Genomic DNA, 57,671 nt, shown 5'->3' on the forward strand with positions numbered 1-57,671 from the left:
CATGCCTCTGGAACAATTGATGCCTATGAGAGATATCGTTCGCGGGTATGTATTAACGAAGAAAAATGTGCCTAGTATCATGGATGCTTATACTGCGCTTGATACGGGCAAGCTGCCAAGGAAGATCTCGTTTGGCCGTGGACGGGAGCCGGCTGACCATGCGGATTAAAGCGGTACTCTTTGATCTGGACGGGACGTTGCTCGACCGCGATGCCTCATTGGCTTTGTTTATCGATGATCAATATGAACGTTATCCGGCGTTTCAGAAGGTAGCCAAGGATATTTTTGCGAAGCGGTTCATTGAACTTGATCAGCATGGCTATGTGTGGAAGGATAAGGTATATCAGCAGCTGTTGGCGGAATTCCAGATTCCAGGCTTACGGTGGGAAGAGCTGCTGGACGATTATTTGAAGTCGTTTCAACAGCATTGCGTCGGGTTCCCTCATCTCATTGAGATGCTGTCCTCTATAAAAAGCCGCGGAATCAAAATCGCCCTTATTTCAAACGGTTACGGCCAATTTCAGTACGATAATTTCAAAGCATTAGGCATTAGTCCCTTTTTCGACGAGGTTCTTATCTCGGAATGGGAAGGGCTGCGCAAGCCGGATCCGGCTATTTTTCAAAGAGCTTTGGACAAGCTTGGCGTGAAGGCGAAGGATGCCGTTTTTGTCGGCGACCACCCGGATAGCGATATAAGAGGCAGCCGTGCGATTGGCATGAAGGCTGTGTGGAAGTACAACCCTTACTTTTCTCCCGATGTTGAGGCGGATGGCGTTATTCATGATTTGGATGAACTACTCAAGTTTGTATTTCCAGCTGCCGGTTTATCGTTTAAGTAATAATCGATCAAGAACATGAAGGTGAGTTAGGCGAAGAGATTCGCCTTAAAAATTTTTTTGCTTAGGTGTCACACTTCATATCCCCTCCCCGTCATACAGATAAAAATGGCGAAGGGATGATGTGCGATGCAAAAGGTTGACGTTGTTGTGGTTGGTGGAGGAATTGCGGGGTTAACCGCTGCTATTTACGCAGCCAAAGCCGGGAAACAAACGGTGGTCATTGAAAAACAGAACCGCTTGGGCGGCCGAGCCGTTTCCAACAAGAAAAAAGGTGCTTACTTTAATCTGGGCGCGCATGCCTTGTATCAGGGGGACGCGTATGCGACTTTCAGGGAACTGGGATTGGCCTTACAAGGAAAGCGGCCTTCATCGTTCGCTTATGGCGTTTGGAAGGGGAAATTAAGCCCCTTGCCTTCGGATATGAAATCCTTGTTTACAACCCCGCTATTGTCCTGGCAAGGAAAGATGGAGTTTGCTTCCTGCCTTATGAAAGTTAAAAAAGCGGATACTCGTCAATTTGACGGAATCAGTATCCGCGAATGGGTAGAAGGGAATATGCGAGATCCGATGGTACGCAATATCTTTTATTCGCTCTTGCGTGCCGCCAGTTATGTGGTTGGGCCTGATTTGCCAGCCGCTGGTCCCGTGTTGAAGCAGCTGCAGAATGCCCTTAAAGGCGCATTGTACCTGGATCGCGGCTGGGGCGAAATGGTTGAAGAATTGCATAAAAAGGCATCCGATCTGGGCGTAACGTTTTTAACCAATAGCAAAGTCTCGTCCATCGATACCCATGGAGGTATCGTACGGCAGGTGCTCTGCGCAGACGGAACGAAAATCGATACGAACCATGTTATCCTTGCCACAGCGCCTTCCATCGCCAATGAGTTGGTGCCCTTTGCGGAAAAAACCGCCCTTCATACTTGGAAAGAACAAGCGATTGAGGTCACCGCGGCTTGCCTCGATGTGGCCTTGAAGCGGCTTCCCGAGCCTAAACAACAATTTGCTTACGGGATTGATCAGACCGTGCTTTTCAGCAATTATTCTCGTGCTGCTTATCTAAGCGACGATGGAGCGCAGGTCATATCGCTTATTAAGTACCAAGGGAAAGAACCGGACCCGGATAAAGATTTGAAAGAACTGGAAGGCGTGCTGGATTTAATGCAGCCGGGATGGCGGGAAGAATTGATTGTCAAGCAATACCTTCCAAAAATGACGGTTTGTCACGACTTTATGCATATGAAACGTCTTGCGAATCCCGGACCCGCTGTCCCTGAAATACAAGGATTGTATGTAGCAGGAGAATGGGCGTCGCATGGTGAAGTATTGGCCGATGCGGCGACGGCAAGCGCCAAAAGAGCCGTACAACACATGTTCTCCCTTGAGGGTAAGGAGAGGAATGCCTTTTATGAGCATAGAGGAGTTATATAAACGTTATAAAACGGAGCTGTTTTCGTTAGCCTATCGGATGCTCGGCAGCGTCATGGATGCGGAAGATATCGTACAAGATGCTTTTTTGAGCTATAACGGGCTGTCTGATGCCGGGACCATTCGAAACGAAAGGGCATTTTTATACAAAATCGTCACGAATCGCTGTCTAGATCTTTTGCGCTCGTCGGCCAAAAAAAGGGAAATGTACGTTGGTCCTTGGCTTCCGGAGCCCCTCCTCGATAAAGGGACCCCGGACAACGACCCATCCCATAAGTATTTGCGGTCCGAGTCGATTTCCACGGCTTATCTTCTGCTTCTGCAGCAACTGAGCGCAACGGAAAGGGCGGTGTTTCTTCTTCGGGAGATTTTTCATTATTCGTTTGAAGAGATTGCCGATATGGTCGGGAAAAGCAGTACGAATTGCAGGCAAATTTTCCACCGGGCCAAAAAAAGCATCCATTTCGACCCGGATGAGCAACCGTCGGTTTCCGTTGCGGAGGAGAATATTAAAGAGTTTGTGAATTCACTCTTGCAAGGAAATACGGCAAAGCTTCTTGAATTGGTAAGCGAAAACGTGGTGTTCTACTCGGACGGCGGAGGCAAAGTAAGAGCGGCGCAAGTGCCTGTTGTCGGATTCGAGCAAGTGCTGAAGCTGCATCAATATTCGATCAACCTGCATGAGGGTAAGATTACGTATTCGTTCCTCATGGTGAATGGGCTCCCCGGAATCCGCCTTCGTTCGGATGAAGGGCTTCAATACGTTTATTCTTTTGCATATCGGGATCATAAGATCGAAGCGATTTATGCTGTCGCCAATCCGGAAAAGTTACGCCATCTATAGTAATATGGTCCCTATCTCCGATTTTTTTGGGGATAGGGTCTTTTTTTCTTTCATTTTGACACCTATCGTAAGATCGTCTACCTCACCTACTTAGCAGACCTTATTTTTGTATCCCTAAATAGAGCGTTTTATCGGTTTGGCTGGGTAAGCAAACACGATAAAGTAAGGATTAAAGAAAGCACTTACATTTTGCATGAAGCGCTTTCTCCAATAAGAGAGGGGTAGTCGAAACATGAGGAATATGGGAAGCCGGGCATCACTTCTCGGAGGTGGGCAGCTTGACTTGGGGGGAGCGGGGCATGTGCCTGCAAACAGTACGGTCCAAAACGACTCCCGCTATCAGAATCTTCCGTACCGCAAGCTGTTCCTGGAAGCGGCGCAACATGCGAAGCTGGCGCCAAATACGGATAAGTATTCCGCCCTTTACGCAGTTCTGTCGGAGGAGCTTCGAAATATCATTGCCAACCGATAGGCTCGTTTTATGTAGCTCTCGCATCAGCCATTATGGTTGATGCGAGGCCTTTTTCATTCCTTTCGGACTTTGCTGTTATAAACGGATTCTAACTAAGTCATTATTTAATACCGTACTGCCCTCTTGCGGTACAAAAGCGGCGTTCGTGCCGAAGTTGTTGATAATGACATTTGTAGTTCTTGAGGTTACAACGACAACCTCGTAATGAAATTGGATACCGCCGACATTGGTCGAAAAGCTGCTAAACCTGTTGGCCGGAATTGTACGGTTCGTAGTACTCAGTACGACAGGTGAGCCGGAATCCCAGTTAATGACGATGACCCTTACCGTAATGGCTGAATTTCGGCGATTCAATATTTCGGTATGGGCAATAGTGACGGCTGTGCTTTTGTTAATGACGCCCGTGCTCAATGCGGTGGAGCTGCTTTTAATATTCGCCTCTTTCTGCAGCAACGCAACTAATTGCGAATTCATTTTGCTGCTTTTGGTCACTCTCTTTGCCGTTGTTTTTTTAAATCTTTTCATTTTCAAACTAACCACTCCTTCAAACTGTAATTCATATATTGTATTTGCGTTTTCATAGATTCACCTGTGCGAATGAAGGAGTGAAATCACCTATTTAATAGATTCATAGAATCCATGCCCTAAGGAAGTAAAGTCTCTACCGCCTGTTCCACCAAATTCTCGATTTTCCCCATTGCATTGTTCAAATCATCACTCCCTCTGCGTGCAGCCCATCAATCCCATTTCCCGTTTCGTCAATTCCCCCTTCTCAAATCACGATTCCATTGCGCGTTTTGCCCATATCGACTCGAACCTCTCTCCTTTACTCTGTGAATGTAGCCATTTTCACTAAACAATTAAACGGAGGTAGGGTCATGAAAAAATGGGTAGCAGGTTCGCTCAGCATCGCATTGCTGGGAACAATGCTCGCCGCATGTTCTTCCAATAATGATAAGAACAGCGAGAGCAACGCAAACGCAGGCAACGGCGGCGGCAGTTCTTCGGAACAGCCGGCAGAAGCAACAACGTATCCGATCAAGACGGATAAGACGCTCTCGTATTGGGGCGAAATTAACGGTCAGCTGATCGGCGTGAAGGAATCGCACAAGGATATTCCGTTCTTCCAGGAATGGCAGAAGAAAACCGGCGTACCGCTGGAGTTTACGGAGCCGCCAACCGGGCAGGTAAAGGAAGCGTTTAACGTCATGCTCGCATCCGGCAAGCTGCCGGATATGGTCGAGTACAACTTCATCGGAGACTTCCCGGGCGGCCCCGAGAAAGCGATCCAGGACGGCTATATCGTGAAGCTGAACGATCTGATCGATAAATACGCGCCTAACCTGAAGAAGTATCTGCAGGAAAATCCGGATGTCGACAAAATGGTGAAGACCGACAGCGGCAGCTACTACGCGTTCCCGTTCATCCGCGGCGACGAATACCTGCGCGTCTTCCAGGGTCCGATTATCCGCAAGGACTGGCTGGACGAGCTTGGCCTGCCGGTACCGGAAACGATCGACGATTGGACCGCGGCGCTTACCGCATTTAAAGAAAAGAAAGGCGCAGCGGCACCGCTTACGTTCAACAGCAAGCCACGCTTCTTTAACGACGGCGGCAACGGTGCCTTTATGGGCGCGTTTGGCGTAACCCGCGGCTTCTACCAGGAAGACGGCAAGGTCGTGTTCGGTCCGGAGCAAGAGGGCTATAAGCAATACCTGGAGCTGTTCCGCGACTGGTATTCGAAAGGCCTGATCGACAAGAACATCGCAACGGCGGACACCAAATCGGTTGACGGCAATATTGCATCCGGCGCTACGGGCGCATCGATCGGCAATGCCGGCGGCGGTATCGGCAAATGGCAGCCGCTTGTTGAAGCAAAGGATCCGAAAGCCGTTCTGGTCGGCGCTCCTTATCCGGTCCTGAAGAAAGGCGACACGCCGAAATTCGGCCAGCATAACACCGCTTACGCATCCGAAGGAACGGTAGCGATCACGACGCAAGCGAAGGACCCCGAGCTGGCCGTCAAAATGCTCGACTACGGCTACAGCGAGGAAGGCGGCTTGTTCTTCAACTTCGGCACGGAAGGCGTCAGCTACAACATGAAGGACGGCTATCCGACTTACACCGATCTTCTGATGAAGAATCCGGACAAGCTGGCTCCCGCGCAAGCGATCTCGCTGTATGCGCGAGGCAGCTACAACGGTCCGTTTGTTCAGGACAAACGTTATGCGGAGCAGTTCTTTGCTCTACAGTCGCAGCGCGATGCGGTAACCACATGGCAAAAAACGGACGCGGCTAAATACCAGCTGCCGCCGATCACGCCGTCGCCGGAAGAAGCTTCCGAGTATGCGGCTATCATGAACGACATTAACACGCTGATCGACGAAATGTCTCTGAAGATCATTCTGGGCACAGAGCCGGTTGATGCGTTCGGCAAGTACGTGGATAAAATGAAATCGCTCAATCTGGACCGCGCGATCGAAATTCAGCAAGCGGCGCTTGACCGTTACAACAGCCGTTAATAGACAGCAAGAGAGGAGAGGGCCAAGGTCTTCTCCTTCTCCCTCAATAAGGAGTGAGGCATGTGGGGAAAAACCGCTTTATACGCGATTTTAAGCTAAATAAACTGCTCTATCTGATGATGCTTCCCGTCATCGCGTATTACCTTATTTTTCACTATATTCCCATGTACGGGGCGTTAATCGCCTTCAAGGAATACTCTCCGATGAAGGGCATCCTGCACAGCGACTGGGTTGGCCTCAAGCATTTCCATGATTTCTTCGGCAGCTATTACTTTACACGGATCCTTAAGAATACGCTTGTCATCAGCTTGTATTCGTTAATCTTCGAGTTCCCCGCACCTATTATATTAGCGCTGCTCATTAACGAGGTTCAGAGCAGGACATTCAAACGGGTAGCCCAAACGATTACGTATATGCCTTACTTCATCTCCCTCGTAGTCATTTGCGGGATCATTACGGACTTTACGAACGCTGACGGCATTATCAATAGATTGTTTATGCTGTTTGGCTATGACGGCCAAGCGATGCTGCAGAAGCCGGAGCTGTTCCGTCCGATTTACATTTTGTCGGAGATCTGGCAGCGGATCGGCTGGGAATCGATTATTTATATCGCGGCGCTGATGAGTATCGACCAGGAGCAGTATGAAGCGGCAAGAATAGACGGCGCAAGCCGGATAAAGCAGATTTTCTTCATTACGCTTCCGGGCATCCTGCCGACGATTACGATCATGTTCATCCTGCGGATGGGCAATATGCTGAACGTTGGCTTCGAGAAAATCATTCTGTTGTACAACCCGGTTACCTACAATACGGCGGATGTCATCTCGTCCTTCGTCTACCGGAAAGGTTTATTGGAATTTGGATGGAGCTACAGCTCGGCAGTCGGATTGTTCAACTCCGTCGTTAACCTTGCCTTGCTCGTGACCGCCAATTATATCAGCCGCAAGGTGAATAAAAGCAGTTTATGGTGAGGTGAGAATCCATGCAAATGAAGGCGACTTTATCCGAGAGAGTGTTCGATGTCGTTGTATACGCCGTCTTGATCCTCCTCATCGTGTCCACGTTATACCCGCTGCTGTACGTATTGTTCGCTTCCTTCAGCGACGCGGGGCAGCTTGTAGCCAATAAAGGCATCTTATGGCATCCGCTCGGATTAAGCCTGGATGCGTACACGAGCGTGTTCAAAAATCCGGGCATTACGACCGGTTACAAAAATACGCTGTTTATTCTGGTATGCGGTACGGTTCTCAATCTGATTATGACCGCGCTGGGGGCGTATGTCTTATCCCGCCGGGAAGTCATGTGGAACAATTTGTTCATGGGCATGATTCTGTTAACGATGTTTTTCAGCGGCGGTCTGATTCCGCTTTACCTCGTTGTTAAAGGCGTAGGCCTCTTGAACACGTTGTGGGCAACGATTATTCCGTTTGCGATCAGCACGTTTAACCTGATCATTATGCGCACCGCGTTCAAAGGCATTCCGGAGGCGCTGGAGGAATCGGCCAAAATCGACGGAGCCAACCACTTTACGATTTTGTTCCGGATTATCATTCCGCTCTCGATGCCGGTTATCGCGGTTATGATTCTGTACTACGCCGTAGACAAATGGAACGGCTGGTTCTACGCATCGATTTTTATCCGCAGCCGCGAGCTGTTCCCGCTGCAGCTGGTGCTGCGCGAGATTCTGATTGCGAATTCGACGGACAGCATGGCGTCCGGCGCTTCGGCAGGAGACCGGTTCCAGATCGGCGAAACGATTAAATACGCGACCATTATGGTCGCTACGGTTCCGATACTATGCGTGTATCCGTTTGTGCAGCGCTTTTTCGTCAAAGGCGTTATGGTAGGCTCGGTTAAAGGCTGATTTATTCCATAGTTAAAGAGAATAATCCGGGAGGCAGGGAATATGCAAGCAAGCTCGATACAAAGCAAATTGGATGTTACGCGCATTTGGAAGCAGCTTGAAGAGAAGGTTGAACGCATGATCGTTCAAATCGGGGATAAATCCCCTCATGTGGCCAAGCCGGACGGCATTTACGATGATCAAAGAATCGATTGGTGGACCTCGGGCTTCTGGCCGGGTATTCTGTGGCTGATGAACGAAGTGACCGGCAATGAAACTTATAAGACAGCGGCATGGTCATGGGATGAGCGTTTGGCGGAGCACATGCTCCGGCCGAACTCGTTCGACCATGACGTAGGCTTCCACTTCCTGCCGACAGCGGTTGCCAAATACCGGATTACCGGAGATAAAGACGCGCAGCGCCGCGGCTTGTTCGCCGCGAACTTCATGGCGGGCCGCTTTAATCTGAACGGCCGGTTCATCCGCGCCTGGAACGGCGACATGCATGGCTGGTCGATTATCGATACTTGCATGAATCTGTCGCTCCTGTACTGGGCATCGGCCGAGAGCGGTGATCCGCGGTTTGCCCATATCGCAAGCGCGCATGCGGATACGGTATTGAAATACTTCATCCGGGAGGACGGCTCCGTGAACCATATCGTCTGCTTCGATCCGGAGACGGGCGAATTCGACCAGGTGCGCGGCGGGCAGGGAGCAGCGCCGAATTCCGGCTGGAGCCGCGGCGCTTCCTGGGCCTTGTACGGAATGGCGAATACGTACCGTTATACCGGAAATATCGAATATTTGCGCGCGGCTCAGCGCGTTGCGCATTATTTTATCGCGAATTTGCCGGAGGATCATGTTCCGCATTGGGATTTCCGCGCGTCGGAGCAGATGGAGGAGGAGCCGCGCGATACGTCGGCGGGAGCGATTGCGGCTTCCGGCCTGATCGAGCTGGCGGCTCTGCTGACCGAGAAAGAAGGCCGCGTGTACCGCGAAGCGGCGGAGCGGATTCTGGGATCGCTCTATTCCGATTACGGCACCTGGGATGAGCCTTCGCATGAAGCCATCTTGAAGCATGGCACGGGTCACAAACCAGCCGGTCAAAATGTCGACGTGTCTCTCATTTACGGAGATTATTTCTTCGTTGAGGCGATCGCGAAGCTGAACGGCTGGAAACAGCGCATGTTCTAATAACGATTACCCCTTAATCGCACAAACAGCCCGATGGGATCATTCCGACGGGCTATTTGTGCTGTTTTCGTGCTTCAGTAGAGCTATCGTCAATCGATTTGCACATATTGCAACTTCCTCTGCCGCCTTTTGTATGCGTATAATAGGGTTCTAAAGCTGGCAAACAACATGAGCAACCTTAACATTTACGTATAGGCGAGGAGATCTTGGTTTGAATATTCGGTCCATTTGGCAGAAACGGAAGAGCATCATCGTAACCTGGCTGATTTCCTATTGCGCGGTATTATTCGTGCCGATTCTAATCAGCTTAATTGTATATTCGCAGTCGAGCGCGGCGCTCCGAAGCGAGATTCACCGTGCCAACGATTCGCTGCTCAAGCAGGTTGGCTATACCATCGATAATCAGGTGGATCAGATGAAGCGTCTCACCATGGAGCTGACCTGGAATGCGAGGCTTCAGACCTTGATGTATTCGAGCAGGACGGAAGCCGATGCGCAGTTCGACGCTTATCAGCTCGTGAAGGAATTTCAGACCTATCAGACCTCTTACGCTTCGATCGACGAATTTTACGTCACCTGGGAGAGGGAGCATGCGGTATTGCGCTCCGGCAATGTCCGCGATATGAAGACGGCGTTTGCTACTCTGCACGACACCGGCCACATGAGCTACGAGGATTGGCTCTCGGCTGTCGAGTCCTCGGAGCATAATCAGTTTACGCTGCTGCCGCTTATGGATGCGGGAGCCACGCAGTCATCCATTGCTTATATTACTCATCTGCCAAAAGATTTGAACGGCAGGCAAGCCGGCACGGTAGTGGTCATGTCGGATTTGGCCAGATTCCAGAATGCCATAAAAAGCATCTCCGGCTTCAGCGGGGGCTATGTTCTAATTCTGAACCGGAATAATGAGGTGCTGCTGTCCAATCTGCCGAAGAAGCAGGGCGAAGAGGTCATCCTGCAGAAGGTGCGGAGCGGCGGGAAAGAGATGCCGACTTCGATGAAATCGGGTGAATCGGAAATCTTTTACCTGCAATCGTCCGTATCGGATCTGAAATATGCGCTGGTGATCCCGAGCAGCATCTATTGGCAGAAGGCCGAATATGTCCGGAAGCTGACGCTGGTGAGCGTACTGATAAGCGTAATGGGAGCGGGCGTGTTGACCTGGTTCTTCATGCGCCGCAACTATTCGCCGATTCAGAAGCTTGTAGAGTCGTTAACGGACAAGAATACCGACGAAGAGCACACGGAATGGAACGAGCTGAATTTCATTCAGCGGGCGGTCAGCCGGACGCGAAGCGAGAAGGATAAAATCGCCATGCAGCTCCAGATGCACCACAACGTGCTGCGGTCGAATATGCTGAGCAGGCTGCTGAAAGGAAGGCTGGATTCGCCGATACCTTACGAGGAAGCCTTCAAGACGTACCGGATGGAGCAAATCTCCGATGATTACGCCGTTATTTTATTTGTCGTCGAGAATGATGAAAGCCTTTACGAGAAGCTGCCGGGCATTGACGACAATGAACGGAGAAGATTCCTTCAATTCATTATCAGCAATGTCGTGGAGGAGCTGGCCGGACGTTACCATCACGCGGGCTACGTGGCGGAAATGGACGATATGATGGTCTGCCTCGTGAATTTGTCCTGCGGAAGCGGGGAGGAAGAGAGCTATAAGCAGGATTTGCACGAGATCGCGACGGAGGCGCAGCGCTTCCTGAAGCGTTACGATATGGATCTTACGGTGGCGATCAGCGGCAAGCACGGCACTTTACCGGGCATTGCAGCCGCTTATAGCGAAGCGGTGGATGCGATGGAATACAAAATGGTGCTCGGCAAAAAGGGAATTATCGCCTATGACGATATCCGGACTAAGCCGTCCGATGCCGTGCAGTTCGGATATTATTACCCGCTTCAGGCCGAGCAGCAATTGATTAATCTGATCAAGATTGGCGATTTCGAACAGGCTTCCGCTTTTATGAACGAGATCACGGACCGCAACTTCCAGCAGCCGATGATGAATTTGACGCTCGCCAAATGCTTTATGTTTAACCTGGTTGGCACGATGGTAAAGGCCATTAACGAGCTTGGCGACGGCAAGGGCAGCGTCTTGAACGATAATCCGAATTGGATGAACAGCATTATGGCTTGCGACACGGTTCAGGAGATGCGGCAGGAGCTTCATGCTTTGTTAAGGGATGTATGCGCTTTCGCCTCGGCAAGGCTAGAATCCAACATGACGCATGAGCGTGCCGAATCCATCCGCGATTTGTCGGCCCGCGTGGCCGGTTACATTGAAGAGAATTACGGAGATACCAATATGAACGTAAATACGATAGGCGAGCATTTCGATTTGAAGGGCAGCTATTTGTCCAAGCTGTTCAAGACGCAGACGGGCGAAGGGCTGCTGGACTATCTGCACAAATACCGGATTGTACAAGCCAAGCGGCGGATGACGGAGCTTCAGGAATCCGTCAATGAAGTATCGCGCGCGGTTGGTTATAACGATGCCGCAACGTTTATCCGGGTATTCAAGAAGTACGAAGGCATAACACCAGGCAAATACAAGGAAATGAATTAGGGGGCTCATAATGAAGAACTATCGCATCATTCCCATCCTCCTGATCACCGCCATATCGCTTAGCTGTCTGGCCGGCTGCAAGCAGACGGGCAATAACGGACAACATGCCGCCGCCCGCGAGATGGAGGAAAAGCAATCTACGGCCGTAGGCGATACCTTGACGTATTGGGCGGAATTAAACGGCAACGCGGCCAGCGTAAAGCCGCGGTTTCAGGACATTCCTTTTTTCCAGGAATGGCAGAAGCGTACGGGAGTGAAATTGAAATTTATTCAGCCCCCCGCCAACCAGGCGAAGCAGGCTTTGAATGTCATGCTGGCATCGGGAGAGCTTCCGGACATGATCGAATACGAATGGGCAACCTTTCCGGGCGGGCCGGAAAAAGCCATTAAAGATGGTTATATCCTGAGGCTAAACGATCTGATCGATCAATACGCTCCGAATCTGAAGCGGTATTTAAGCGAGCATCCGGACATTGACAAGCAGATCAAGACGGCCGACGGCAGCTATTACGTGTTCCCGTTTATTCAGGGGGATGCCCGCCTGCAGACTTACCAAGGCCCCATTATCCGCAAGGAATGGCTGGACGAGCTGGGCTTGTCCGTTCCGGTGACGATTGACGACTGGCATACGGTGCTGAAGGCATTCAAGGAAAAGAAAGGCGTGCAGGCGCCGCTCACGTTTCTCAGCACGCCTAGTCCGCTCTTTGGCGTGGAGAACGGCGCCTTTGTCGGGGCGTTTGGCGTGAAGAAAGGGTTCTATCTGAAGGATGGGCAGGTCAAATTCGGCCCAATCGAGCCGGGATACAAGCAGTTCCTTGCTTTGTTCCGCGACTGGTACGCCGAAGGGCTTATAGACCGCAACATTGCCACGGTTGACACAAGGACGATCGATTCCAGCATGCTGAACGGCAGAAGCGGCGCGAGCATCTGGAATGCCGGGTCCGGCATCGGGACGTGGCTGCCGCTGCTTAAGGAGAAGGACCCGAAGGCCGAATTTGTGGCTGCGCCTTATCCGGTCCTTCATCAAGGGGATCGGCCGATGTTCGGCCAAAGGGTGAATCCTTACATGAGCAGCGGCGGAGTGGCGATCTCGACGAAAAGCAGCCATGCGGAAGAGGCGGTCCGGATGCTGGATTACGGCTATGGAGAAGAAGGGCATCTGCTCTTTAACTTCGGGATTGAAGGCATCAGTTATACGATGCGGAACGGTAAGCCGATCTACACGGATCTGATTCTTCATAATCCGGATAAGCTTGCTCCCTCACAGGCGATCGCGATGTACAGCAGGGCGAGTTATTTTGGCCCGTTTGTCCAGGACGTGGAGTACATGGAGCAGTATTACATGCTGCCCGAGCAGAAGGAAGCCGTGAATATATGGTCGGATACCGATGCCGGGAAATACATGCTGCCGCCGATACAGAAGACCGAGAGGGAAAGCGCTGAATTCTCGGCTATTATGCAGGATGCGACGACGCTCGTGGACGAAATGTCCCTGCGCATTATTCTGGGAATTGATCCTCTCGATTCGTTCGAGGATGATGTTGCCCAGTTAAAAGCGCTGAATATCGACCGGGCGATTGCCATCCAGAAGGCGGCGCTTGACCGCTACAACGCCAATTAGCCCATTTGATAGAATGTATAACATTTGAACAGTCACCCCCTATTATTGCTGCATAAGATAGATAGATTACTTGCAGAAAGGGGTGGCGAGTGTTGCAGTTAGTCATGGTTTGCTCGGTTAGCGGGATTATCGGCTCTGTGATTACGTTTGCATTCGGCGGATGGATGGAATCATTAACTCTATTGGTAGTGGCGATGGGCATTGATTACGTATCAGGCATAACCGCATCAATTAAAGAAGGGAGAGGGTTGAACAGCTTCTTCGGAGCCTGGGGGCTGGCGCGCAAAGGCATGATGCTCCTCGTCATTCTTCTTGCGCATCGCATCGATATTTTGCTTGAGCTGGATAATGTCACCATGGGGGCAGCCATCTATTTCTATATAGCAAATGAAATCATTTCAATTATAGAGAACTATGGCCGGATTGGTCTTCCTCTTCCCGACCGAATCCGCAAAATTATTGAAGTGCTGAAGGATAAAGGCAAGTAACATTAGGGTTGCGTTGTACAAGCGGTTTTCGCTATAATGAGAACAAATGTTCGATTTATAGGGGGCGATAGCAAATGGCTATCCGGTATGCTGATGAGCAGGTGCGCGAGCGCGAAGCTCCGGGCTATTCGGCAGAGGACGAAACAACGCTTGTGCAGCGCTATATCCTGCTTGGAATCGTGATGCTCGTATTGGATCATGATATAAGGGTAATGGGTACGGGGGCTATAAAGCTTCCGAGGCTGTATGAATCGCTGCTCCGCGGCATACAGGATCGGGTATTGCTGGAGCAGGCCGCGCTGCGCCTGCGGTTCAGGAAGGCGGGCATCAAGCTGATGGAGGAACGCAGGCTGAAGGATGGCATGGAGACGGTCTACATATGCCAAGGCAGCACAAAGCGCTGCTATCTGCCATGGAGCTATTTGAAGGCGGAATCGGAGCAGGCGATCAAGCAATACTTTAAAAGTTAAAGTCACAAAAAGTTCATTGTTTTGTCATATTCGGGAAAAAACTTTTCCTGAATCTGCAGTTTAATGTTGAGAACTTCGGACGATCTTATGTAATATAAGAATTAAACACTAAGACAATAAGATCGCAAAGGGGAGCACGTAGCAATGCACAAATGGATCATGTTCGTACTATTATCAGCGGCATCTCTTCTCGGGGTATACTTGCTGACATTCGGCCTCCCAGCCAAACCGGTAGACGAATCTGCTTCACTTCCTGAAGGTACGGTACTCGTTAAAGTTGAAGCGAACAGCGACTTTACTTACGGTCAAGAGGAATACCATGTGAAGGTTGGCGACAAAGTTATCCTGAAGCTGCAGAATAAAAGCGGTATCCATGGTTTGAAGATCGAAGATCTGAACGTAGATCTCGAAGGCGACAATCTCGAGACCAACCTGGAGTTCGACAAGCCAGGCGAATACGTGATGCATTGCTCCGTCCCATGCGGCGCAGGTCATGCGGATATGAAAGCGAAGCTTATTGTAGACGCGGCATAATGATCATAAGGAAAGAGGAGCCCGAGGGCTCCTCTTTCGATTTGTATTCACGCTGTATCGCGTTCGCGGCTTCTGCCGCGTTCAATCAGTCTGTCGGCAATATACCCGAGAAGGGCCCATGTCGCGACGGTGAGTACGTACATAAGAAGAACGTTTACCTTATGGATGTCAACGAACATGTCCGCGATCCATGCCGGAGGGCTAAACATAAAAAACACGAAATTATGCGGGTCGTAGCCGGTTGAATTATAAACGCATAGGGCAAGACCTATGAAGGTAGCCACAAACATAACGGGATAGCGCATAACGTACCGATCCTTTCTCAGGCTAATGTTGCCGTGATGCGACTGCTTGGGTTATTATGTGACAAAAGGATATTTGTCATTCGACAAGTTGAAGGGAGCATGACCATTTATGATTACGCATATCGTATTGTTCAAGCTGAAGGACGGAAGCAGCGAAAACGTGGAACGCACGGCTCAGGTATTGCGGGATATGGAAGGCAAAATCGACGAGCTGAAATCGATCGAAGTTGGGCTTGACGTTATTCATTCGGCACGCTCGTACGACATCGCTCTTATCACGAGATTCGAATCGATGGAGGCTCTTGAAGCGTACCAGGTTCATCCCGTACATAAAAAGGTTATCGAGCATATTAACGAAGTTCGCGAAGCTGTTGTCGCCGTTGACTTCGTAAGCTAACGGGACAGGGGAGCGCGAACCGTTCATGGGAGACGTCTTTGAGATTATGACTTATTTGATCGTGATCCTCATCAGCAGCGTTGTGATGGTGGCATGGTTGAAGAAAAAAGGGAAAAAGAAGAAAGCAAGGCTGAAAGCGGGCGAATAAAAGCATGTATTATGTGAATCAAGAACAAATTGCAGTCAGATTAAAGGCTATTCCGGATATCGCATCGGCTCTAGAAGCATTGGCATCAAGCTGGCAAGGAACGCTGCTCGAAGGCTTGGCCCAGGAGCGTGCTTTGCACCTTGCGATTGAGACCGTCACCGATGTAGGCAGTTACCTGATTGACGGATTTATTTTAAGGGACGCAAGCAGCTACGAGGATATTGTAGAGATTTCCGGGGAAGCGGGTGCTTTCCCGGAGGCGATGCAGCCGCTGCTGATCGAGCTGGTCAAGCTTCGCAAGCCGCTTGTCCAGGATTATTACAGCTGGCCAAGAGCCGAGCTGCATCCCCTGACGAGAGAGATTCCGGAGCAGCTTCGTTTGTTCGGTCGGTCTGTTCAGCAGTATTTGGAACGCGAGCTGCCAGGCGAATCCGATTTACGAAAAGATTGAAATACGTTACAATGACCCTAACAATGCCTGCAAAGGTGGTGATGGGTTGATGCTGGAGAAGCAGCGCGCGATGGAAGCGGAATCCCGCAGCGTGGAAGGAACAACGCGGGGCCGGATCTTGTTCTTGCTGAAGACAAACGGTCGTTTGAGTGCGGGACAGCTATCCGGAGAGCTTGGAATAACCGAAATGGCAGTAAGGCGGCATATGTACGCGCTTGAGCGTGAAGGCAGCATCAGCATCGTCTCCGTCAAGCAGGGGATGGGGCGGCCGGTTCACGCTTACGAGCTGACGCGGCTTTCCGATGACCGGTTTCCGAAAAATTATAATGTACTTGCGCTTGATCTGCTTGAGGAGCTGGCGGAGAACCCCGAGACAGCAGGGCTTATTACCCGGATGTTCGAGGGACGCCAGCAGAAGCTGCTTGACCGATATGAGCCAAGGATGACCGGCAAAAGCCTTGCGCAGAAAGTAACGGAGCTGGAAGCGATTCAGAATGCCGGCGGCTACATGGCTAAGGTAGAAGACAAGGATAACGGTCAATTCGTTCTCCATGAATATAACTGTCCGATTGCGCAAGTTGCGGGCAAATACGAGCAGGCTTGCAGCTGCGAGCTTTCCTTGTTCGAGTCCTTGCTCCAGACGAAGGTGGAGCGGACGGAATGCCTTGCCAAAGGCGGGGGAAGATGCAGCTATACCATTGGAGTTGAACATCAGGCTAACGGTTCTTAACGGACCGTTAGCCTTTTTTATTTGCTTTTCTTGTGTCAGGTCAAGCCCATGCTGCTTATAATGGCAATACGAAATGGGCATTCGCCCGCTTAAGCAAAAGGAGGGGATGGTCATGACGGTTATGGAATGGAGTGCGCTGATTGCTGCCATCACGTTTGTAATTCTTGCTGCGGGCCTTTTGATCGGCGTCCGTACCGCGCTAGTGAGACTGTCGCAGCTGCAGCTTCAGGCGGAAGCGATGCAGGCGGATATCCGGCAGACTTCCGCCAAAGTGGGAGTATTTGCCGATACGGCCCAGCAAACGCTGAGCACCGCGCATCTTCAACTGCAGCAGGCGAACCGGCTTTTTGAAGCGGCGGGACAGATCGGGGATACGATCGGGCATACGACAACGGCGATTCATCGCGTGTCCAGCGTGATTTCGCAATCCGCAGTCAAGCATGCGGAAAGTGCGGCGGCAGAGCGGCAGGCGAGCTCCGTGCTGGAATGGATGGAGCTTGGTATGGCTTTCTGGCAGCAATGGCAGACTAACCGTAAACGTTATGAACCCTCCAACAACGGGCAGGGTGAATAGTTCTAATTTGAAGGGAGCGATTTTTTATGGCATCAAGTAAACAAACAAAAGGGTTTCTGCTGGGCGCAATCGCGGGAGGCATCATTGGTTCGGTGACGGCATTATTGTTCGCGCCCAAAGCGGGCAAGGAGCTGCGTCATGACATTTCGGAAGGCGCAAGAAGAGTACAGGAGCAGACGGTTAGAGCGGCTGGTCAAGTATCCGATACAACGGTTAGAATCGCGAAGCAAATCGGCAATCAGGCGACTGAGCTGGCGGATACGGCAAAAGCAGCAGCCGGAGCGGCCGTATCGAGCGTGAGAGAACGCCGGGCCGAGCTGGCGGGAGCTGCACATGAAGTTACCGATGAAGCTGCCGATGAAGTAACGGATTCTTTTGAAGAAGCGGCGGAAGAGGTTTTCGAAGACGCAAAAGAGCTTCAAACCATCAACTAATTAAACCTTAAGACGTACCGGAATCGGTTGCTGCAATCACCCCTGACATCCCTGTGATTTCCTTGAACCTTATATGGAATTGAGATAAGATGATGGAGGTACATTTTCGTGCCTCGTTTCATATAGTATTGAAGCTTTAAGGTCTCATTTACATCTTAAGTTCAAGAAAGCGGTGTGTTTGTGCAGCAACCGATTGCGATACTAGACTCAGGCGTAGGCGGCCTTACCGTTGCCAGAGAGGTCATGCGCCAGCTGCCGCGTGAAAAAATCGTTTATTTTGGCGATACCGCCAGAGCTCCTTACGGTCCGCGCGACCCGAAGGTTGTGACTCGTTTTACGCGTGAAATCGTTGATTATTTGGTTCATTTTCGTCCTAAAATGATTGTTATTGCTTGCAATACCGCAACCGCATTTGCTTTGGAGGAAATACGCGCAATCGTCGATATTCCCGTAGTTGGCGTCATTAAGCCGGGAGCAAGAGCGGCGCTTGGCCGGACGATTACAGGCTGTATCGGAGTAATCGGCACGGAAGGTACGATAAATAGCGGCGCTTACGAGCATGCTTTGCTTGAAATCTCTCCTGATGTGCGTGTCATTAGCGAAGCGTGCCCTCTTTTTGTTCCGCTTGTAGAGAAAGGGAATTTCCGCTCTCTGCAAACCTATGAAACCATCCGCAGTTCGATCGGCCACCTGCGCAAGTTCCCGATGGACAGCTTGATTCTGGGCTGTACCCACTATCCGTTTCTCGCCGATGTCATTCAGGAGGTTGTTGGTCCCGACATTCACCTGATCAATTCCGCCGACGAGACTGCGCGCGAAGTAAGCCTTATCCTGCATGATAAAGGGATGTTGGCCCAGGAAGAGGAGCTGCCGGTGCATCAATTTTTCTGCAGCGGGGAGCCGCAAATGTTCAAATCGATTGCCCAGCAGTGGCTTGGCGAGCAAATTGAGCTGACGCCTGTCGTATGGCAGGTGCCTCAGATCGGATAACAAATAACGGCTGTCCTGATTCGCGTTCCCGGGCGAAAGCGATAAGGGCAGCCTTTAACCATTGCAATCATACATAATCTAATAGAGAAGGCACCGACGGATAGGAGGACAAGCCATGAATAAGGAAGATCAGGTCATAATGGGTTTCAGAGAATTATACAACAAGCTGGCTTGGCTTAATAAAACGAAGATGGAAGTCAGTCTTAAAGGTTACAAGTCTTCTGAAGTGCATTGCATCGAATATATTGGAAGAAACCCGGATTCCAACGTGACCAAGCTTGCGGAATCCTTTTATATGACAAGCGGCGCCATAAGCAAAATGACGAAGAAGCTCATGAGCAAGGGATTGATCGAGAGCTATCAGAAGCCGGAAAACAAGAAGGAAATCTATTTCCGGCTTACGGAGCAAGGAAAAGCCATTGACAAAATCCACTATGATCTTCATAAAGAATTTCAAGAGCGGGATAAAGCCGTATTCGAGTTGGTTACGGACGAACAGTTCGATGGCGTTCTTAGATTCGTCGAAAAATACAGCAGGCATTTGGATGCGGAAATAAAGAAACAAGGGTTGGATATGAAGTCGGAAAATGAATAAAGAAGAAGCATCAAACGCAGGCAGTCCGTTTCTTTCGAGAACGGGCTGCTTTTTTATTGCCGAATTTTTGTTGACAAGGAAGCAAAATCGCGTTACGATGTTTTTGTTTCCAAGGAAGAAATAATACGCATGCCAAGGAGAATTCAAGTGACCATACACAAATCGAATCAAGCATCTAAACCAGAAGCAGCCGTAGACAAGCACGCCCTGCTATTCGGACTTGTATCCGTCTTTCTTTGCGGTTTAGGGTTTAGTATGATAACGCCGGTCGTTCCATTCTTAGTACAGCCTTACGCCAGCACGCCAGGCGAACAAGCGATTTATGTTACGCTTCTAACTTCCGTTTACGCCGTCTGCGTGTTTTTTGCGGCCCCCGTGCTGGGCGCTTTGAGCGACAAATACGGCCGTCGTCCGCTGCTCTTGCTATGTCTGCTCGGTTCCGCAATCGGATACTTCGTATTTGGTTTAGGCGGTGCCTTATGGGTGCTTTTTGCCGGGCGTATCATAGAAGGAATAACTGGCGGGAGCATCAGCACGATCTTCGCCTACTTTGCCGACATTATTCCTTCGGAACAGAGGACCAAATATTTCGGATGGGTGAGCGCGGTTGTAGGAGCCGGTACCGTAATTGGCCCGACGCTCGGCGGGTTGATGGCCAAGCTTGGCTATTCCGCCCCGATGTATTTCGGAGCCGGAATTACTTTGTTGAACGTGGCGTATGGATACCTGTTTATGCCGGAGAGTCTTAACAAGCATCATCGATTGGTACGGATTTCCTTTGTCAGATTGAATCCTTTTATGCAGCTTGCAAATCTGCTAAGCGTGAAAAACTTAAAGAGGCTGCTTGTCTCCGCTTTCTTGCTCTGGATCCCGAGCGGATCCTTGCAGGCCGTTTTTTCGCAATTCACGATGGATACCTTCAGCTGGAAGCCCGCCGTAATAGGACTCATGTTTTCCATTATGGGCATCCAGGATATCCTGTCGCAAGGTTTCATCATGCCGAGGCTTTTGAAGAAGCTTCATGATAAACAGATCGCTGTCCTCGGGATGGTCTCGGAGATGATCGGGTACGGTTTTATTGCAGCATCGGCATTATTCTCCTATTATCCTCTGCTTATCGCCGGCATGTTCATATTCGGTTTTGGCGATTCGATCTACGGCCCTTCCTTCAACGGGATGCTCTCCAAGTCCGTCGATGCCAGCGAGCAGGGAAGGATCCAGGGGGGCAGCCAATCGATTCAGGCTTTGGCAAGAGTGATCGGCCCGATCGCCGGAGGTCAAATCTATGTGACGTTTGGCCACGCCGCGCCTGCGTTTATGGGGATGCTTCTTATAGCAGCGGCAATACCCGTTCTATATCGGAGTACGCAGGCTGCATGACGATCTTTGCTTTGCTTGGATGATAAGCCCCGGCGTTGGCATGTGCACCCGTCCCCATGAATAGCATGATAAAAGATTACAGCCAATGTTCGATAACAAGGGGGAGTAGCGGCATGAAAGAGCTCGTAAACGGGCAATACGGGTACCGGGAAACGGTAGCGGATTGCGACAGACTGATGCGCACTTATCCTTTTGTCCGGGGATACGTTATAGGGCATAGCGTGCTGGGCAGACCCATAGTAGCGCTCAAATGCGGGGAGGGCGCACGCCGGGTCCATTTGAATGCTTCCTTCCATGCGAATGAATGGATTACGACTCCGCTGCTCATGCGGTTTGTTGAAGATTGGGCGGAGGCATGCGTGCAAAACGGCGCTCTGTTCGGGGAACAGGCCTGTGAGCTGTACCGGGAGACGGAAGCGTGGATCGTTCCGATGGTGAATCCCGACGGCGTTCAGCTAGCGCTCGATGGCATTGATGAGGCGAATCCGTTCCGGCAGCAGCTCTTGCTGTGGAATAAAGGCTCCGGGCAGTTCGATCAATGGAAGGCGAATATACGCGGAGTGGACCTGAATGACCAGTTTCCTGCCCACTGGGAGGAGGAGCGGCTTCGCAGAGGAACGGAGGGGCCGGGTCCCCGGGACTTTCCGGGGCCGTATCCGTTAAGCGAGCCTGAAGCCCAGGCACTTGCCCGTCTGACGCAAACGCTGCAATTCGACTCCGTGCTTGCCTTGCATACGCAAGGCGAGGAGATCTACTGGAATTACCGGGAATACGAGCCGGAGCACGCTGAAGGCCTTGCGGAACGTCTGGGCGAGGCAAGCGGCTACAAGCCGGTGAAGCTTACGGGCAGCGATGCCGGGTACAAGGACTGGTTCATCCAACGTTTTCGCAGGCCGGGCTTTACGGTTGAAGCGGGTTACGGCGCGAATCCGCTGCCTCCCGGGGAATTTAACGGCATCTATTCGAAGATCGGCCCCTTGCTGACCGAATTTTTGCGGCTGCACCGCTGACGAGACGCAAAGATGATTCCGGGGCACACCTGTGCTATAATGATCGGCAAAAGCTGATGAAGGTGGTGTGCCTCATGCGTAAATGGTTATCGCTTCGGCATTGGAAGAGCACATTTGTCCGAATATACAAGCTGATTATCTCGAGAGAGGTTTCCATAACCGACAAATTATTATTTCTGGTGCCGGTTATTCTCTATTGGGTGCTGCCCGACGCGCTGCCTTTTCTCCCCATAGACGATATTGCGGTGACGATGCTGCTCGCCGAATGGTTTGCCCGGAGAATGGAGAAGAAGTATAATAGGATCAGGTAATGTTAACCATTCGGTTGGCAGATGTTTACGAAATCAAATTCTTTTTTAGGAGTGGAATAGAATGAATGTCAAAATTACGCGCAACGCGGCAAAAGTACTGAAACTGGAATTGGACAAGCCCGAGAACGAAGGCAAGAAGCTTCGCGTATACGTAACGCATTCGCATGGGGACCATGCGCATTACGGCATGGCGATTGACGAGCCTAACGAGAAGGACGTTGTAGTATCGACGGATAAAGAGATCGACGTGATCCTCGAGAAGGACAACGAGTTCCTCGACGGCGTGCGTATTGATTACTTCTACGTGCCGGAAGAAGGCTTTGCGGTAACGAACCCGTCCAAAGGCAACAGCGGCGATCACTAAGAGCCGGCATAGATACGAATGGATTGGAAAGACTCAACATCAGATGTTGAGTCTTTTTATCAATTGAGGGGAAGGTACGTACAGATGGTTCGTCATGCTCGTTATTATTTGGCCGGAATCCTTGCAGTCATGCTGTTTATCTTCGCCGCAGAGCTGATCTGGCTTCCGGCCCCGCTGCGGACCTCCTCCGGCATGCTCTGGATCGATATGATCGACGATCTGCTGTACGGGCTTGCCGTTATCCCGTTGTTATGGGGCATCGGTGCGCTGATCGGGATCAGAAGGTTACGGGCGGAGCAGGGCCGATTAGGCGGGAGAAAAAGAAGAAGGCTGCTGCTTACCGTCCGCATGCTGCTTCTTGCGGTAAGCGCGGCGGGAGCAGCATTTCTGCTCGTAAAACCGGATGATCTCCTTATCGGGCTTGGCGTGCTCGCAATTGGCCTGATTCTGCTGTTCGTTGACCTGATCTGGAGTGATGCCGTATACCGAAGGCTTGCGGGAAAGGGAGAGAGTGTGAGATGGCCTTGGCGGAGCCTGGCTGGACTTGTCCTGACGGCTGCGCTGTTTGCAGGGCTGGCATTTCCTACGTCCTATAACGTCACTTATCCGGGTCTGACGATGGGCATGAACCGTTACGCGCATGTAGACGGAGGTAAGCCGGTAGGCAGCATCAGCGGCGTGCTTGTCTTTGAGCGTATTGCCGTGCCGGCGGATTGGCTGTATGCCAAGCTGCTGCCGATGTACAGCTTCGAAAAGAGGAGCAGGAATGAACCGCCGTTAACGGAATCTTACACCGAGGTAGTGCAGATGAAGCAAGGGGCCGATGACGTAGCGGGGGCTATCGCAATGGGCAAGGCGGGGATAGGCAAGGGAATTGAGCTAACCGGAGCCCGCGTGCTTGCCGTTGCGGACGACGCCCCGGCTAAATCCTTGATTAAGGCCGGCGATGTCATTATCGCGTTAAACGACAAACCAATCAGCAATATGGCCGAGCTAACGGATTATATGGTGAACCAGGTCAAGCCTGGCGACCAGGTTGAAGTAACGCTCCGGCGCGGCAAAGAAACGCTCGAGGTTCAGGTGCCGACGAGTGAAGGCGAGGCGTCGGGAGACTTGCCGAAGCGTGCCGTATTTGGCATCGGAGCGGAAAATGACTGGCATGCGGATATCCCGCGCCAGATTGCGTACCACCACTACATTGCGCATATCGGCGGACCTTCGCATGGCGCGATGCTGACGCTCGCGCTGTTGGATCAGCTGACGCCGGGCGGAGTCACGCATGGCGTGCGTGTAGCCGGTACTGGCACCATTGAGCCGGACGGCTCGATAGGCCTTGTTGGCGGCATCCCGCAGAAGGCTTACGCCGTCAGCCGCACCGATGCCGATGTGTTCTTCGTGCCGGCGGCATCGCTGGATGAAGCGAAGGAGGCGGCGCCGGGGCTTAACATCGTGCCGGTGAGAACCATTGACGAGGTGCTGGATTGGCTGAAGGCACACGCGAAGGAATAAGGAAAGGGCTGTCCCCACATGGTCTCCATTGACCCGAAGGAACAGCCCTTTGTCTTTGCTGCGTTTGCGACGGCGCTACTTGCCTGCGCCGTTTGTATTCACGGCGGTTGCCGCGCCGCCGTCCGCGCTTGCCTCGACGGCGGCTGCGCGGAAGGATGCGATCAAATCATGCTGCACGATTTGATCGGACATGGACAGCTCGGTGCGCGCGTCCTCCACCGCACCGAGGCATTTCTGCACATCGCCAAGCTTATTCGCGGCGATGTTCCAGCACTTGCCGTTGCCTGCCACGGCATCGCCGGAAGGCATATAATAGACGGTGCCGTCGGTGAAAGCACCGTTTCTTTGCACGACCAGCTTGCTTTGCGGCTGGCTGGTAATAAGCGGCTGACCAAGGAGCGTCATGTCAGCCGTCGAGATGCCAAGCAAATGCAGGATCGTTGGCGTGACATCAAGCTGTCCGCCTACGTTCGTATGCGTGCCGGCGTATTTGCCATCCGGCAGATGGACGATAAACGGCACCTGCTTAAGTATCATTTCCCGCTGCAGGTCGTTCAGATGCTGTCCAAGGAAGGTCTCGAATAGGCTCCAATCCCGGATCGAATTATCATGGTCTCCATAGAAAGCAACGATGGTGTTATTCCAAAGCCCTTCCGCCTTCAGGCGGTCGATAAAGGTACCGATGGAGTCATCCACGTAATGAACGGCCTGCAAATAATCGCCCATAATCGTGCCGTCCAGCTCGCCGACATTCAGCTTCCGCTCGGATACCGGCATCGTAAACGGATAATGGCTTGATAGCGTAATGAGGAACGAATAGAACGGCTGCTGCTCCTTCGCCATCAAATCCGCGGACTGCCGGAAGAACGAATTGTCGCCTAGCGACCAGCCTACGGGCTCGTCCATCTCGAAATTCTTTTTGCTATAGAACGTATCGTAGCCCATATTGGCGTACATCGTATTGCGGTTCCAGAAGCCGCCCTCGTAAGCATGGAAAGCGGCGGTTGCATAACCGTTGTCCTTAAGAGTACTTGTCATACAGTTGTACTGATGATTCGGGTACTGGATAAAGACGGAGCCGCTCATCATCGGCTGCAGCGAGCAGTTGCTCAGGAAATCGGCGTCCGAAGTCCTGCCTTGGGCCGTCTGGTGGTAAAACTGGCTGAAATACGCGCTCTCCTTCACCAGCTTATTCAGATTCGGCGTAATTTCCTGACCTCCGATCGATTTGCCGATCATAAAGTTCTGGAAAGCTTCCATCTGTACCACAATGACATTGCTGCCTTTGTATTCGCCAAACGTAGGATCCGATTCAAGCGATTGGCGCTTATCGCCGCGGGCTTCCGTCCACGCCATCGCCTCCGCCGTTTCTTCGGCGGAAGCCTGCTCGGAGTCGATCCAATGCAGCTTCGCATAGCGGTACACATCATAGCCATGGAAACCTACGATGCCCGTGACATTATACAGAGAGACATTCCACCAGTTGCCGTCGAAGAGGCCAAGCGCCCATGTTTTTTTCGCTTCGTTTACGTTGCCGATCGACATCGACATCCCGATTGCGAAGATCGCGGCGCTAATGGCTGCCCGAATGACCGCTTTACGCCAAAGCGGCGTTCTCCGCGGAGAGGAATAGCCGTATCCATAGCCATGGGAATCCCTGCGAAGATCCGAACGGCCTTTCCAGATGACATACACCCCAAACGGAATGATCAGCAGCCAATCTACCCCAAGCAGAAAGTCCTTCGCGTGCATTAACGTCCCGATGCTCTCGCCAAGCGAATCGACCTGATTCGCCTGCAGAAGCACGGGTACAGAGATAAAGTCCTGGAAGTACCGGTAGTAAATTACGTCGGCGTACATGATAAACGATAACAGCAGGTTCAGCGCAATCAGGGCGATAATCCGTCCGCGTGTCGGCAGCCAGAAAGTCCAGAAGGTGACAAGAGCCAGCGTGCCAATCGCAACAGCGGTATCATAGCCGTTCATATCCATATTCGGAACATGGATCAGCTTGTTGAACCACAGCTGCTTTAACAGCATGGCGATAAAAAAGAAGATAACGTCTGCGCCCTTGAGGCGGTTCAGCCATTCCAGCGTGAAGCGCATCAAGCGTCGCAAGGCGTTAGGTTGCTCGTTGTAACTTAACATAAACGCAAAAATTCCTTTCTCTTATTTCCGGGGAGGCAGCGGGCCGAAGAACTGGTAGTAGTTGCATTGAATACGGCCGTTAAAGAGCTTGCGCTTCTTATCCGCCGGCCTGCCGAAATAATGCTCGACGCTTGCGGAAGGGCTGATCGCAAAAAACGACCATGTCGGCAAATAAAGCGCGGACCGGCCAAATTGCATGAGTGCCATTTCCGCATCCTTGTCATCGCCCAACCGCTCGCCGTAAGGCGGGTTCGTAATAATGACGCCATAATCGCCTTCCGGCTTGATCTTGGCCAACGGCATAACCTTTAACTTAATTTCTTTGCCAAAACCTGCCTTTTTAACCGCGGCTTCCGCAATTTCTATGGCATAAGGGTCAATGTCGGACCCCGCGATTTGCAAAGGGATATCATCCTTCACGGCATCAAACGCTTCCTCCCGCGCTTCATCCCACAGCTCGTGAGGGACGAGAGGCCAGCCTTCCGCGTTAAACGAACGGCGAAGACCGGGAGCGATATTCCAGGCAATCATGGCCGCTTCCACGAGAATCGTGCCGGAGCCGCAGAACGGATCATACAGCGGACGCTCCGGATTCCAGCGGCTGAGGTCAACAAGAGCTGCGGCCATCGTCTCGCGGATGGGCGCTTCGGTCGATACTTTCCGGTAGCCGCGCTGATGGAGGCCAGCTCCCGTTGTATCAAGCGTCAGCATGGCCATATCGTTCATGAGCGTCACTTCAATGACATAACGGCCGCCGTCCTCGTGGAACCATTCGGTGCCGTAGCGGTCCTTCATTTTCTCGACTACGGCTTTCTTGACGATGCTTTGGCAGGCAGGAACGCTGGTCAACTGCGACTTCTGCGAACGTCCGTTAACGGGGAACTCTCCGTCTTCGGGAATCCATTCCGGCCAATCCAGCTCTTTCGTTCCTTCGAAAAGCTCTTCAAAGGTTGTCGCCTTGAACTCGCCCATATTGACGAGAATGCGTCCCGCGGAGCGAAGCCACAGATTCGTGCGGCAAATATCGATCGGCTGCCCGGTGAAACGGACGCGGCCGTTCTCCACCTGAAGGTCTGTGTAGCCGAGAGTTTTCAGCTCGCGCGCAACGACCGCTTCCAGTCCCATCGGCGCGGTAGCGATAAGATTAATCGTTGTCATGATTACAATTCTCCCCTTACCTGTGAAAACATCAGTTGTATCCACACGGTCAAAATCATACAATCAAGTATAGGACAAAGAGGGTAGCTTTTACAAATTGTAAAAATAGAGAGGTTGAGAGTAAATTGACAGACGAACAATATGTGGACGGGCTATATGGCGAAGACCAAGACCTAGTCCGCACGAAAAAAGGGATCGCCGAGCGCGGCATGCCCGATATATCGATAGCTGACGGATACGGCAGGCTTCTGACGATGCTCGCCAAGATGAATGGGGCGAAGACGGCGCTGGAGATCGGCGCGCTTGGCGGCTACAGCGGGATCTGCATTGCTCGGGGGCTTGCCGAGGGAGGATTGCTTACTTCATTAGAGCTGAAGGCGGAATATGCGGAAGTGGCCAAGGCGCATATGGCGGAAGCGGGGCTTGGCGACGCCGTTGAATACATAATCGGGGATGCCCGCGAAAGCCTTGCGAAGCTGAAGGAAGAGGGCAGAACCTTCGATTTCTTCTTTATTGATGCGGACAAGGAAGGGTACCCGGTATATCTGGAGCATGCGATTGCGCTCTCCAATCCGGGTGCGGTTATTATCGGCGATAACATCCTGCTGCGGGGACGCACAACGGACCCGGCCAAGGAAGGTCCGTCCGTCAAAGCCGTCCGAAGCTTCAATCAGCGGATTGCAAGCGACGAACGGCTGATGAGCACCGTTCTCCCGGGATATGACGGTCTTGCGATTGCGATCGTAAAATAAAGCAGGCGACAGTGAAGAGCAATGATGCCTCCCGGCATCGTTGCTCTTTTTTATTTGATCGATTCTAGTTCTTCTGGCTTATTTCGTTTGCGGAAAATCTATGAAAATAGAACCACTATACATGGTAAAAAAAGCTAGATTATAGTAAAATGGAAATAGTTTTTTCGGAAAAATGAAGGTAGATCGTAGGTGCTAATGACATGAAATGGATTCGGAATGGCAACAAGGAATCCGGATTAACCTTGGTGGAGGTGCTGGCTGCCCTTGTTATTTTATCGGTTGTCAGCCTGATGCTGACCTCCTTCTTCACGAATGCGCTTACCTATGCGAAAGGCAACCAGAGCAAGACGGTTATGGTCAATCTGGCCCGCAACGCGTTGTTCTATATGGAGAAGCAGCGCTATGAGCCTATCCAGACCTATTTCTCGAACACCTCAAATACGGCTATCGGCTGTCCGCTAACCGGATGCGATGCCGCTGTTGGTCGGTTGGCCGAAGATTCGGCTGTCTTGCAGCAAATTCTAAATCCCAATATTAACGGCGTGCAGTATACCATCTCCGTTATCTACCAGAGAGAAATGCATGACGGGATGCTTCACGATTCGGATAAGAAAAACATGGCAGAGGAGCTGCTGCCCGTGCTAGTCCGGGTAGAGAAGGCGAACGGCTCTGCCAGCGCGCGTAACGCGGCGGAAGTGGAGGGATATATCGCCAGTGAGAGAGTTCGTTAAAAAGTGGCGGAACGAGGAGCAGGGGCTGACGCTGGTGGAGCTGATAGCAGCCATGACGCTGCTGTCGATCGCCGCAGGCATTATTTTTTCCGTCGTGACGTTTGGCATGAATACCTATAACCGGGTCGAAACGGAGAATGCTCTGCGGGATGATGCGGATCTGTTGATGTCCTCCATTATTACGGAGCTGTATTCGTACGGGCCGGAATTGATTTCGAAGAATGCGAACGGCATTACGCTGGTGCGGGATGCAGGCACGAGAGAAGAACGGCAGATTATTATTCGGAATAATCAGCTTCATATCGGCGACAGAACGGTGGATACCCGATCGGTTGTGGATATGCCGAGTGAGACAAATCCAACCTCTGAAGCTTCATCCATAGAGCTTAGATGCAAAACGAATGTAACGGAATGCAGCAACGGTCTCATTGAGATCCGGCTGGTGCTTGAGCAGAATCATAACGGGCGGAATCAGCAGCTGACTCTGGAAAGCAAATTCGGGTTTTAGGGGGAAGGGTGCATGGGAAGCGAGAAAGAGCGCGGTTACGCTCTGGTATTGGTTCTGTTTATGATTTTGCTGCTGACCATTCTGGGTACGGCGGTTGTCAGTTCGACGCTAGGCGGAGCAACGCGGGCAGAGACAAGGGAAAATGACGTGCAAAGCCTTCATCTGGCGGAAAAGACATTAAATGAAGCAGCTTCGTTTCTCGTCACCAAATATAATGGCAGGGAAGATATCGCGCCGGAGGAGCTCTCGCAGCTGATGCAGGCGGGTATCGATGAACTGCAGCGGCTCACGACCAGCACCGACCTGCCGGGAGCCAGCGGAAGAATTACGGATGTAACAACGGAGCAGGTGAGCGTTGGCGAGCAAACCAGCTACAAGCTGAACCTGACAGCGGAAGCGGTGGTTAACGGCGTAACAAGGCGGCTGACCCAGCAGGTTACGATAGGGGCTTACCCGGATTTCCTGAATTACGCCTTTGGCTCGGAGAATAATGTCATTATAAACGGCGCTGCTTACGGAATGGGCAATATCTATGCCGGTCGCGACTTTCTTATCGATAACACCGCGAAATACATATATAACAATGACCCCAATAAAACAAAGGATACGAAATATCCGTTTTTTAACGGCAATATCTTGATCCAGAATATGGACTCGATTAAAGTGCTGGACAAAATCACGGGCAACTATCAGCCTTATTCCCGAACGGACCTGACTTTGCAACAGATTCTTGGAGTGGATAACAGCAAAATTCAGCTTCGCGACCAGAAGAAATTTATTTCGATTAACGTTGCGGAATCCTTTATCGATAAGGCTGAGGAAGCAACCAACGTGGACCGCAACAGCATAAAGGCGGCTGTCGATTATGCATTGGCGCATAGCGGAGAAGAGGGCAGGTTTAATAATCTGGCGGCTGTTCTGAAGAATGGCAGCGGCGTAACGGCGACCTCCGGTCCTCCGGCAAAGCCAACCTTGCCTACGGATTTGGACGATACGGCAGCGATGGATGCTTATAATGAAGCTCTGAAGGAATACGATGCTTATTTTGTTCAATTCAATTCCTTTACGAACACGGTTCTCTTTAATGGGGACTTAAAGCTGGATGGCTTGGATTACAAGAGCTTGATTTTCACGGATTCCGCCAAGCAGGACAATCATAAATGGCTGATCGTAAACGGGGATCTGACGATTTCGAATTATTCCAGTGATCCGCTGGTGGTCAAAGCCAATATTCTGGTGACGGGCAATGTCTTTATCAGCGATAGCGTTAAAGTGGATTCAACCATCTTTACGCTCGGGAGCACGACCATCGAAGACGCCCAAATCAAGGGTGTTCAAACCGAAAAAGGGGAACGCAAGCAGCTGATCATGATCTCGAAAGGGCCGGTTTTGGTTAACAAGGTTGACTCCTTCAACAATGATTACGGCACGTATAACCCCGAATCTAATCCTAATATTCTGGATGCTTTCTTTTATACGGATGAAGACGCGGAGCTGTATGGGGTGGGTTCCATTTTTTGGCTGCGGGGAGGTTTCTTCTCGAAGGGAGATTTGACGATCAATGCCGTGCTTGGCAAAGCCACTGACGGAGGTTCGGATATTATCTTTGATGCCAGGCTGCAAAACACCATTCCCTTTAACGAATCGCGATTTATTATCAACTACGATTATGATTTCTTCGAGAATCAATATGAAGGCTTGCCCCGCGTCAAGAAGCTAAGCGTTATCGTGGGAAAAAAGCAGCTGCTATTCTCTCCTGTCTTGAAAAAATAAAGTATTAGACTGTAAATTATAAAGTTGTAGACTGCGGGTGTCATTCTAAGGGAAATGTTAGTTGAGAATAAATGGCAGCTGATCAGGATGATCAGTTGCCATTTTTGTTAAAGTAGCGGGCAGAATTACGTAGGATATTATAGTGGCCTTGTCGAGAAAAATCTGTGTCACGGTAATAAGATTCGCCCTTTAGTTGATAGTGCCCCTACCTTCAGGCGTATTTGTGAACCTATTGCAGAAGCGCAGCATAGTGTCTGGCTAACGTTTCATTCCTTCAAAGTTTTCTAGTGATTCAACGGAAACGTTAGCTGAATGACACCAGCGGCGGTCTAAGACTTTATTACTCAGTCTTGGTCCGCCGCTGTTTGATTTTTTGCGCCAGTCTAATACTTAATTGTTGAAAGCTAACTATTTATGACCCCCTAAGCCCCGTTAAATCAAATCGATCAGACTCAAACTCTATTTTCACTGGACGCAAAGCGATCGGTATAGCTTTTCATGCAAAAACGCGCTTACAATAAGGGACACAGGCAGATCTGCCACGACAATAATCTTCATCATTAGCAGTTGCAGCCAATAGTCTCGTATTCGCTGTACCGATAAGGGAGTGTCTCGTATGCTGTATTCGCTCAAAAGCCGCCTGATTATCGCATTCGTGCTGCTGTTCGTGCTGTCCTTCGGAGTCATGACGCTTCTGCTCTTCAAAGAATCGCGCGCCATCATTCGCTCTTATGTTGAATCGTCTGCATTGGAAAAAATGGACGAGTACGGCTCGTTTATCGATATGGCGCAGTCGCAAATGTACGATTTCTCGTCACTCGTCTTCAACAGCGATTTGACCCATCGCTGGGAGCTTGCGAGTACGGACCCCAACCTGTCGCCCGGGGAGAAAAGTCTGGCGAACATCACGTTCAGCCGTTTCCTGACCCAGACGACGAACAATTATTCGATCGTCTCCTCCGTATTCATCTATCGGGAGGACGGTCTTCGAATTGGGATGAACAACGAAGTCGCGTTCGATCCCTCATTCAAAGAAGAGGCGTGGTACCGGGATTTCAAAGAGCGAAGCGTCCGATGGGTACCTGCGCACCTGGACCCCTACTCGCAGCAATACTACAATAAGCCGGTCATCAGCCTGCTGATGCCGATCGGCCAATTCGAGCCTGCATTGGCCAAGACCGTGATGAAGGTCAACATCAGCTCGGCGTATTTGCTCGATCCGCTTAACCGCATCCATCTCGGGGAGAGCGGAACCATCTTCCTGCTGAATGAACTGCTTGGTCCAATGCTGTCCCAGACGGAATACGGGCAGCATGCCGATAAGACGGCACTTATCGAGAAGCTGAGCGGCGGGCGGCAGAAGCAAGGCGTAGAGTATACCTCCGGCCATGCGAAAGGCGACGATATTGTGGTGTACAAAAAGCTGGGGCGCACCGACTGGATGCTGGTTGGCTTCGTAAGCGAAGAGGATTTGTATGGGAAATTGTATACGCTGCGCGACAGCATTGTCACATTCGCTATTTTACTGTTTCTTGTATCCGTTTTCATTGCGATATGGTTATCGCACGGCATTACGAGGCCGCTCACGCGCTTGGTCTTGGCGATGCGTCATGTGCAGCGGGGCGATTTCGCAGGCGCGGAGGAACGGATTCCAACCGTGCGCAGCGTCAGAAGCGAAGTGAGTTTCGTGACGATGACGTTTCGCAAAATGGTCGGCCAGCTTCGCAGCCATATCCAGACCGAGTTCGAGCTCAAGCTGCTTCGCCAGCAGGCGGAGTATAAGGCGCTGCTAATGCAGATCAATCCTCATTTTCTGTTCAATACGCTGGAACTAATGAGCTCTCTTGCCATGCAGAAGCGGACGGACGATACGGTCGACGTGATAGAGTCCCTGGGCAAGATGCTTCGCTTCTCGCTGCGGATCAGCGACGACGTGATCAGGCTTAAGGAAGAGCTGAACTATGTGCGGGACTACTTGTCGATTCTTGAAGTCCGTTTCGGCGATAAGCTGCATGTCACGATGGAAGCCGATGAAGGATTGGAGAAAGTAATGATCATCAAGTTCATCCTCCAGCCTCTGATCGAGAATGCGGTTAAATATAGTTTTCGGCAATCGCCTAACGCCATCGTCCGTATCCGGATCAGTCGACGTAACGGCCAGCTCCGGTTATCCGTCTCGGACAACGGTCCGGGTATGCCTGAGGAGCTGCTTGTCAAATTGAAGGACCAGTCAGCCAGCGTGCAGCTGGATCAGATGCTGACCAGCCGCAGCCGGGAGATTGGACTAGGAAACGTGCTTGCTCGCTGCAGGCTGTACTACGGAGAGCTTTTTGATTTGCACATCGAGTCGGTGCCGGGCGAAGGCACGGTCATTGAACTCCTATTACCGATCCGGGAGGAGCATGCGCATGTACCGAGTATTGATCGTGGATGACGAACCGGAAATCCGGCAGGGCTTAAAGCTTAAAGTCCATTGGGAGAAGCTGGGCCTTACGATTGCGGGGGAAGCGGGAAACGGCGCCGAAGCGATGGCGATGCTGGCGGAAAAGGCGTTCGATATCGTGATTACGGATATGAATATGCCGCTCATGAACGGCGTTTCCCTTCTCGAGGCTTGCGAGAAACGTTATCCGGAGCTTCGGCTGCTCGTCATTACAGGCTATGAGGATATTCAATACGCGAAAGCTGCCGTACGCCATCAAGCCCGGGATTTTATGCTTAAGCCGGTAGCCCGGGATGAATTAAGCGAGGCACTGACGCGGCTGCGCAAGGAGCTTGACGACGATCGGACCGAGAAGAACGAGGCTTCGGCTATGCAATGGCGATTGTCGCAATATTACAAAGAGATGAAGGAGCAATACATCGTCCAGCTCGTCAAAGAGAATTTCGCCCATGAACGCGAACGGCTCGAGCGAGCCAAGCTGTTCCAGCTAGGTGAATGGGACGCTTGCCCAGTCCGATTCCTGACGGTCGGACTTCGGCCGCTTGCTTACAACGACAATCAGCCAGCCCAAGACCGGTCACCGGATCAGATGCATCTGCCGTTTGAGCTGGTCTGCCGCGAAAGCTTGAGCGCATACGGCGAATCCGCCAACATGTTCCGCGATTCAAGCTACCCGGGATTGGTCCATATCGTCTCTATCCTGGATGACAAAGAACTCGCGTTATTAACCGAATCGCTAAAGAGGAATATAACGGCTTACATCGGCATGGAGCCGTTCATTGGCATCGGTCATTCCGTAAGGAGCCTCAAACAATGGAGCGAAGGCTACATGTCCTCGCTGCTGACGTGGAATCTGGCCGACCGGGGAATGCAGGATTCGGCGCGAGGCGCGGCGGAAGGACAAGCTGCGCTGTCCGAGGATACGGTGAAAGTGCTGCGCAGCTTCGTCCAGCGAGGCGCAATCGCGTCCTTCGAGCGTACGTTAAGACGCGAGCTGGAAGAAGCGTTCCAGATCTCCCGGTCACGGTTCACAAAAGTGATCTTTCAGCTGTATCTCATGCTTGAAGCGCTTGCCCATGCTGCCCGTGCCGCATTGGAAAGCGGCGAGCAGCTGTGGCTTCGTCCCGAGAAGGTACTGGGCCTTGACTCGGTGGCCAAAGCAAGCGGCTTCCTCATGCCGATCGCTATTCGCATAGCGGATCGCCATACGTCCGAGGAGCGGGGGGAGTCCTCGCTCATTGAAGCCGTAAGGCAATTTATCGACGAAAACTATATGATCGACTTGCATTTATCGATGATCGCCGAACGTTTCAACTATCACCCTTCGTACTTCTCCGAGCTGTTCAAGGCGAAGGCAGGCAAGACGTTCATTCAATACGTAACCGACGTTCGAATGAAGCAGGCCACCAGACTGCTGGAGGAGACGGAACTGAGTCTGTGGGACATTGCGGAGCTGACCGGATTCTCGAATGCCAGCTACTTCAGCTCCAAGTTCAAACGGGTATATGGGCTGAGCCCTTCGGAGTATCGGCAGAAGCGACCTGAATAAATTGAAAACGAGATGCCGAAGAAATCGAATTCCGGTCATGCGCATGGGGCGGTATGCTTAACCCATACCACAACCGCTTATGAGAAAAGGAGGCGCGATGCCATGCGCAAGCCGCCGGGAGCTTCGGACAACCTGACCGCATATACCTTCTTGCTGCCTTGGCTGTTCGGCTTTTTTTGCCTGACGCTTGGTCCGATGCTAGGTTCCTTGTACCTGTCGATGACCAAATTCAATCTGCTTAGTCCGCCTGACTGGATCGGTCTCAGCAACTATGCCGCCATCTTTACCGAGGACAGCACGTTTACCAGATCGCTTACCGTTACGTTCACTTATGTCTTCCTGTCGGTGCCGCTGCGGCTGATCTTCGCCTTGCTTGTCGCCATGGCGCTGAACAAAGGCATTCGCGCGCTGGGCATCTACCGGACCGTTTATTATTTGCCCTCACTGCTGGGAGGCAGCGTCGCGATTGCGATCGTGTGGCGACAGCTGTTCGAAGGGACAGGGGTAGTCAATCAACTGCTCGCCCGCATCGGCATTGAGGGTCCGTCCTGGATTTCCCATCCCGACTATGTCGTCTATACGATTGTGACGCTGTCCGTCTGGCAATTCGGATCGGCGATGGTTATCTTCCTGGCTGGACTCAAGCAAATACCTGCCGATTTGTACGAGGCTTCCCAGGTGGACGGAGCCGGTAAGCTGCGGCAATTTTTCCGGATTACGCTGCCGTTGCTGTCGCCGGTCATTTTCTTCAACCTGATCATGAGCATTATCAACTCCTTCCAGGCGTTTACGCCGGCCTTCATGATTGGAGACGGGCGTGGAGGACCGCTCGATGCGACGATGTTCTACACACTGTATCTGTATTTGAAAGGCTTCTCGTATTTCGATATGGGTTACGCCTCCGCGCTTGCCTGGATTATGCTTCTCATCATTGCCATCTTCACGGCCATCGTGTTCGTCACCTCGAAGTATTGGGTGTTCTACGGCGACGGCAAGGAAGGGAGGTAGACAAGCATGACGATGCGGCATAACCTGTCTCGTCTCGCCAGACATCTCATCATCATCCTAATCGGCATAGGCATGCTCTATCCGGTGCTGTGGCTGGTCGCGAGCTCGTTCAAACCGAATACGATGATTTTCACGAACACAAGCCTCTGGCCGGCAGCATTCACGCTCGACAATTACGTCAACGGCTGGCGCGGACTCAATGGCGTATCCTTCAGCAAGTTCTTCATGAACTCGGCGCTCATCTCGGTTATGAGCGTGCTGGGCAATGTGCTCACCTGTTCGCTGGCGGCATTTGCCTTCGGACGACTTGAGTTCCGGATGAAAAAAGTATGGTTCGCCTTGATGCTCGTCACGATCATGCTGCCTTATCACGTGACGCTCGTACCGCAGTATATGATCTACAACGAGTTCCAGTGGATCAATACGTATTTCCCGCTGATCCTGCCTAAATGGCTGGCCCATGACTCGTTCTTCATCCTGCTCATGGTACAGTTCATCCGCGGCATCCCGCGCGAGCTCGACGAGAGCGCACGGATCGACGGCTGCAGCCAGCGGCAAATTTATTGGCGCATCATTCTGCCGCTCCTCGTACCCGCGCTCATTACGACGGCGATCTTTACGTTCATCTGGTCGTGGGACGATTTCTTCAGTCAAATGATTTACTTGAGCGATATCCGCCTGTTCACGGTACAGCTCGGCATCCGTTCCTTGTTCGATCCGTCCGGGCAATCCGATTGGGGGGCACTGCTGGCGATGTCGGCCTTGTCGCTCCTGCCGATCACGGCCATTTTCCTCCTGTTCCAGCGGTATTTCCTCGAGGGGATTGCGACGACCGGCTTAAAGTAAGACCCACCTGAAAAAATCGATAGCGAAGAGCCGAAGGACTCTCATTCTCGCGTAACGGGACTTCAGCTACGATGGAATTGCAAGCGGTTAACACTAAGACGTTCTAATAAGGGGAGTGCAGCGATATGAAAAAATCGATGTTAGCATTGACGCTTACGGCGCTAATGACCGTAATGGCCGCTTGTTCGGGAACAAGCGGCGGACCTTCAGCAGGGGGAGAGTCGTCGAATAACGGTTCCTCCAATCAAGGGGTGACGAACACAACGCAGCCGGCCGAGGGAGGGGAGGCATCAGGCGAGCAGGTCGAGCTTCGCGTCATGTGGTGGGGCGATCAAGCCCGTGCCGACCGGACGAACGAGGCGCTGAAAATCTTCATGGAGAAAAACCCCGATATTAAGGTTATTGGCGAATTTGCGCCAAGCTCCGGTTATTTCGATAAGCTTAACACGCAGCTGGCTTCCGGAACGGCACCGGATGTTTTCTTCCTTGGCGGGAATGTAGTCGACTATGCGAAAAAAGGCGTCCTGCTTGATCTCAGCCCATATATCGACAAGGAGCTCAACCTGAAGGATATGGACAAAGCAATGATTGAATACGGCACGCTGGACGGCAAGCTGCAGCATATCTCGGCCGGCGCCAATGCGAGGGGCATTCTGATTAATACAACGATGTTCGAGAAAGCGGGCATTCCGGTTCCGCAGGACGGCTGGACGTGGGACGACTATGCGGCGATCAGCAAGCAGATCTCCGATAAACTCGGCAAAGGCTTTTACGGCACCTATAACTTCACCGTGGATGGCTTCGATATTTATCTGAAGCAAAATGGCAAGCAGCTGTACGATATGGCGAACAATCAGCTTGGCTTCGCGGAAGCGGATATCCGGCCATGGTTTGATTACTGGCAGAAGACCTCCGAGGCAGGCGGCGTCGTAACGCCGGAGCTCCAAGTGTCGAATCCGCCAACCGATACGGGCAAATCGCTCTTGCTTACGGGCAAGGTGGCCATGACGCTTGCCGCGTCCAACCAGTTAACCGCCATGCAAGGACTGACGCAGGATAAGCTGACGCTTGTGCAGGTGCCGCGCGGCCCGAAAGGAACCGGCGTCGTGTTTGAATCGAGCCAGGGGATGTCCGGCTATGCCAAAACCGAGCATCCCGCCGAAGCTGCTCGTCTCATGAGTTTCTGGATCAATGATCCGGATGCGGCGAAAATCCTGGGCAATGACCGCGGCGTGCCGGTCACGGCCGCCAACCGCACGCTGCTCGAAGGCGAAGCAAACGAAATCGACAGCCTCATTTACGATTACACGAGCCGCGTCTCCAAACAAGCGGAGACCGAGCCTTTTGCCGTCAGCTACAACCTGCCGGGCTTCTCAGAGTTCTCGAAGCTAGCCGAGACCACCGTGCAGGAAATCGGCTTTGGCCGGAAAAAAGTCGAGCAAGCCGTAACCGACTTCTACAGCGGAACGGTGAAGATATTCGACAGCAACAAGTAAGGGGTTACTGCGCTGACTGGCGAACCAACCGTCGCTTAGCGTTGGCTAGAAAGGCAGGCTGAGGGCCTGCCTTTTGATTTTGAAGGCGTGCGCTTTGATTCCCTCCCATGGAAGGGTGAAGGAGGTTAACCTTTATATGATGAAAGAACATTTGCTAGACAGACTCCGCAGTTTGGATGCGGCTAGCAGAATCGGCGAATTTAAGAAAGAATCCGACGCCGCGGTGCTGGCGGAGTGGGAGAGCTCCGGAGTCCGGTTCGCGTCCACGGGCCGTCTGGAGACGGTCTACTATAACGCGCTAAGCAAACTGCTGGACTGCATCGTGCCAACAGGCGGTCCTATGCCAATTCTGCATGAAGGCGGCATTTATCTCGGCTGTTGGATGGAGAGCACGGGCACCATTAACGCGGAGCTGCTGTCCCGCTTCATACCATCGGTGTCGGAATCGACTTATCGCGCATTTGCAACGCACCAGCGCGAGGACGGGCTGATGCCGTACAAAATCACCGCTGACGGACCGGTATTCCGCCAAATCCAGATGGTTACGCCGCTGGCCCGCTGCGTATGGAACCATGCCGCGCTTCATGGCCAAGACGGGGATTTCTTGCCTGCGATGTACGCGGCCATGAGCCGTCATGACCAGTGGCTTGCCGAGCATCGGGATACGCGAGGGACGGGAGCCGTCGAGGCATTTTGCACATTCGATACCGGTCATGATCTGTCTCCGCGTTTCTGGCATGTGCCGGACACGCCGCATCTCGGTTTCCCGGCAAAAGTATACCCGGACTCGCCGATTCTTCCCTTCATCGCGCCGGATTTGACCGCGAATGTCTACTGTCAGCGTACCTATTTAGGCAAAATAGCCGAAGTGCTCGGCGGCAGCGGAGCGGAATGGAGGGAGAAGGCGGAGCGAAGCCTTCAAAGTCTGTATGCGCAATGCTTCGACGAGGAGGACTACTTCTTCTACGACAGAGACCGTCAAGGCCGTTTCGTCCGCGTCCAATCTGACGTATTGTTGCGCGTCATGGCCTGCGAGGTAGGCGACAGGGCGTTCTTTGACGCGATGCTGGAGCGGTATTTGCTGAATACGCGCAAGTTTTTTGCCAAATATCCGTTCACCTCGATGGCGATGGACGACCCGCGGTTTGACCCCTTCTCGAGCTATAACAGCTGGGGAGGCCCGACCAATTTCTTGAGCCTGATCCGCGCTCCGCACGCCTTCGAACATCATGGCCGACATGTGGAGCTTACGTGGGTGATGTACCCGATTCTGGCCGCGATAGCGAATATGAAGCGCTTCGGGCAATGCCTCAGTCCTTGGACGGGGGAAGAGGGTTTTACGGAATCGTATTCGCCTGCCATTCTGTGCGTGCTTGATTACGTGGAGCGGCTGTGCGGCATTATGCCAACGCCGGAGGGGGAGCTGTGGTTCAGCGGTCTGGTGCCGTACGACTTCGACCACGGCGAGGAGATCGCCCATCATACCGCATACTCGCGCACCGTTGACGGAATAACCTTTGAGCTGGTCAACCTGCCGGAAGAAAGCGAAATTCTGAAAGACGGGAAAAGCATGGCAAGATTCCCTGCGGGCGTAAGGATTATTACAGATCGCAAGGGCTTGCTGAAAGGAGTGCTTGGGTTAAGCGCGCGGACAGTCGAAGGAACGCTTTTCTACAGGGGCATGGAGTTGCCGTTTATTGTCAAGGGAAACGAACTGCTTGCCTTCGATGATGGGGTGATGCGGAAGAAGCGTGACATCGGGTTGATTTTTCCGACCTATTGTTGACGAATATTCGTGAAGAAATTGATATTATGCGTAGTAAAATCGATATTCAGATCCGAGACCCGTACGTACTGCCGCTTGAACGCAACGGGGAACAGTTGTTTTACTTGTTCGGCAGCACCGATGCGAATATAGGGGCAAAGGAACCGGCTTCGATGCGTATGTAAGCCGGGATTTGACTGCATGGGAGGGCCCATACCCCGTCTATCGGCCGCAGGATGACTTTTTCACCTAGCAGAAATTCTGGGCGCATGAAGTCCATGCGTATGGTGGCCGCGTTTATATGTTCGCCACCTTCCGCCGGAATAGTCGTAGACTAAAAAAAAGTTGTAAACTGCGGCAGCAGTCCATCTTTAAGTTAATTGGAAAACTACCACGGATCTTAGTTGGCATTGTTCAACGTGGGGAGATAAACCCTGGAGCTCTTACTATGAATTTTACGCTTAGCGTGTCCAAGACAGCAACTGATATCTTGATAATGCACGAATGTCGGATGGCAAGAACATATATACTACGAAAGCCGCATAAACTGCGGCTTTTTTATTGTATAGAAGTTCTTGTCGTTTTCTCAAGACAAGAACTTCTATACAGCCCCGTGATCCTCGGAAATGAACGGTTTATGATGCCCAGCAGCGCAAAATGCCTTACCACGTACAGAGGCAACGAGAAGACCCCGATTAATAGTGCCTTGCGTGAGGTTTGGTAAGGGCAGCCTCGGCTGATCCGTTCAACCGGTAAGCGGACGGGGACAAGGACGTATGCTTTTTGAACATGCGGTAGAAGTAGGAGTGGTCGTAATAACCGAGGAACGTGGCAATTTCGGATACCGTTAGATCTGAACCGCCGAGCAGCCGGCAAGCTTCCTTCATCCGAAGCTGGTGCATGTACTGGATCGGGGACAATCCCATGACCTCGCGAAAGAGCGAGATCGTGTAATTCGGGGACCGCTGGATAAGTCCGGCCAGCTGGTCGATCGGGATGGCATCCCGGTAATGCTCCACCATAAACTGCTGGAGCTTCCCGGCAAGCTTGAGCTTATTGGGCGCGATGTCTGAGCTTTCCATCTCACGTGTGGCAATGCCGATGATCTCCTGCACAATTCCGGTGGAGACCATCCGGCGATTCTTCCCTTCTACGGTCCATTCCCGGTACAGCCGCTCGAAGCGGTGCCGGATATATTCGAAGCTGCGCAGCTTGCCGATGCGGAATTCGGACCTTGCCAGAAGCTCAATCTCGCCGGCTTCTTCCTCGCCATAGTTGAACAGCAATGTTAGCTTGGCGTGCTCCCCTTCGTAATTCTCGCTAGCCCGCCACGATCCCGCAGGGATGAAAAGCAGATCGCCTTTGACCGCGATATAGGATTTCTGGTTGACTGTATAGCGGATCTTGCCCTCGGTAATGAGCGCCAGAATATTGCAGGTCAGCCTGGCCATGCCGTTGCGCCAGTTTGGGATACGGTTGTCGTAATGAACGGAAATAAGCGATAACATGTCAGCAGCCTCTTTTCTTTTAGAGAGAGAATTGTACACGAAGCCGTTGGATTCTACATGACCTGGTCCGGGCGATCGGGTATTATTAGTTTATATCATAGTATACAGGGAGGAATAATATTAATGAAGGGGCTTGAGCGAAAAAAGAGAACCGCTATGATGCTGCTTGCCGCAATGAGCTTATTGTCGGCATGCTCGTCGAATGCGTCTGCGCCTGCCGAAGGCTCGGAGCAGACGAGTAACGCGGGAGCAAACACGGGGCAGGCCGAGCAAGTGACGCTGCGCGTAATGGATTGGAGCGACAGCACGAAGGCAATCCGGGAGGAGTTCCACCGGAAGTTTACGGAGAAATACCCCAATATCAAGATTGAATACACACAGCTAACGATTGACCAGTTCAAGAACACGATTCTAACGGCGGTGAAGTCGGAAGAGGCGCCGGATCTGTTCCCGATCCCGACCGGCATGAAGCTGGCGACCTTGGTGAAGGACGGCTGGTTCCAGCCGCTTGACCCTTACATCGACGACAGTTTTAAGAGCTTGTTCATTGAAGGGACGTTCCAAGAGGGGACGACGAAGGTGGACGGCAAGATCTATGCGATTCCCGAATCGCTGTCTCTGCCGGGCACGCTGCTCTTCTACAATAAGAAGCTGTTCCAGGAGGCGGGGCTTGATCCCGAGAAGCCGCCGGCCACGTACGACGAATTCCGCGAAGCCGCCAAGAAAATTACGGAAGCGGGCCACGGGAAGTATTATGGCATTATCGAAGGCGGCAAACAGACGAACCGCTGGACGGATGCCGCAAGAGACTGGTCTGCCCTTGCAGGAAGCGGATTGAACAGCCAGTCGCCGATTAGCCTCGTCACGAAGAAAACGACGTACGATTCGGAGGCCGTGCTGGGTCTATTCGACCTGTTCCAATCGATCGCCAAGGACGGCAGCTATCATCCGAAGACGATGAGCCTGTCCGCGCCGGAAGCCCGGGCACTATTCGCGCAAGGCCAGGCCGGGTTCATTATTCAAGGCGCCTGGAATGTCGGGGTATGGAAGCGGGATAACCCCGAGCTTGACTTCGGCGTCGCGCCGCCTCCGGTTCCGGACAGCCGGCAGAAAGGCGCGCTTCCGTTGACCAGCTCAGGAGGCTGGCTCGGCTTGTCCGCGAAGTCGGAGCATCCGAAGGAAGCAGCGCTCTATCTGAAGGAATACTACGGCGGCGATTTCTTCCAAGCGAAGAAAGTGGAGACCGGCGATTCCTTCTCCGTCGTTAAAGGCATTAATGAGAAATATGCGACTTCCGAGCAGCTAAAGCAATATTACGATATCGCGAATCAGTATGGCCGGATGGTCCCGGATCCGAACATCTTGAACCCTGCCGTCTCCGAAGTGTTCGCGGCGTTCAAGGACGTGCATCCAAGCTTGGGCGAGCTGCTGGCCGGCGTGGTCGGCGGCGCGATCTCGGATGCGCCCAAGAAGCTTCATCAACTGTCCGAGCAGCTGGACCGCGCGTGGTCGGAGGCGATCGAGGCGGCAAAGAAGAACGGCGCCGCGGTCGACGCCAAGGATTTTGAATTCGCTAATTGGAAGCCGCTGGAGAATTACGAGGCTGATGATTATGCTGCAGCCAAATGATCTAGGAAGCCATGCACTGGTGTGGAGGAATGGCGTTATCCCTATTCCTCTCCCTGAAGGAGGACGCCATGAAATTGCAAACTGAAGTATTACCTTCTAAGGGAACATTGGGACGGGGGCGGACAGCACGATCCCGCCATACTCGTGTCCAGTTTTGGTGCTGGCTGTTCGTGCTGCCGAATCTGACACTGTTCCTCTTGTTTACGGGCTGGCCGATCGCGGTCAGCTGGTACTATTCGCTGCTGGACTGGTCGGGGCTCGATTCTCGTTCCGCCTTTATCGGTCTCGATAATTTCAAATCGCTGATCGCCGATTCGTACTTCTGGAAGGCGTACCGAAACACATTTGTCTTTATGCTGGGCGCCGTCCCGCTGCAGATTGGGCTTGCGCTTGCCGCAGCGGTCATTCTGAATCATCCGAAACTGCGCTTCGCAGCCTTTTACCGTACGGTTATCTTCCTGCCCGTGGTGACGACCGCCTCGATCGTCGGGATTATCATGGTGTACATCTGGGCGTCCGACGGCGCGGTCAATTGGCTGCTTCAGCGTCTTCACATCCTGAATTCGCCGATCAACTGGCTGGGCGATGCGGATTGGGCGCTGTTCACGGTCATTATCATCTACGTATGGAAAAATCTCGGCATTAACGTCGTGTACTGGCTAGCCGGTTTGCAGAGCGTTCCGCGCGAACTGCACGAAGCGGCCAAAGTGGATGGCGCCGGGTTCTTCGCGGTATTCCGGTACATAACGCTGCCGCTAATCGTGCCAATCGGCCTGATCATTCTGCTGCTCGATATCGCAGGCGCGTTGAAAGTATTCGATCTGGTGAAAACGATGACCGACGGCGGACCTTTCTTCGCTACGGATGTCGTGTCCACCTATATTTACCGTTACGCGTTCTCCAGCGAGCTCGGCCTGCCTAGACTCGGCTACGCATCGGCGGCGGGCATTCTGTTCGCGGCGACCGTGCTCGCGATTGGCGTCATCCAGCGGCTGTGCACCGGTCTTGGTAGGCGCGGCAGTGAAAGGAGCGTGAAGCGATGAACGCGATTGCCGCCAAGAAGGTGCTGCGGACCGTCAGAAAAGTACTGCTGTACCTCGTCTCCGCCGGTTTGCTCGTCATTTGGGTGTATCCGTTCCTATGGATGGTCGCCGCTTCCTTCAAAACGGAGGAGGAATTCTTTAACAACGGGCTCAGTCTCATTCCGAGCTCGTTACACTTCGCGAACCTAAGCCGGGCATGGAACGAAGGGAACTTCAGCCAGTATTTCGTCAATTCGGTCGTCATTACGGTTACCGTCATCCTCATCGTCTTCCTCGTGACGGCTACCTGCGGCTACGCGATCGGGCGTTATTCGTTCGGCGGCAAAAGGCTGATCGTGGCTCTATTTGCGGCCAGCATGTTCGTCCCGCTCGAGTTCGCGATCATCCCGATCTTCGAGCTGATCAAGAAGCTCGGGCTGATGAATTCGCTGCCCGGCGTAATCGCGGCGGAGTCCGGCGGCAGCCATGTCGTCTTCGTGCTCTTGTTCGCCGGGTTCTTCCGCCAGCTGCCAAGGGAGCTGGAGGATTCGTCCATTATCGACGGCTGCGGGTTCTTTCGGACCTTCGTCTCAATCATGCTCCCGCTCGCCAAACCGGTCATCGGAAGCATGATCATCATGCAGTTCATCTGGACGTGGAATTCCTTCCTTCTGCCGCTCGTGCTGACGTTAAGCAAGCCGGACATCCGGCCGCTGGCGGTCGGGTTATACGCGCTGCGCGGCGAGAATATCGTAGATTGGACAGGAATCGCGGCCGGAGGTACGATCGCCCTCGTGCCCATCATCGTCATCTTTTTACTGCTGCAGCGTTTCTTCGTAGACGGGATCGCCGGTGCGGTGAAAGGGTAGGGCAGTATCTAGGGGCATCGGGATGCCGCGGACAGACTATTAACAATGTTCAAAGGAGTGCTCGACATGAGAATTTTGCTGCTCGACCTGGATTCTACGCGGCCCGATCATCTCGGCTGCTACGGCTATCATCGGAATACGTCACCGAACATTGACCGGATCGCCGAAGAAGGGGTGCGTTTTACGAACTATTACACCTCGGATGCGCCGTGCTTTCCATCGCGTACCGCGCTAATGACCGGACGATTCGGTATTCATAACGGCGTCGTCGGCCATGGCGGAACCGCGGGTGATGTGAGGCATGACGGCGAAGACCGTCAATTCCGCAGCCGGCTGAATCATGAGAGCTTCCCTTCGCTGCTGCGGTCCGCCGGCCTTCGCACCGCGCTGATCAGCCCGTTCGGCGAGCGCCACTCGGCGTGGACGTTCTACGCCGGCTTCAACGAGATCCACAATACCGGACGAGGCGGGATGGAGTCGGCCGAAGAGGTCACGCCAGTCGTTCTGGATTGGATCGAGCGGAATGCGAGTCAAGATAATTGGTTCCTGTACGTCAATTATTGGGATCCGCATACGCCGTACAGGGCTCCGGATGCTTTCGGCCATCCTTTCCAAGACGAGCCGCTGCCGGATTGGATAACGGACGAGGTTCTGCTCGCGCATACGACGATGAAGGTAGGTCCACACAGCGCGCAGGAGATCAATATGTTCGATAACATTACCAATCCCAAGTATCCGAGGCATCCCGGCGAATTCAAGGACCGGGAGGGGCTGCGCAGGATGATCGACGGCTATGACACTGGCATTCGCTATATGGACGACAATATCGGGCAGCTGTTCAAGGCGCTGGAATCACAGGGAGTCATGGATGATCTGGTTGTCATCATTACCGCCGATCACGGCGAGAATATGGGCGAGCTTGGCATCTATGGCGAACACGGGACTGCCGACCAAGGGACGTGCCGGATTCCGATGATCATCCGGTGGCCGGGACTGGCGCGGGGTCAGGTAGACGAAGGACTGCATTATCATCTGGACCTGTTGCCGACGCTCGCGCAGCTGCTGGGCAAAGAACCGCAGCCGGGCTGGGACGGATCGAGCTATGCGCAGGTTCTGACGGGAGGAGCGTCCGTGGGCAGAGAGCGGGAGTATCTCGTCGTCTCCCAATGCGCGCATGTCTGTCAGCGCAGCGTTCGCTTCGGGGATTATCTGTACATTCGAACGTATCATGACGGGTTCCACTTGTTCGATAAAGAGATGCTGTTCAACTTGAAGGAAGATCCGCACGAGCAGCATAATCTGGCTGAGTCGTGCAAGGCTCTGTGCCGCGAGGCGGTCTATTACTTGAATGAATGGCATGATGGCATGATGGCTTCGATGAAGAGCGATATCGACCCGCTGTGGACGGTAATCCGGGAAGGAGGGCCCTACCATGCGAAGGGCCATCTGAAGGACTATATAACTCGGCTTGAGGAAACCGGAAGAGGCGAGGCGGCGCAGGAATTGATCCGTCGGCATCCGCGCGAAGGTCTGGGAACGAAATGAAGTTGGAGCGATATGCGGTGAATCGATGATTGACCAGCAATGCTACTGCTACCATGGATGGCCGGAAGTTCGGAATTCAAACCAAATGTTTACGGGAGTGTGGTAACAACAAGGCAATAGCTCGATTAAAAATATAAAAAAACAATTAGCGTTGTCATTAATCCGGCAACGCTTATTTTTATGGACATGAGTAAGCATTTTATGATAGTGATAAAAACAAAGATGAAAGCAAGTGATTATTTGTGACACAATTATAAGCAAGTGTCGGATGACAAGAACATTATCTCATTTAAGGCCGCTAAAATCGCTGCTTTTTTTGTTATGGGATAATCTTGTTGTCAAATCATAATGACAAGAACTTGATCTCATTCCCGACAGAGTAGATTCCCTGTATTTCCCAGGTCTGTAAAAGTGATAAGATCGTTATGATTTATAGCGATGAGGGCGGGCATCGGGTTATCGACGTAATTTGAATTCCTGCTTAATTGTGTAATATAAAATTGGTTTTTTAGGAGGACTGTGCTTAGCGTAACCAAGACAGTAACTGATATCTTGATAATGCACGATTTATTAAGCTACCATGAAAGAACGTATTAACTTTAATGCTCTGTGGTGCAGAAACAGATGCATGGATGGCTAACGGGCAGCATTAGTTCAATTAAATTAACCAACTGACGTTTGAAGTCCGGTGGCCTAATACTGAAGTTAAAGGCAGTTATACAGAATATCTCATGTAAGGAAGATCGGGGGAGCTGCGTGGAAGACGAATGGTTTTGTCCAGCGGTACAAAAGGTTATAGCTCATGGCTTATGCTGGGAATATTTTTTCGCTGGACGTGGTGGTCCCACAGATACTGCGGAGGAAATACGAGAATGGATTAAACGAACGGGTGCTTTCAAGGATTTAGATGCGTTCCAGGCGGTTTGTGAAACATGCAAATATAAACTTGGATGACTCGGCAAGTCCTTTTCAACTAACGTAATTACGATAGCTTAATAAAGACAGGACGGCAGCTCACAAATAATGAGCTGCCGTTTTATCAACTTAACCAAGGCAGCTGCTCAGCTGCCATTTTTATTGACTGAAGGATAGCGTGATTTTTGTGCAGATATTTAGAAAAATAAAGAAAGCAAAAAAGCCGATCTATAGTCGGCTTTCCGGATTGCAAGAGATGAAACATTCTCTCCTAGTTGTTAAGAATCAATCGAAGCAAATCTTCAATCATTTCGCGAAGCTCCGAAGAGTTTCTGGCGACAATCTTAAACCCGCGGCTTGCACTTGTTAAAAGATGAGCCAATTTCTCAGAGGATAGGCTATTTAGGCAGTTGGCCGATTTCAACTGGGATTCCAAGATGGAGACCAGAACAACCTCAAGCTTATTGTAGCTCGCATGGAGTGCCTCTTGAGCAAATGTATAGGAGCTTTCAGTCATTTCTTTTACTTCAGGTGAATCCAACGATTGATCAAAATTGTTAATTGACCATACCTCGAACGCATATAAAATTTTGTCTTCAGGCGTTTTCCTCGAACTAAGCCCTTCCACTATTTCTTCAATAAGAAGGTCGCCGTAATGAAGAATCGTCGCGTTAAAAACTTCCTCCTTGTTCTTAAAATACAGATAGAGGCCCGCACGAGAAATGCCGGCGGCTTCTGCTATTTCATTCATTGACACTCGCTTATAGCCATACTTGAAAAACACGTCCAATGCAACGGTTAGTATATGAAGCTTTTTTTTATCGTCCATGATGTAATTATTATACACTTTACAAACTTTGTCTAGTCGTATACTATATGCATATAGACATTAAACGTTATTTGTCTAAATATCAATAAAGGAGACTTATTATGATGATCACGCATAAATAAAAAATTACAATATGGGGTTGCCAACTGAACGAGCTGGACTTTGCGGCTAACATTACAATACGGATAGCAAACGCTCGATAAGCCATTTATTATACTAACCTTTAAAGGGGAACTTTATGATGACAACAATGCAAACACCAATCGGCTCCGGGTTTGGAGCTTCTGTAACAGCTGAAGACGTTATTAAAGGGATTGATCTTTCCGGCAAAACCGCCATCGTTACCGGAGGTTATTCCGGGCTCGGTCTTGAAACCGTACGTGTGTTGCGTTCAGCTGGCGCCAAGGTTATCGTTCCAACGCGTGACTACAATAGAGCGGTGAACGCTCTTGCAAACATCGACGGCGTTGATATTGAAGTGATGGACCTGATGGACTCTTCCTCGATTAATGCGTTTGCAGACAAGTTTCTTGCCACCGGACAAGCATTGCATATCCTGATAAACAGCGCAGGCATTATGGCGTCTCCGCTGTTCCGCGATACGAGGGGATATGAATCGCAATTCGCGACGAACCATTTGGGTCATTTCCAGCTTGTTGCACGGCTATGGCCAGCGCTGCGCAAGGCAAATGGCGCACGGGTGGTGTCGGTTTCGTCTTGGGGGCATCACTTTTCGCCTGTCGTATTTGATGATCCCAACTTCGATCGACGCGACTATGATCGCTGGGCAGCTTATGGCCAGTCCAAGACGGCCAACATTCTCTTCGCTGTCGCACTGGACAAACGCGGTCAGGCCGACGGCGTTCGGGCTTTCTCCCTTCATCCGGGCAGCATTGTCGGCACAGGTCTCGAAAAACATCTTTCGGAGGAGGAACTTCGAGCGGCCGGCGTCATTGACGAGCACGGACAGCCTGTTCTCGACCCCGCGAAAAATCTTAAGACGGTAGGACAAGGGGCCGCTACCAGCGTATGGTGCGCGACGAGTCCACAGCTTAACAATATGGGCGGCGTCTACTGTGAGAACTGTGATATCGCTTCTCTCGGGCATGACGCTGAGTCGGACTTTTATTTGGACAACGATTCAACCTTAACGGATTCCGGTGTGATGCCGTATGCGGTTGACGCCGAAGCAGCCGATCGGCTCTGGAGCCTTAGCGAACAACTGATAGGTCAAAAGTTTGTCATATAAGAGAAAGTGTTGGTGCAGCGGATAGATAAGATAAAAACGGATAGCGAGGAGAAATGAAAATGGAACAGGTTAATAGGGCTTTAAACAAAGCAGCTGTTACTTTCGCCAAGGATCTCGAATGGTTCGATACGATGCCGGGCGAACAAATGGCTATTCGTATTCACAGCAGTCAAGTTGGCGGAGCAATAACCGTCATTGAAGCGCGTGTACCAGCTTTGATTGGTCCGCCAAAGCATATTCATAAGGAAAGGGAAGAGATATTCGAGATTCTTGAAGGAACGTTCCGTTTCCAAGTGGGTGAGGAGGAATTAGAGGCTGCTCCAGGCACGAGTATCGTGGTTCCACGAGGCGTACCTCATGCGTGGGCAAACGTCGGGCCTAATAGTGGACGTATCCTTTTCACCTTCGCACCAGGCGGAATCGATGACTTCTTTCCTGAAATCGGCCGACATTCAATCGAGGAAATTGGGAGACTGGCCGAGCAGAATGACACCTTCATTATTGGGCCACCAATACTCGCTTAATACCGTTAACACTTAGAAATTAACATTTGGACTTCATAAAATAACTAAAGCGGGTCAGTCGATGAGTAATTTTGGCTATTCCGTGTAATCGACACGAGGTGATCATATGAATTTATCCAGCAATATCGGCGAAGAGCTTCTAACGGAGTTATGGGCCAACGTTTACAACCTTCCGCAGAACCTCGATGTCATCGACCGTCTCTGTACGGATGACTTTATTCTCTCGAACGCGGACGGTGACATTGTGGGTCGCGCTGCATTTAAGGAGTGGGCACGAACATTCACTTCGAAGATCCGCGACATCAAGTTAAAAAGCCTTGATATGTTCAGCGGCGCCGACGGCAAGCGCGTTGTATCGCGATGGGTAGTCACGGGATACAACCAAGGCGTACTTGGTTCTCTGCCCGACGATCGCCCGATTCAGCTTACCGGCATCGCGGTATGGGAGGTTCGTGATGGGAAGCTCGCCCACAACTGGGTGGAACGAAGCGCATATGAACTCTCGAAGCGACTTATGAAGCCTATAAAGTAACAGACTGCGGCATCAAACGAATTCTAAATAAGCAACGAAATTCCGCGTATACGCGGCTTTTCGTATCAATAGGCTAACCAGAATATACTGGTTAGCCTATTTTTTGATGGGCGGAAAACATGAATATTAATTATCGGTACAGGAAAATCTATCCTACATTATTTGAAAAACACTTTAAAGGAGCATTAGCTTATGATAACTGAGCAGAAACCGCTGCATTCCGGATACGGACCCGAAACAACCGCGCAAGAAATTGTAGCTGGTCAAGACCTTCATGGCAAGACAGTTATCGTAACAGGTGGGCATGGTGGGATCGGACTTGAAACAACTCGCGTGTTAGCAGGTGCCGGGGCAACCGTTATTGTCGGTGCCAGAAGCGTGGAGCGCGCACGAGAAATTCTTGCTTCTCTTCCTAATGTCGAGGTAATCGGACTCGACCTAATGGATCCGAACTCGGTTGAAGCATTTGCAAAAGCATTTATGAACTCTGGTCGAGAGCTGGATCTGCTTATTTTAAACGCTGGCGTAAGTTTTACCCCTGAACGAAAAGACGCACGCGGGTTCGATACCCATTTCGCTACGAATTATCTCGGGCATTTTCAACTGACGTTACGCTTGTGGGAAGCTTTGAAGCGTTCTGGTAATGCACGAGTCATCGCGCTTTCGTCCATAGGTCACATGATAGGACCGATCGATTTCGATGACCTGCATTTTAACAAAAGGCCTTATGATAAAAACATATCTTATGGGGAGTCGAAGACTGCGTGTTCGTTGTTCGCCGTGGAGCTCGATCGCCGCGGGCAAGAATACGGGATTCGCGCATTCGCAGTTCACCCCGGAGCGATCTTGTCCGGTTTGGTTCGGCATTTGAGTAACGAAGATTTGGCGGCATGGGGCGTTACTCGCAATGTAGACGGTACCTATACTTCATCCGGTGGCTTTAAAACTGTCGAGCAAGGTGCCGCTACTTCGGTTTGGTGTGCGGTAAGTCCAATGCTGAATGGCATGGGCGGCGTCTATTGTGAGGACTGCGATATCGCTGAGGTCGTACCGGCAGACAGCCAGCTTCAATATGGCGTTCGTCCTTGGGCCATTGATCCGGCGTCCGCAAAGAAGTTATGGGATATTAGTGAGAAGCTCCTTCATATTCAAAAGGATACCATTCCTAGCGTTGGAACGGATTTGGATTCAGATCGTTTGTTGAATATAGACATTGAGGAGCCAGTAGTTAACGATCAGCTGTCTTTTATGCGCTAATGTAAGGCTACTGTTGGATATCTTCGCACGATCACAGGAAAATCTGCCGAGCAACCGGCAGATTTTTTAGTTCAAGATTCAAGGTTTAGTAGGGGCAATTTAAATATAGCTTATGACTTGACTAACTTGATAATTGAGTTATTTTAGTTGTCTATTGGCTAACAAGTGTTTTAGGTGATCATCAATAAATTGATTATCGGCACTGTTGATTCCGCGACCGGCAAAATGGCCCCAGATCGAAGGGATTGGTTTAAAGACTGCATTAGGTATAAGCTTAGCTTCGTATTCATTATCGTCCGCTGTGCAGAAGAGGTCAGTGCTTCCCGGCATGATGCAGGCGAGAGCTTTAATGCTCTTAAGCGCTTTATCAAAATCTCCGTTATAGGAGGGGTTTGCACTAATATCCGCATGTTGGCCTGTCCATAACATGGCTAGGACATTATGTGGATCCATCTTCATAAAGCTATCTTCCCAGACGCCAGCCACAAAATCTTCTAAGGAGTCAAATCCCATCTTACGATAATGCTCCTCTCTATAAAACGCATGCGATAATCCCCATCCCGCATAGACCCGGCCAACGGCGCGCATGTCTTCAAAAGTCAGCTGGTTTAGTTTGCTTGAATCGAAACCAACCGCAGATAGCAGCGCAGCTTCCATACTCTTCAAGACAACAAAGGTATGCGGCCACGGCTTGGCAATTCCCGCGAAAGGTGCAATTCGCTCCACCATCTCAGGAAAACTTGCACCCCATTGAAAGGCCTGAATGCCTCCCATGGACCATCCAACTACGAGAGCAATCTTTTGAATGCCGAACTTTTCGGTAATCAGCCGATGCTGGAGCATGACATTGTCATAGATGGTCACCTGCGGAAACTTAGCACGGTCGAATGGAGGAGGTGTGTTGCTAGGAGACGAAGATAATCCGTTGCCCAGCAGATTCGGAACGATAATAAAATATTTCTCCGGATCGAGTGCCATCCCACTCCCAATTAACCATTCATTTTGAACATGCTGGTCGCCGAAAGCCGTTGGATACACAATGACATTATCTTTCTTTTCGTTTAATGTTCCGTAAGTCTTATAGGCAAGAAAAGCGTTCGGCAACGTCAGTCCAGATTGCAAAGATACGTCACCCAAATCAAAAGTTTCATACTCCATCGTGTTGTTTGCTCCTTTCGTGTTGAAACCATACATTTAAATTGTATTTCTTGTTGTTAGTATAGATCCGTGATATCCTCAATAAAAGTGAATGGAATTCATAGTAGTATTCAATAATTTTGAAAGTAAGGGAGGAACGTATATTGGAGTTGCGCCAACTAAAGACGTTCCGCATGGTTGCATCAACATTAAATTTCACTCGGGCTGCTGAAGTGCTGAATTACGTCCCCTCCAACGTCACGATGCAAGTTAAAGCATTGGAGGAAGAGCTTGGTGTCCGCCTCTTTGATCGCTTGGGCAAGCAGCTTGTTCTCACAACTGCGGGTAAGCGCTTTTTAACTCATATTCAAGCCGTTCTCGACAAATTGGATGAAGCTCACAGCGTCGTTCATGACAATGAAAATCTAACCGGCATCCTAACGATAAGTGCCAATGAGGTTATTTGCGCCTATCGGCTTCCAGCTGTCTTTCAACGGTTTCGTTCGCAGCATCCGGGAGTCCGTCTGATCTTCCGCTCCGTTCCGAATCAAGAGCTCAAGCAAACACTCTTTGATGGAACCGCGGATATTGTCTATATGTTGGACGAACCGATTCGATCGACCGGACTTACCGTGGAAACGTTGCTTGAAGAAAATTTCCGCTTGTTCGCCGCTCCAGATCACCCGCTCGCAAAACGGACTGTGCTAAAGCTTGAAGATTTTCACGGGCAAGTGTTCCTGACAAATGAAAAAGGCTGTCCCTATCGAACCATGTTTGACCGGTCATTTGAGAAAGAGGGCATTGATAGCATTACGTATTTAGAATTTCAAAGCGCCGAGGCCATTAAACAATGCGCAATTTCAGGAATCGGTATTGCCTTTCTTCCGGAAATCGTAACGGAAGCAGAAGTTGAACGAGGGGAACTAGTTCCCCTTTTATGGCAAATTCCAGACTTGCATGTGTATACACAGATGTTGTGGCATAAAGACAAATGGCTTTCACCTATCGTGTTATCTTTTATAGAAGCAGCAAGGGAAGTGCTTGCCTTACAAAATGAAGGTAAAACCGTTTAGTATGCTTAATAAACAGCAGTAGTCTAGGACTCTATTTTCGCGGCCAATATCAACAAACAGCCCCGATCCTCTTCAGGATCGGGGCTGTTTTTGGTTGCAGAATCAATATTTTTCGCCGCTGGTCGTGCTTCTTTCCACGATGATCGTTGTTTTTGCCGTTATGGACGGATCGTTTCTGTACGTGACCGTAATGGTGACTGTTCCCGTTTTTATGCCGTTTACGCGGCCGCTGCCGTCTACCGTTGCAAGGGATGGATTGCTCGAAGACCACTGCAGATCGCCTTTAATGTTTGTTTTGCCTGCGGCGGGACTGGAAGCCAGAGCAGCGAACAAATCCTTCAATTTGCCAACCTGGATCCGATAGGAGCTTTCCAGTCGGAGAGTAACCGATTTGACGGTGACCTCCTGTTCGGAAACGTAGACCTTCCCGTTCTTCGTATGAACCGTAACCTTGATGATCACTTTACCTGGTTGTTTGCCGGTAAAGGCCAGCGATTTGCTTGTGGTGGAACCCTTCGCATCTGCTTGCCCCGTAACCTTTGTAATGGCCCATTCATAAGAAGTAATGACATCACCGGTTGCCGTAGTCAGGTCAACAGACAGCGTTCCGTCCGTTCCAAGCTCGATTGCGCTTGGTCCCGAAATAACGGGAACCGGATCAATGACCTTGATGACCGCTCTGCCCGTCACTCCGCTGCCATCCTGCGCCTGTACGGTGATGGTCGCTTCTCCAACGCCAACGGCGGTGACAAGGCCTGAACTGTTCACGGTTGCTGCGCTTGAGTTGCTGCTAGGCAGCCAAGCAATAGATTTATCCGTTGCCTCCGTTGGACTTATGACTGGATGAAGCTGATAAGTGGAGCCTACGATCATAGTTGTGCCGGTCAGGGTAATGGAAGTGACTTTTTTAAACACGGTAACGCTCATTTCTTTGGTATACGTATGATTCTGGTCGGTTCCAACCGAAAGGCGGATAGTAGCAATGCCTACGTTTTTGCCTGTAACGGAAACGGTGCTGCTGGTTGTTCCGTTTAAGGCGATGTAGCTCGACCCGTCTTTCATACTCCACTGATAGCTTGTTATCTTTTCGTAATCCGCGGTATACAGGTTGGCAGTCAGGTCAATCGAATCGCCGGACGCGACGCGGTCCTGACCAACAATGTTAAGACCAGGTACAATGGCGGTTACCGCCGCGGTTGCGGATAATCCGCTGCCATCCGTTGCTCTTGCGGTGATATGGGCTGTACCGGCCGCTAAACCTTTCATAATGCCGGAGTTGTCCACCGTTACAAGATCCGGACGATCGGATTCCCAGATATACGTGGAAGCATAGGTTGCGTTAAGCGGCGCATAGGCCGGGATCATTTTCCGGCTGTCGCCAACTAACAGCGTAGTATGGTTTAAGCTAAGCGAGGTCAGTCTGGTTACAGCCTCCAGAACATAACCAGGGAAAGTCAGGGTTCTTGCGGATTGCTGTCCAATATCGTTAAACGTAAGGGCCGCGTTTTGAAGAGGGTATAGTCCGTCGGCCGTAGGCTTCACTCCAATCTGGAAGGACACCGGCGAAGCGATGTAACTATTGCCGCTTAAGGTGTACGTAATAGTAGGGAGAGTACCCGAAACGGTATATCCGGTTGCTGCCGTACCGGCTTTCGTCCATCCGGACGGAAGGCTGGTAATCTCCAGCTTCGCTGGCAAGGTTTCGATGAACGTCATATTCGTAATCTTCATTTTGTCTGCGGACAAAGCGTCGCTTGACGGAATCGCCTTTGGCGTAACGGTATAAGTGAAAGCAGCGGTTGTATTCGTCTGTACCCGGTTATCCGTTACATTGCTCGATACCGTACGGCTTAGATCGATGTTGGATTCTACTTTAACGATCTTCACGTTAATCGTTTGACTAACCTGAGCACCGCTCTTATCTTTGGCGATAATCTCGACCTTCAAGTCACCGCCGTTTGGAAGCGGGTTAGCAATCTGCTGGTTAATCGTACCGCCGGAGAGCATGGTTTTGTCCTTGAAAATCTCGTGAGATTGACCGCCGTAAATAAAGTTAACCGTTGTTCTGAGCTCGCGGTCCGCGAGGTCAAAGTCATCGACCTGGTAGTTGAGCAAAATATTTTGATAGGACGGGATGAAATTATTGCTTGCCGAATTGTACTCTACAGGCGAGTTCACCGTCAGCTGTGGGACATGGTTAGAGCCGATATACGCACGGTACATCGTATTGACGAACAACTGCTGCTCCCAGTCCGGGAAGCGGCTGTTCGTATGCCCGGAGCCCGAGTACGTTACATTCCCCTTGGAGTAAGTGTAGTAAGAATTCCAGCTGTCGCCGGAGGTTCGTTTGCCACCGCTCATGTTATACCAAGGAATAACGGTCGGATCTTCCAAGTTAAGCGTGTAATACTGGTTATGGGTAGTGGCTACATTCGTTGTATTGCTTAACAGGAAAGGAAATTGCGTCAATAAGCCGTCATTCACTTTTTCCGTTGTTGTTGAAGCTTCCGGAGCCCCGAGACCAAGATCCGTTCGCGGTGCAATCTGGCCGGTAATCGTCTGGAATTGTTTGAGCCAGTTGCCGCTGTTCGAGTTGCTGCTGTTATAGATCGTATCGTGGGTAAACATAACGCTTTGCCCTGTGTTTATAAAGGCGACAACGGCGGCCGCGGCATCGTCGTTAATGGGAGCGTTGTTGTTGTAGATGTCGCCAAAGCCAAAAATCAGCATATCGTATTTGCCGTTTAAGGTTTTGTAGCCCGTGCTGTTAAACGTGCTCATGTTCATGACATCGATGCTTACGCTATAAGCGTCTTTATTATTGCCGCTAGTCGGAGTGAGATAAGAGGAGCTCATGTTGTTCGTGTTATTTAATGTACTGGCACTGCTGTCGTTAGGCATAACCTGAAGAACCTTGATATTAATCTTCTGATCCTGGAACCGGTAAACCCCCGAAGCATAATCCTTCAGCTTGGTATTGAAATCCACCGCTTCAAGCCGCCAATATTGAATGCCGGAATAGCCCTTGGGCAGTGTGTAAGAGATTGTTCCCGTTGCGCTGTCCGCCTGCTTGGCAGCTACCACTTGCTCAGCGCCAAACGGCAGGGAGCGATCGGTGCTGATGTACAAATTAACCTCAATATTTTTCTGGCTGATATCTCCTACGTTATCAATCTTGTAGTTGAAAGTAATGGTGCTTCCTGCGCTGTACGAATTGGCCTGATTTGCCGTATAGTCGGTTGGTTTACCCGTTACCGTCAATTGCGGACGTACATTGGCTTTCTCCAGCAGATTGGTCTTGCTCATGAAGTTCGCCGCAGAAGAGATATGAGTTGAATCCACGAAAATAGCGTTTGCCGTGCTTCCGTCTTTATAAGGAA

General features: G+C 51.3%; 55 protein-coding genes (2 of these 55 running past the window's edge). 47 read left to right on the forward strand and 8 right to left on the reverse strand.

Annotated elements, in window-relative coordinates:
• The 5 genes from FHT67_RS03760 to FHT67_RS03780 form a co-directional block, all read left to right on the forward strand.
• A protein-coding gene (locus tag FHT67_RS03760; protein ID WP_132304060.1) for a hypothetical protein crosses the window boundary here: on the forward strand, window positions 1-169 show its 3' portion. Its footprint begins 131 nt before the window's first position; 169 of the gene's 300 nt are visible here — the last part of the coding sequence; its start codon lies off the left edge, out of view; the stop codon is at window positions 167-169.
• Window positions 159-839, forward strand: a complete 681-nt coding sequence (locus FHT67_RS03765) for an HAD family hydrolase (RefSeq protein ID WP_167195825.1) — start codon at window positions 159-161, stop codon at window positions 837-839. Before FHT67_RS03760 ends, FHT67_RS03765 begins: the two co-directional genes overlap by 11 nt.
• Before the next feature lie 126 nt (window positions 840-965).
• Complete coding sequence (locus FHT67_RS03770; RefSeq protein ID WP_167195828.1) at window positions 966-2,267, forward strand: NAD(P)/FAD-dependent oxidoreductase; 1,302 nt, start codon at window positions 966-968, stop codon at window positions 2,265-2,267.
• Window positions 2,245-3,108 (forward strand): RNA polymerase sigma factor SigJ, encoded by an 864-nt coding sequence (sigJ, locus tag FHT67_RS03775; protein ID WP_167195831.1) that lies wholly within the window; start codon window positions 2,245-2,247, stop codon window positions 3,106-3,108. The genes FHT67_RS03770 and sigJ overlap by 23 nt, the downstream gene beginning before the upstream one ends.
• 232 nt (window positions 3,109-3,340) lie before the next feature.
• Complete coding sequence (locus FHT67_RS03780) at window positions 3,341-3,580, forward strand: hypothetical protein (protein ID WP_167195834.1); 240 nt, start codon at window positions 3,341-3,343, stop codon at window positions 3,578-3,580.
• 75 nt (window positions 3,581-3,655) lie between these two features.
• Here the strand turns inward: FHT67_RS03780 and FHT67_RS03785 are convergent, their stop codons facing one another.
• Window positions 3,656-4,054, reverse strand: coding sequence for a hypothetical protein (locus FHT67_RS03785; RefSeq protein WP_208403103.1), 399 nt, complete (start codon window positions 4,052-4,054; stop codon window positions 3,656-3,658).
• 404 nt (window positions 4,055-4,458) lie between these two features.
• Here FHT67_RS03785 and FHT67_RS03790 point away from each other — a divergent pair, with 404 nt between their 5' ends.
• From FHT67_RS03790 to FHT67_RS03830, 9 genes are all read left to right on the forward strand, one after another.
• Entirely contained in the window at window positions 4,459-6,102 is a 1,644-nt protein-coding gene (locus FHT67_RS03790; RefSeq protein WP_167195837.1) for an extracellular solute-binding protein, read from the forward strand.
• Between the two features lie 116 nt (window positions 6,103-6,218).
• A complete protein-coding gene (locus tag FHT67_RS03795; protein ID WP_208403149.1) occupies window positions 6,219-7,073 on the forward strand; it encodes an ABC transporter permease in 855 nt (284 codons plus the stop codon).
• An 11-nt stretch (window positions 7,074-7,084) separates the two neighbouring features.
• Window positions 7,085-7,966: a carbohydrate ABC transporter permease gene (locus FHT67_RS03800; RefSeq protein WP_132304086.1), complete on the forward strand. Its 882-nt coding sequence runs from the start codon at window positions 7,085-7,087 to the stop codon at window positions 7,964-7,966.
• A 42-nt stretch (window positions 7,967-8,008) separates the two neighbouring features.
• Window positions 8,009-9,139, forward strand: a complete 1,131-nt coding sequence (locus tag FHT67_RS03805; RefSeq protein WP_167195844.1) for a glycoside hydrolase family 88 protein — start codon at window positions 8,009-8,011, stop codon at window positions 9,137-9,139.
• Between the two features lie 211 nt (window positions 9,140-9,350).
• Window positions 9,351-11,714 (forward strand): helix-turn-helix domain-containing protein, encoded by a 2,364-nt coding sequence (locus FHT67_RS03810; RefSeq protein WP_167195847.1) that lies wholly within the window; start codon window positions 9,351-9,353, stop codon window positions 11,712-11,714.
• 10 nt (window positions 11,715-11,724) lie between these two features.
• Window positions 11,725-13,335, forward strand: a complete 1,611-nt coding sequence (locus FHT67_RS03815) for an extracellular solute-binding protein (protein ID WP_167195849.1) — start codon at window positions 11,725-11,727, stop codon at window positions 13,333-13,335.
• A gap of 92 nt (window positions 13,336-13,427) precedes the next feature.
• A complete protein-coding gene (locus tag FHT67_RS03820) occupies window positions 13,428-13,823 on the forward strand; it encodes a phage holin family protein (protein ID WP_243711582.1) in 396 nt (131 codons plus the stop codon).
• 74 nt (window positions 13,824-13,897) lie between these two features.
• Complete coding sequence (locus FHT67_RS03825) at window positions 13,898-14,293, forward strand: YhjD family protein (protein WP_132304094.1); 396 nt, start codon at window positions 13,898-13,900, stop codon at window positions 14,291-14,293.
• Window positions 14,294-14,437: 144 nt separating this feature from the next.
• The gene (locus FHT67_RS03830; RefSeq protein WP_015843678.1) at window positions 14,438-14,827 is read left to right on the forward strand and encodes a cupredoxin domain-containing protein; all 390 of its coding nucleotides are present in this window, start codon (window positions 14,438-14,440) and stop codon (window positions 14,825-14,827) included.
• A gap of 47 nt (window positions 14,828-14,874) precedes the next feature.
• Here FHT67_RS03830 and FHT67_RS03835 read toward each other — a convergent pair whose 3' ends face one another.
• Complete coding sequence (locus FHT67_RS03835; protein WP_243866966.1) at window positions 14,875-15,117, reverse strand: hypothetical protein; 243 nt, start codon at window positions 15,115-15,117, stop codon at window positions 14,875-14,877.
• A 124-nt stretch (window positions 15,118-15,241) separates the two neighbouring features.
• On the opposite strand from FHT67_RS03835, the gene FHT67_RS03840 reads away from it, so the two are divergent.
• The 13 genes from FHT67_RS03840 to FHT67_RS03895 all read left to right on the forward strand — a co-directional run bounded on the left by FHT67_RS03840 (window position 15,242) and on the right by FHT67_RS03895 (window position 24,025).
• Window positions 15,242-15,529 carry a Dabb family protein gene (locus FHT67_RS03840; protein WP_127496932.1) on the forward strand — a complete coding sequence of 96 codons (288 nt, stop codon included), beginning with the start codon at window positions 15,242-15,244 and terminating at the stop codon, window positions 15,527-15,529.
• 25 nt (window positions 15,530-15,554) lie between these two features.
• On the forward strand, window positions 15,555-15,677 hold the full coding sequence (locus FHT67_RS30300; RefSeq protein ID WP_015843681.1) for a hypothetical protein: 123 nt from the start codon (window positions 15,555-15,557) through the stop codon (window positions 15,675-15,677).
• A 4-nt stretch (window positions 15,678-15,681) separates the two neighbouring features.
• On the forward strand, window positions 15,682-16,128 hold the full coding sequence (locus FHT67_RS03845) for a DUF86 domain-containing protein (protein WP_132304098.1): 447 nt from the start codon (window positions 15,682-15,684) through the stop codon (window positions 16,126-16,128).
• A 49-nt stretch (window positions 16,129-16,177) separates the two neighbouring features.
• Complete coding sequence (locus tag FHT67_RS03850) at window positions 16,178-16,858, forward strand: helix-turn-helix transcriptional regulator (RefSeq protein WP_208403104.1); 681 nt, start codon at window positions 16,178-16,180, stop codon at window positions 16,856-16,858.
• A 112-nt stretch (window positions 16,859-16,970) separates the two neighbouring features.
• Window positions 16,971-17,432 carry a DUF948 domain-containing protein gene (locus FHT67_RS03855; protein WP_165930572.1) on the forward strand — a complete coding sequence of 154 codons (462 nt, stop codon included), beginning with the start codon at window positions 16,971-16,973 and terminating at the stop codon, window positions 17,430-17,432.
• Between the two features lie 26 nt (window positions 17,433-17,458).
• Complete coding sequence (locus FHT67_RS03860; protein WP_167195855.1) at window positions 17,459-17,866, forward strand: YtxH domain-containing protein; 408 nt, start codon at window positions 17,459-17,461, stop codon at window positions 17,864-17,866.
• 180 nt (window positions 17,867-18,046) lie between these two features.
• Window positions 18,047-18,856: a glutamate racemase gene (racE, locus tag FHT67_RS03865; RefSeq protein WP_167195858.1), complete on the forward strand. Its 810-nt coding sequence runs from the start codon at window positions 18,047-18,049 to the stop codon at window positions 18,854-18,856.
• 115 nt (window positions 18,857-18,971) lie between these two features.
• Entirely contained in the window at window positions 18,972-19,451 is a 480-nt protein-coding gene (locus tag FHT67_RS03870) for a MarR family transcriptional regulator (protein ID WP_132304108.1), read from the forward strand.
• Between the two features lie 147 nt (window positions 19,452-19,598).
• Window positions 19,599-20,831, forward strand: a complete 1,233-nt coding sequence (locus tag FHT67_RS03875) for an MFS transporter (protein ID WP_167195860.1) — start codon at window positions 19,599-19,601, stop codon at window positions 20,829-20,831.
• A gap of 113 nt (window positions 20,832-20,944) precedes the next feature.
• Complete coding sequence (locus FHT67_RS03880) at window positions 20,945-21,841, forward strand: M14 family metallopeptidase (RefSeq protein WP_167195864.1); 897 nt, start codon at window positions 20,945-20,947, stop codon at window positions 21,839-21,841.
• Between the two features lie 74 nt (window positions 21,842-21,915).
• Window positions 21,916-22,152, forward strand: coding sequence for a hypothetical protein (locus tag FHT67_RS03885; protein ID WP_132304114.1), 237 nt, complete (start codon window positions 21,916-21,918; stop codon window positions 22,150-22,152).
• 61 nt (window positions 22,153-22,213) lie between these two features.
• Complete coding sequence (locus FHT67_RS03890) at window positions 22,214-22,516, forward strand: iron-sulfur cluster assembly accessory protein (protein WP_127496923.1); 303 nt, start codon at window positions 22,214-22,216, stop codon at window positions 22,514-22,516.
• Window positions 22,517-22,600: 84 nt separating this feature from the next.
• A complete protein-coding gene (locus tag FHT67_RS03895) occupies window positions 22,601-24,025 on the forward strand; it encodes a PDZ domain-containing protein (RefSeq protein WP_167195867.1) in 1,425 nt (474 codons plus the stop codon).
• 75 nt (window positions 24,026-24,100) lie between these two features.
• Here FHT67_RS03895 and FHT67_RS03900 read toward each other — a convergent pair whose 3' ends face one another.
• Together FHT67_RS03900 and FHT67_RS03905 are read right to left on the reverse strand one after the other, a co-directional pair.
• Window positions 24,101-26,173 (reverse strand): LTA synthase family protein, encoded by a 2,073-nt coding sequence (locus FHT67_RS03900; protein WP_167195870.1) that lies wholly within the window; start codon window positions 26,171-26,173, stop codon window positions 24,101-24,103.
• Between the two features lie 21 nt (window positions 26,174-26,194).
• Window positions 26,195-27,331, reverse strand: coding sequence for a THUMP domain-containing class I SAM-dependent RNA methyltransferase (locus tag FHT67_RS03905; protein ID WP_167195873.1), 1,137 nt, complete (start codon window positions 27,329-27,331; stop codon window positions 26,195-26,197).
• Between the two features lie 125 nt (window positions 27,332-27,456).
• On the opposite strand from FHT67_RS03905, the gene FHT67_RS03910 reads away from it, so the two are divergent.
• The 11 genes from FHT67_RS03910 (at window position 27,457) to FHT67_RS03960 (ending at window position 40,387) form a co-directional block, all read left to right on the forward strand.
• Complete coding sequence (locus FHT67_RS03910; RefSeq protein WP_132304122.1) at window positions 27,457-28,083, forward strand: O-methyltransferase; 627 nt, start codon at window positions 27,457-27,459, stop codon at window positions 28,081-28,083.
• Between the two features lie 200 nt (window positions 28,084-28,283).
• The gene (locus FHT67_RS03915) at window positions 28,284-28,814 is read left to right on the forward strand and encodes a type IV pilus modification PilV family protein (protein ID WP_132304124.1); all 531 of its coding nucleotides are present in this window, start codon (window positions 28,284-28,286) and stop codon (window positions 28,812-28,814) included.
• The gene (locus tag FHT67_RS03920) at window positions 28,798-29,322 is read left to right on the forward strand and encodes a prepilin-type N-terminal cleavage/methylation domain-containing protein (RefSeq protein WP_167195876.1); all 525 of its coding nucleotides are present in this window, start codon (window positions 28,798-28,800) and stop codon (window positions 29,320-29,322) included. Before FHT67_RS03915 ends, FHT67_RS03920 begins: the two co-directional genes overlap by 17 nt.
• Window positions 29,323-29,334: 12 nt before the next feature.
• Window positions 29,335-31,095, forward strand: a complete 1,761-nt coding sequence (locus FHT67_RS03925; RefSeq protein WP_167195879.1) for a hypothetical protein — start codon at window positions 29,335-29,337, stop codon at window positions 31,093-31,095.
• 616 nt (window positions 31,096-31,711) lie between these two features.
• Window positions 31,712-33,529, forward strand: a complete 1,818-nt coding sequence (locus tag FHT67_RS03930) for a sensor histidine kinase (RefSeq protein ID WP_132304130.1) — start codon at window positions 31,712-31,714, stop codon at window positions 33,527-33,529.
• Entirely contained in the window at window positions 33,504-35,087 is a 1,584-nt protein-coding gene (locus FHT67_RS03935) for a response regulator (RefSeq protein WP_167195882.1), read from the forward strand. The genes FHT67_RS03930 and FHT67_RS03935 overlap by 26 nt, the downstream gene beginning before the upstream one ends.
• Window positions 35,088-35,189: 102 nt before the next feature.
• Window positions 35,190-36,095 carry a carbohydrate ABC transporter permease gene (locus tag FHT67_RS03940; protein WP_132304134.1) on the forward strand — a complete coding sequence of 302 codons (906 nt, stop codon included), beginning with the start codon at window positions 35,190-35,192 and terminating at the stop codon, window positions 36,093-36,095.
• Between the two features lie 6 nt (window positions 36,096-36,101).
• On the forward strand, window positions 36,102-36,941 hold the full coding sequence (locus tag FHT67_RS03945) for a carbohydrate ABC transporter permease (RefSeq protein ID WP_481856032.1): 840 nt from the start codon (window positions 36,102-36,104) through the stop codon (window positions 36,939-36,941).
• Between the two features lie 125 nt (window positions 36,942-37,066).
• A complete protein-coding gene (locus FHT67_RS03950; RefSeq protein WP_167195885.1) occupies window positions 37,067-38,437 on the forward strand; it encodes an ABC transporter substrate-binding protein in 1,371 nt (456 codons plus the stop codon).
• A 139-nt stretch (window positions 38,438-38,576) separates the two neighbouring features.
• On the forward strand, window positions 38,577-40,223 hold the full coding sequence (locus tag FHT67_RS03955) for an MGH1-like glycoside hydrolase domain-containing protein (protein WP_167196854.1): 1,647 nt from the start codon (window positions 38,577-38,579) through the stop codon (window positions 40,221-40,223).
• A gap of 26 nt (window positions 40,224-40,249) precedes the next feature.
• Window positions 40,250-40,387, forward strand: coding sequence for a hypothetical protein (locus FHT67_RS03960; RefSeq protein ID WP_167195888.1), 138 nt, complete (start codon window positions 40,250-40,252; stop codon window positions 40,385-40,387).
• Between the two features lie 510 nt (window positions 40,388-40,897).
• On the opposite strand, the gene FHT67_RS03965 is transcribed toward FHT67_RS03960, so the two are convergent.
• A complete protein-coding gene (locus tag FHT67_RS03965) occupies window positions 40,898-41,710 on the reverse strand; it encodes an AraC family transcriptional regulator (protein WP_167195891.1) in 813 nt (270 codons plus the stop codon).
• Between the two features lie 123 nt (window positions 41,711-41,833).
• On the opposite strand from FHT67_RS03965, the gene FHT67_RS03970 reads away from it, so the two are divergent.
• The 4 genes from FHT67_RS03970 (at window position 41,834) to FHT67_RS03985 (ending at window position 46,775) form a co-directional block, all read left to right on the forward strand.
• Complete coding sequence (locus FHT67_RS03970) at window positions 41,834-43,339, forward strand: ABC transporter substrate-binding protein (RefSeq protein WP_167195895.1); 1,506 nt, start codon at window positions 41,834-41,836, stop codon at window positions 43,337-43,339.
• 68 nt (window positions 43,340-43,407) lie between these two features.
• Window positions 43,408-44,382: a carbohydrate ABC transporter permease gene (locus tag FHT67_RS03975; protein ID WP_165930576.1), complete on the forward strand. Its 975-nt coding sequence runs from the start codon at window positions 43,408-43,410 to the stop codon at window positions 44,380-44,382.
• Window positions 44,379-45,230, forward strand: coding sequence for a carbohydrate ABC transporter permease (locus FHT67_RS03980; protein ID WP_207918098.1), 852 nt, complete (start codon window positions 44,379-44,381; stop codon window positions 45,228-45,230). The genes FHT67_RS03975 and FHT67_RS03980 overlap by 4 nt, the downstream gene beginning before the upstream one ends.
• Before the next feature lie 66 nt (window positions 45,231-45,296).
• The gene (locus FHT67_RS03985) at window positions 45,297-46,775 is read left to right on the forward strand and encodes a sulfatase family protein (RefSeq protein ID WP_167195898.1); all 1,479 of its coding nucleotides are present in this window, start codon (window positions 45,297-45,299) and stop codon (window positions 46,773-46,775) included.
• A 1,186-nt stretch (window positions 46,776-47,961) separates the two neighbouring features.
• Here the strand turns inward: FHT67_RS03985 and FHT67_RS03990 are convergent.
• The gene (locus FHT67_RS03990) at window positions 47,962-48,519 is read right to left on the reverse strand and encodes a TetR/AcrR family transcriptional regulator (RefSeq protein ID WP_132304146.1); all 558 of its coding nucleotides are present in this window, start codon (window positions 48,517-48,519) and stop codon (window positions 47,962-47,964) included.
• Window positions 48,520-48,760: 241 nt separating this feature from the next.
• Here FHT67_RS03990 and FHT67_RS03995 point away from each other — a divergent pair, with 241 nt between their 5' ends.
• From FHT67_RS03995 to FHT67_RS04010, 4 genes are all read left to right on the forward strand, one after another.
• Window positions 48,761-49,768, forward strand: a complete 1,008-nt coding sequence (locus FHT67_RS03995; protein WP_132304148.1) for an oxidoreductase — start codon at window positions 48,761-48,763, stop codon at window positions 49,766-49,768.
• Between the two features lie 59 nt (window positions 49,769-49,827).
• Window positions 49,828-50,292, forward strand: a complete 465-nt coding sequence (locus FHT67_RS04000) for a cupin domain-containing protein (protein ID WP_167195901.1) — start codon at window positions 49,828-49,830, stop codon at window positions 50,290-50,292.
• Between the two features lie 106 nt (window positions 50,293-50,398).
• Entirely contained in the window at window positions 50,399-50,824 is a 426-nt protein-coding gene (locus tag FHT67_RS04005; protein WP_132304152.1) for an ester cyclase, read from the forward strand.
• Between the two features lie 192 nt (window positions 50,825-51,016).
• On the forward strand, window positions 51,017-52,081 hold the full coding sequence (locus tag FHT67_RS04010) for an SDR family NAD(P)-dependent oxidoreductase (protein ID WP_167195904.1): 1,065 nt from the start codon (window positions 51,017-51,019) through the stop codon (window positions 52,079-52,081).
• Between the two features lie 138 nt (window positions 52,082-52,219).
• On the opposite strand, the gene FHT67_RS04015 is transcribed toward FHT67_RS04010, so the two are convergent.
• Window positions 52,220-53,239: an alpha/beta fold hydrolase gene (locus tag FHT67_RS04015; protein ID WP_167195907.1), complete on the reverse strand. Its 1,020-nt coding sequence runs from the start codon at window positions 53,237-53,239 to the stop codon at window positions 52,220-52,222.
• 143 nt (window positions 53,240-53,382) lie between these two features.
• Between FHT67_RS04015 and FHT67_RS04020 the strand changes: the two genes are divergently transcribed.
• Window positions 53,383-54,291: a LysR family transcriptional regulator gene (locus tag FHT67_RS04020; RefSeq protein ID WP_167195910.1), complete on the forward strand. Its 909-nt coding sequence runs from the start codon at window positions 53,383-53,385 to the stop codon at window positions 54,289-54,291.
• 102 nt (window positions 54,292-54,393) lie between these two features.
• Here FHT67_RS04020 and FHT67_RS04025 read toward each other — a convergent pair whose 3' ends face one another.
• Window positions 54,394-57,671, reverse strand: the 3' portion of a protein-coding gene (locus FHT67_RS04025; RefSeq protein ID WP_167195913.1) for a DUF5057 domain-containing protein. 952 nt of this gene lie beyond the right edge of the window; 3,278 of the gene's 4,230 nt are visible here — the last part of the coding sequence; its start codon lies off the right edge, out of view; the stop codon is at window positions 54,394-54,396.

Origin of the sequence: Paenibacillus sp. BK720 (assembly GCF_011761545.1) — a bacterium.
Classification (GTDB): domain Bacteria; phylum Bacillota; class Bacilli; order Paenibacillales; family Paenibacillaceae; genus Pristimantibacillus.

Excerpts from the sequence above, each read along its gene's own strand:
- FHT67_RS03765 (WP_167195825.1), top strand. The coding sequence starts at position 159 with ATGCGGATTAAAGCGGTACTCTTTGATCTGGACGGGACGTTGCTCGAC.
- FHT67_RS03770 (WP_167195828.1), top strand. The coding sequence starts at position 966 with ATGCAAAAGGTTGACGTTGTTGTGGTTGGTGGAGGAATTGCGGGGTTA.
- sigJ (WP_167195831.1), top strand. The coding sequence starts at position 2,245 with ATGAGCATAGAGGAGTTATATAAACGTTATAAAACGGAGCTGTTTTCG.
- FHT67_RS03780 (WP_167195834.1), top strand. The coding sequence starts at position 3,341 with ATGAGGAATATGGGAAGCCGGGCATCACTTCTCGGAGGTGGGCAGCTT.
- FHT67_RS03785 (WP_208403103.1), bottom strand. The coding sequence starts at position 4,054 with ATGAATTCGCAATTAGTTGCGTTGCTGCAGAAAGAGGCGAATATTAAA.
- FHT67_RS03790 (WP_167195837.1), top strand. The coding sequence starts at position 4,459 with ATGAAAAAATGGGTAGCAGGTTCGCTCAGCATCGCATTGCTGGGAACA.
- FHT67_RS03795 (WP_208403149.1), top strand. The coding sequence starts at position 6,219 with ATGATGCTTCCCGTCATCGCGTATTACCTTATTTTTCACTATATTCCC.
- FHT67_RS03800 (WP_132304086.1), top strand. The coding sequence starts at position 7,085 with ATGCAAATGAAGGCGACTTTATCCGAGAGAGTGTTCGATGTCGTTGTA.
- FHT67_RS03805 (WP_167195844.1), top strand. The coding sequence starts at position 8,009 with ATGCAAGCAAGCTCGATACAAAGCAAATTGGATGTTACGCGCATTTGG.
- FHT67_RS03815 (WP_167195849.1), top strand. The coding sequence starts at position 11,725 with ATGAAGAACTATCGCATCATTCCCATCCTCCTGATCACCGCCATATCG.
- FHT67_RS03825 (WP_132304094.1), top strand. The coding sequence starts at position 13,898 with ATGGCTATCCGGTATGCTGATGAGCAGGTGCGCGAGCGCGAAGCTCCG.
- FHT67_RS03830 (WP_015843678.1), top strand. The coding sequence starts at position 14,438 with ATGCACAAATGGATCATGTTCGTACTATTATCAGCGGCATCTCTTCTC.
- FHT67_RS03835 (WP_243866966.1), bottom strand. The coding sequence starts at position 15,117 with ATGTTTGTGGCTACCTTCATAGGTCTTGCCCTATGCGTTTATAATTCA.
- FHT67_RS03840 (WP_127496932.1), top strand. The coding sequence starts at position 15,242 with ATGATTACGCATATCGTATTGTTCAAGCTGAAGGACGGAAGCAGCGAA.
- FHT67_RS30300 (WP_015843681.1), top strand. The coding sequence starts at position 15,555 with ATGGGAGACGTCTTTGAGATTATGACTTATTTGATCGTGATCCTCATC.
- FHT67_RS03845 (WP_132304098.1), top strand. The coding sequence starts at position 15,682 with ATGTATTATGTGAATCAAGAACAAATTGCAGTCAGATTAAAGGCTATT.
- FHT67_RS03850 (WP_208403104.1), top strand. The coding sequence starts at position 16,178 with ATGCTGGAGAAGCAGCGCGCGATGGAAGCGGAATCCCGCAGCGTGGAA.
- FHT67_RS03855 (WP_165930572.1), top strand. The coding sequence starts at position 16,971 with ATGACGGTTATGGAATGGAGTGCGCTGATTGCTGCCATCACGTTTGTA.
- FHT67_RS03860 (WP_167195855.1), top strand. The coding sequence starts at position 17,459 with ATGGCATCAAGTAAACAAACAAAAGGGTTTCTGCTGGGCGCAATCGCG.
- FHT67_RS03870 (WP_132304108.1), top strand. The coding sequence starts at position 18,972 with ATGAATAAGGAAGATCAGGTCATAATGGGTTTCAGAGAATTATACAAC.
- FHT67_RS03880 (WP_167195864.1), top strand. The coding sequence starts at position 20,945 with ATGAAAGAGCTCGTAAACGGGCAATACGGGTACCGGGAAACGGTAGCG.
- FHT67_RS03885 (WP_132304114.1), top strand. The coding sequence starts at position 21,916 with ATGCGTAAATGGTTATCGCTTCGGCATTGGAAGAGCACATTTGTCCGA.
- FHT67_RS03890 (WP_127496923.1), top strand. The coding sequence starts at position 22,214 with ATGAATGTCAAAATTACGCGCAACGCGGCAAAAGTACTGAAACTGGAA.
- FHT67_RS03895 (WP_167195867.1), top strand. The coding sequence starts at position 22,601 with ATGGTTCGTCATGCTCGTTATTATTTGGCCGGAATCCTTGCAGTCATG.
- FHT67_RS03900 (WP_167195870.1), bottom strand. The coding sequence starts at position 26,173 with ATGTTAAGTTACAACGAGCAACCTAACGCCTTGCGACGCTTGATGCGC.
- FHT67_RS03905 (WP_167195873.1), bottom strand. The coding sequence starts at position 27,331 with ATGACAACGATTAATCTTATCGCTACCGCGCCGATGGGACTGGAAGCG.
- FHT67_RS03915 (WP_132304124.1), top strand. The coding sequence starts at position 28,284 with ATGAAATGGATTCGGAATGGCAACAAGGAATCCGGATTAACCTTGGTG.
- FHT67_RS03925 (WP_167195879.1), top strand. The coding sequence starts at position 29,335 with ATGGGAAGCGAGAAAGAGCGCGGTTACGCTCTGGTATTGGTTCTGTTT.
- FHT67_RS03930 (WP_132304130.1), top strand. The coding sequence starts at position 31,712 with ATGCTGTATTCGCTCAAAAGCCGCCTGATTATCGCATTCGTGCTGCTG.
- FHT67_RS03935 (WP_167195882.1), top strand. The coding sequence starts at position 33,504 with ATGTACCGAGTATTGATCGTGGATGACGAACCGGAAATCCGGCAGGGC.
- FHT67_RS03940 (WP_132304134.1), top strand. The coding sequence starts at position 35,190 with ATGCGCAAGCCGCCGGGAGCTTCGGACAACCTGACCGCATATACCTTC.
- FHT67_RS03945 (WP_481856032.1), top strand. The coding sequence starts at position 36,102 with ATGACGATGCGGCATAACCTGTCTCGTCTCGCCAGACATCTCATCATC.
- FHT67_RS03950 (WP_167195885.1), top strand. The coding sequence starts at position 37,067 with ATGAAAAAATCGATGTTAGCATTGACGCTTACGGCGCTAATGACCGTA.
- FHT67_RS03955 (WP_167196854.1), top strand. The coding sequence starts at position 38,577 with ATGAAAGAACATTTGCTAGACAGACTCCGCAGTTTGGATGCGGCTAGC.
- FHT67_RS03960 (WP_167195888.1), top strand. The coding sequence starts at position 40,250 with ATGCGTAGTAAAATCGATATTCAGATCCGAGACCCGTACGTACTGCCG.
- FHT67_RS03965 (WP_167195891.1), bottom strand. The coding sequence starts at position 41,710 with ATGTTATCGCTTATTTCCGTTCATTACGACAACCGTATCCCAAACTGG.
- FHT67_RS03970 (WP_167195895.1), top strand. The coding sequence starts at position 41,834 with ATGAAGGGGCTTGAGCGAAAAAAGAGAACCGCTATGATGCTGCTTGCC.
- FHT67_RS03975 (WP_165930576.1), top strand. The coding sequence starts at position 43,408 with ATGAAATTGCAAACTGAAGTATTACCTTCTAAGGGAACATTGGGACGG.
- FHT67_RS03980 (WP_207918098.1), top strand. The coding sequence starts at position 44,379 with ATGAACGCGATTGCCGCCAAGAAGGTGCTGCGGACCGTCAGAAAAGTA.
- FHT67_RS03985 (WP_167195898.1), top strand. The coding sequence starts at position 45,297 with ATGAGAATTTTGCTGCTCGACCTGGATTCTACGCGGCCCGATCATCTC.
- FHT67_RS03990 (WP_132304146.1), bottom strand. The coding sequence starts at position 48,519 with ATGGACGATAAAAAAAAGCTTCATATACTAACCGTTGCATTGGACGTG.
- FHT67_RS03995 (WP_132304148.1), top strand. The coding sequence starts at position 48,761 with ATGACAACAATGCAAACACCAATCGGCTCCGGGTTTGGAGCTTCTGTA.
- FHT67_RS04000 (WP_167195901.1), top strand. The coding sequence starts at position 49,828 with ATGGAACAGGTTAATAGGGCTTTAAACAAAGCAGCTGTTACTTTCGCC.
- FHT67_RS04005 (WP_132304152.1), top strand. The coding sequence starts at position 50,399 with ATGAATTTATCCAGCAATATCGGCGAAGAGCTTCTAACGGAGTTATGG.
- FHT67_RS04010 (WP_167195904.1), top strand. The coding sequence starts at position 51,017 with ATGATAACTGAGCAGAAACCGCTGCATTCCGGATACGGACCCGAAACA.
- FHT67_RS04015 (WP_167195907.1), bottom strand. The coding sequence starts at position 53,239 with ATGGAGTATGAAACTTTTGATTTGGGTGACGTATCTTTGCAATCTGGA.